This is a genomic window from Arthrobacter sp. CAL618 (assembly GCF_000468215.1).
Classification (GTDB): domain Bacteria; phylum Actinomycetota; class Actinomycetes; order Actinomycetales; family Micrococcaceae; genus Arthrobacter_D.
This window is the reverse complement of the sequence record NZ_ASZW01000091.1, coordinates 12,280-69,950: the sequence shown is the minus strand read 5'-3', so window position 1 is coordinate 69,950 and position 57,671 is coordinate 12,280. Positions and strand designations below refer to the sequence as shown.

The 57,671-nt window shown below is 57.5% G+C and carries 38 protein-coding genes, 5 pseudogenes and 1 other annotated feature (1 of these 44 running past the window's edge); of the genes and pseudogenes, 14 read left to right on the top strand and 29 right to left on the bottom strand.

What is annotated here, in order from left to right; translation table 11 throughout:
* Together K728_RS0105825 and K728_RS0105820 are read left to right on the top strand one after the other, a co-directional pair.
* Positions 1-439, top strand: the 3' portion of a protein-coding gene (locus K728_RS0105825) for a phosphotransferase family protein (RefSeq protein WP_024476159.1). It extends 245 nt beyond the left edge of the window; the window shows 439 of its 684 coding nt (coding positions 246-684); the start codon falls outside the window, past its left edge; the stop codon is at positions 437-439.
* The gene (locus tag K728_RS0105820; RefSeq protein ID WP_156911208.1) at positions 436-1,665 is read left to right on the top strand and encodes a phosphotransferase; all 1,230 of its coding nucleotides are present in this window, start codon (positions 436-438) and stop codon (positions 1,663-1,665) included. Before K728_RS0105825 ends, K728_RS0105820 begins: the two co-directional genes overlap by 4 nt.
* A 107-nt stretch (positions 1,666-1,772) precedes the next feature.
* Here the strand turns inward: K728_RS0105820 and rsmD are convergent, their stop codons facing one another.
* Positions 1,773-2,351: a 16S rRNA (guanine(966)-N(2))-methyltransferase RsmD gene (gene rsmD, locus K728_RS0105815; protein ID WP_024476157.1), complete on the bottom strand. Its 579-nt coding sequence runs from the start codon at positions 2,349-2,351 to the stop codon at positions 1,773-1,775.
* Positions 2,352-2,461: 110 nt separating this feature from the next.
* Here rsmD and K728_RS0105810 point away from each other — a divergent pair, with 110 nt between their 5' ends.
* Positions 2,462-2,668: a hypothetical protein gene (locus K728_RS0105810; protein WP_024476156.1), complete on the top strand. Its 207-nt coding sequence runs from the start codon at positions 2,462-2,464 to the stop codon at positions 2,666-2,668.
* Between the two features lie 42 nt (positions 2,669-2,710).
* On the opposite strand, the gene K728_RS0105805 is transcribed toward K728_RS0105810, so the two are convergent.
* The 12 genes and pseudogenes from K728_RS0105805 to K728_RS18520 all read right to left on the bottom strand — a co-directional run bounded on the left by K728_RS0105805 (position 2,711) and on the right by K728_RS18520 (position 23,475).
* Complete coding sequence (locus tag K728_RS0105805) at positions 2,711-4,276, bottom strand: alpha/beta fold hydrolase (protein WP_051317626.1); 1,566 nt, start codon at positions 4,274-4,276, stop codon at positions 2,711-2,713.
* A 358-nt stretch (positions 4,277-4,634) separates the two neighbouring features.
* Complete coding sequence (locus tag K728_RS0105800; protein WP_024476154.1) at positions 4,635-6,134, bottom strand: HNH endonuclease signature motif containing protein; 1,500 nt, start codon at positions 6,132-6,134, stop codon at positions 4,635-4,637.
* Positions 6,135-6,231: 97 nt separating this feature from the next.
* On the bottom strand, positions 6,232-6,855 hold the full coding sequence (locus K728_RS0105795; protein WP_156911206.1) for a hypothetical protein: 624 nt from the start codon (positions 6,853-6,855) through the stop codon (positions 6,232-6,234).
* 30 nt (positions 6,856-6,885) lie between these two features.
* The gene (locus tag K728_RS0105790; RefSeq protein WP_024476152.1) at positions 6,886-9,108 is read right to left on the bottom strand and encodes an ATP-dependent DNA helicase RecG; all 2,223 of its coding nucleotides are present in this window, start codon (positions 9,106-9,108) and stop codon (positions 6,886-6,888) included.
* A complete protein-coding gene (locus K728_RS0105785; RefSeq protein ID WP_024476151.1) occupies positions 9,101-10,066 on the bottom strand; it encodes a DAK2 domain-containing protein in 966 nt (321 codons plus the stop codon). The genes K728_RS0105790 and K728_RS0105785 overlap by 8 nt, the downstream gene beginning before the upstream one ends.
* Positions 10,067-10,301: 235 nt before the next feature.
* Entirely contained in the window at positions 10,302-11,648 is a 1,347-nt protein-coding gene (locus K728_RS0105780; RefSeq protein WP_051317625.1) for a UDP-glucose dehydrogenase family protein, read from the bottom strand.
* 84 nt (positions 11,649-11,732) lie between these two features.
* Positions 11,733-12,802 (bottom strand): annotated as a pseudogene (locus tag K728_RS18525) (ISL3 family transposase).
* A 525-nt stretch (positions 12,803-13,327) separates the two neighbouring features.
* Positions 13,328-15,499, bottom strand: a complete 2,172-nt coding sequence (locus K728_RS21200) for a hypothetical protein (protein ID WP_162148030.1) — start codon at positions 15,497-15,499, stop codon at positions 13,328-13,330.
* Between the two features lie 666 nt (positions 15,500-16,165).
* Entirely contained in the window at positions 16,166-19,090 is a 2,925-nt protein-coding gene (locus K728_RS0105765; RefSeq protein ID WP_024476148.1) for a glycosyltransferase, read from the bottom strand.
* A gap of 152 nt (positions 19,091-19,242) precedes the next feature.
* The gene (locus tag K728_RS0105760) at positions 19,243-21,270 is read right to left on the bottom strand and encodes a hypothetical protein (RefSeq protein ID WP_193353920.1); all 2,028 of its coding nucleotides are present in this window, start codon (positions 21,268-21,270) and stop codon (positions 19,243-19,245) included.
* A 686-nt stretch (positions 21,271-21,956) separates the two neighbouring features.
* Positions 21,957-22,223, bottom strand: a pseudogene (locus K728_RS20505) (IS3 family transposase); the annotation flags it as partial.
* A gap of 23 nt (positions 22,224-22,246) precedes the next feature.
* Positions 22,247-23,475, bottom strand: a pseudogene (locus K728_RS18520) (IS3 family transposase).
* Positions 23,083-23,197: a sequence feature (AL1L pseudoknot), on the bottom strand. Its footprint overlaps the pseudogene before it by 115 nt.
* Before the next feature lie 51 nt (positions 23,476-23,526).
* On the opposite strand from K728_RS18520, the pseudogene K728_RS0105745 reads away from it, so the two are divergent.
* The 5 genes and pseudogenes from K728_RS0105745 to K728_RS0105725 form a co-directional block, all read left to right on the top strand.
* Positions 23,527-24,705: pseudogene (locus tag K728_RS0105745) on the top strand (IS1380 family transposase); the annotation flags it as partial.
* Positions 24,706-25,094: 389 nt separating this feature from the next.
* Positions 25,095-26,771 (top strand): IS21 family transposase, encoded by a 1,677-nt coding sequence (istA, locus tag K728_RS0105740; protein ID WP_024476144.1) that lies wholly within the window; start codon positions 25,095-25,097, stop codon positions 26,769-26,771.
* Positions 26,768-27,577 (top strand): IS21-like element helper ATPase IstB, encoded by an 810-nt coding sequence (gene istB, locus K728_RS0105735; protein WP_035747301.1) that lies wholly within the window; start codon positions 26,768-26,770, stop codon positions 27,575-27,577. The genes istA and istB overlap by 4 nt, the downstream gene beginning before the upstream one ends.
* Positions 27,578-27,700: 123 nt before the next feature.
* Complete coding sequence (locus tag K728_RS0105730) at positions 27,701-28,165, top strand: fluoride efflux transporter FluC (RefSeq protein ID WP_024476142.1); 465 nt, start codon at positions 27,701-27,703, stop codon at positions 28,163-28,165.
* Entirely contained in the window at positions 28,162-28,539 is a 378-nt protein-coding gene (locus tag K728_RS0105725) for a fluoride efflux transporter FluC (RefSeq protein WP_024476141.1), read from the top strand. The genes K728_RS0105730 and K728_RS0105725 overlap by 4 nt, the downstream gene beginning before the upstream one ends.
* Before the next feature lie 183 nt (positions 28,540-28,722).
* Here the strand turns inward: K728_RS0105725 and wecB are convergent, their stop codons facing one another.
* The 4 genes from wecB to thiL form a co-directional block, all read right to left on the bottom strand.
* Positions 28,723-29,883 (bottom strand): non-hydrolyzing UDP-N-acetylglucosamine 2-epimerase, encoded by a 1,161-nt coding sequence (gene wecB / locus K728_RS0105720; protein WP_024476140.1) that lies wholly within the window; start codon positions 29,881-29,883, stop codon positions 28,723-28,725.
* Positions 29,884-30,014: 131 nt separating this feature from the next.
* Positions 30,015-30,485: a hypothetical protein gene (locus K728_RS0105715; RefSeq protein WP_024476139.1), complete on the bottom strand. Its 471-nt coding sequence runs from the start codon at positions 30,483-30,485 to the stop codon at positions 30,015-30,017.
* A 416-nt stretch (positions 30,486-30,901) separates the two neighbouring features.
* Positions 30,902-33,766, bottom strand: coding sequence for an S-layer homology domain-containing protein (locus K728_RS21195; protein ID WP_024476138.1), 2,865 nt, complete (start codon positions 33,764-33,766; stop codon positions 30,902-30,904).
* 177 nt (positions 33,767-33,943) lie between these two features.
* Positions 33,944-34,939, bottom strand: coding sequence for a thiamine-phosphate kinase (gene thiL, locus K728_RS0105705; RefSeq protein ID WP_024476137.1), 996 nt, complete (start codon positions 34,937-34,939; stop codon positions 33,944-33,946).
* Between the two features lie 539 nt (positions 34,940-35,478).
* Here thiL and K728_RS0105700 point away from each other — a divergent pair.
* The gene (locus K728_RS0105700) at positions 35,479-36,654 is read left to right on the top strand and encodes a DUF6270 domain-containing protein (RefSeq protein ID WP_024476136.1); all 1,176 of its coding nucleotides are present in this window, start codon (positions 35,479-35,481) and stop codon (positions 36,652-36,654) included.
* 198 nt (positions 36,655-36,852) lie between these two features.
* Complete coding sequence (locus K728_RS20880) at positions 36,853-37,770, top strand: hypothetical protein (protein WP_156911200.1); 918 nt, start codon at positions 36,853-36,855, stop codon at positions 37,768-37,770.
* Between the two features lie 130 nt (positions 37,771-37,900).
* On the opposite strand, the gene K728_RS0105690 is transcribed toward K728_RS20880, so the two are convergent.
* From K728_RS0105690 to K728_RS0105650, 8 genes are all read right to left on the bottom strand, one after another.
* The gene (locus tag K728_RS0105690) at positions 37,901-42,340 is read right to left on the bottom strand and encodes a glycosyltransferase (protein ID WP_024476134.1); all 4,440 of its coding nucleotides are present in this window, start codon (positions 42,338-42,340) and stop codon (positions 37,901-37,903) included.
* A gap of 42 nt (positions 42,341-42,382) precedes the next feature.
* On the bottom strand, positions 42,383-43,633 hold the full coding sequence (wecC, locus tag K728_RS0105685) for a UDP-N-acetyl-D-mannosamine dehydrogenase (protein WP_024476133.1): 1,251 nt from the start codon (positions 43,631-43,633) through the stop codon (positions 42,383-42,385).
* A 9-nt stretch (positions 43,634-43,642) separates the two neighbouring features.
* Positions 43,643-45,382 (bottom strand): glycosyltransferase family protein, encoded by a 1,740-nt coding sequence (locus tag K728_RS0105680; protein ID WP_024476132.1) that lies wholly within the window; start codon positions 45,380-45,382, stop codon positions 43,643-43,645.
* Between the two features lie 170 nt (positions 45,383-45,552).
* Entirely contained in the window at positions 45,553-46,275 is a 723-nt protein-coding gene (locus K728_RS0105675; RefSeq protein ID WP_237742095.1) for an ABC transporter ATP-binding protein, read from the bottom strand.
* Between the two features lie 142 nt (positions 46,276-46,417).
* Complete coding sequence (locus K728_RS0105670) at positions 46,418-47,296, bottom strand: ABC transporter permease (protein WP_024476130.1); 879 nt, start codon at positions 47,294-47,296, stop codon at positions 46,418-46,420.
* Positions 47,296-49,044: a glycosyltransferase family 4 protein gene (locus K728_RS0105665; protein WP_024476129.1), complete on the bottom strand. Its 1,749-nt coding sequence runs from the start codon at positions 49,042-49,044 to the stop codon at positions 47,296-47,298. Before K728_RS0105665 ends, K728_RS0105670 begins: the two co-directional genes overlap by 1 nt.
* Positions 49,044-50,246, bottom strand: coding sequence for a glycosyltransferase family 4 protein (locus K728_RS0105660; protein WP_035747297.1), 1,203 nt, complete (start codon positions 50,244-50,246; stop codon positions 49,044-49,046). The genes K728_RS0105665 and K728_RS0105660 overlap by 1 nt, the downstream gene beginning before the upstream one ends.
* 902 nt (positions 50,247-51,148) lie before the next feature.
* Positions 51,149-52,129, bottom strand: coding sequence for an LCP family protein (locus tag K728_RS0105650; protein WP_237742092.1), 981 nt, complete (start codon positions 52,127-52,129; stop codon positions 51,149-51,151).
* A gap of 168 nt (positions 52,130-52,297) precedes the next feature.
* Between K728_RS0105650 and K728_RS0105645 the strand changes: the two genes are divergently transcribed.
* Both K728_RS0105645 and K728_RS0105640 read left to right on the top strand, forming a co-directional pair.
* Entirely contained in the window at positions 52,298-52,777 is a 480-nt protein-coding gene (locus tag K728_RS0105645) for a DUF3515 family protein (protein WP_024476125.1), read from the top strand.
* The gene (locus K728_RS0105640) at positions 52,777-53,706 is read left to right on the top strand and encodes an aldose 1-epimerase family protein (protein ID WP_024476124.1); all 930 of its coding nucleotides are present in this window, start codon (positions 52,777-52,779) and stop codon (positions 53,704-53,706) included. The genes K728_RS0105645 and K728_RS0105640 overlap by 1 nt, the downstream gene beginning before the upstream one ends.
* Positions 53,707-53,709: 3 nt before the next feature.
* Here the strand turns inward: K728_RS0105640 and K728_RS20495 are convergent, their stop codons facing one another.
* From K728_RS20495 to K728_RS0105625, 4 genes and pseudogenes are all read right to left on the bottom strand, one after another.
* Positions 53,710-54,369, bottom strand: a complete 660-nt coding sequence (locus K728_RS20495) for an AfsR/SARP family transcriptional regulator (protein ID WP_237742091.1) — start codon at positions 54,367-54,369, stop codon at positions 53,710-53,712.
* A gap of 15 nt (positions 54,370-54,384) precedes the next feature.
* Positions 54,385-54,720 (bottom strand): annotated as a pseudogene (locus K728_RS23095) (AfsR/SARP family transcriptional regulator); the annotation flags it as partial.
* 173 nt (positions 54,721-54,893) lie between these two features.
* A complete protein-coding gene (locus K728_RS0105630) occupies positions 54,894-55,619 on the bottom strand; it encodes a CDP-alcohol phosphatidyltransferase family protein (protein WP_024476123.1) in 726 nt (241 codons plus the stop codon).
* Positions 55,620-55,636: 17 nt separating this feature from the next.
* A complete protein-coding gene (locus K728_RS0105625) occupies positions 55,637-56,071 on the bottom strand; it encodes an SRPBCC family protein (RefSeq protein ID WP_024476122.1) in 435 nt (144 codons plus the stop codon).
* A gap of 72 nt (positions 56,072-56,143) precedes the next feature.
* On the opposite strand from K728_RS0105625, the gene K728_RS0105620 reads away from it, so the two are divergent.
* Entirely contained in the window at positions 56,144-57,148 is a 1,005-nt protein-coding gene (locus K728_RS0105620) for a zinc-dependent alcohol dehydrogenase (RefSeq protein ID WP_024476121.1), read from the top strand.
* Positions 57,149-57,218: 70 nt separating this feature from the next.
* Positions 57,219-57,617: a 6-pyruvoyl trahydropterin synthase family protein gene (locus tag K728_RS0105615; protein WP_024476120.1), complete on the top strand. Its 399-nt coding sequence runs from the start codon at positions 57,219-57,221 to the stop codon at positions 57,615-57,617.
* The last annotated feature ends 54 nt before the right edge of the window (positions 57,618-57,671 follow it).

The window sequence follows — 57,671 nt, the reverse complement described above, 5'->3', positions numbered from 1 at the left end:
GCTTCCCGGGATTACCGACCGGCTGGAGCGGTTGCGTGCCGGATTGGAACCGCGGTTGCGGCGTCCTGGCCGGGCAGCGCTCATTCACGGTGACTTTTCTGCCGACCAGGTGCTGGTGGATGGTAGCGACATCCGGCTGACGGATCTGGAGCGGTGTACCTATGGTGCAGGTGCCTCCGATCTGGGTAGCTTTGCCGCCGTCGAGATCCTGCACAGTATGCCGCTGGCGGGAGACACCGATGTGTTGGCGCTTCCCCGCACGGCGGCCATGCTGGACGGCTACAGCGCCGGCCCGACGGGCGCCACCGAGACAGAGGTCCTGGGGTGGACAATCTTTCATTTGCTTAACCGCCTGAGTGAGCCTTTTCGATCCTGTTCCCCAACCTGGCGGCAGGACATGGTGAACCAACTAGACCTGATGGAGAACATCCTGTGGTGACGACAATTCCTGCGACACTGACGGATCGTGCTGGCCGGCAGCTGAACGTCCATCGGGCGTGGCCGCGTGACGGTGGTCGACTCACCTTTGAGGCGATGGACACCGATGGTGGCCAGATCAGGGCCGGAACCATCGAGGCTGACGGAGTGGTGCGTTTGGCTCCGTTTGCTGAAGACCCGGTGCTGTCTGGTCTTCCCGGTGCTGCAGCGCTAGGTCAGTTGCTGGTCCACCGGTACAAGCGGCGCGCAGTGGTCCGCGATAATGCTGGATTCACCAAGCTCCTGGCTCCCGGCAAGGCTGAGGGGGTGGCGGTGGCCCATCGATGGATGCGCACGTTGGCGCACCCATCGGGGATTGTGGTGCCCGACGTCGTGGTGCAGCATCCGGGTAGCGTCACGTTGACGGCGGTGCACGGCACCAGTTTGCACGAGCTCGGGCGAGGGTCGACCGCAGGCAGGCATGCGGACGGTGCTAGCTCAGGAGACGGCGACGCGCCTTCAGACGGACCCGGGAACGACGGCGGGATTGACACCTCCGCCGGGATTGGCATCCTGGCCGAAACCAGCATCTGGGACGTTGCTGGCACCTGGGAGATGGCGTGGCAGCAGTGGGCCCAGCTGTGGCCCCGGCTGGCGGTTGCGCAGGACAGGTTTGAACCGGGCAGTGTCGGACAAGAAAGTGTCGGACAGGGCAGTGTTGCTCTACCGGCCCATACGGCGCGCGATGAGTGTCACACCGTGGCCAGGTGGGTCAACCAGGTGCAGGAGTTCGAGGCGTTGCCTGTTGCACCCGCCCGGCTCCAGCGGGCTTCGGCGCAGGTGGCTCGGCTGCTGATTTCAGGTGTGCCGCAGCAGGCAGTGTTGTCGCATCGTGATCTCCACGACAAGCAGTTGCTGTTCAATCCGGATTCGGGCGCCGTCGGGTTGATCGACTGCGACACGGTATCTGTCGCAGAGCCAGCTCTTGATCTCGCGAATCTTCTGGTGCACGTCGATTTTCGCCGAGCACAGGGTGTCTATTCTGCTGCTGCGGCGCAAACGGCGAAACAGGCCGTTCTCACAGCGGCAGACGCTATCGGGGTGTCCGATCAACGGTTGGAAGCCTATGCGGCGGCGACAAGGCTTCGACTGGCGTGCCTGTATGCGTTCAGGCCTCAGTACCGGGCGCTCGCTCACCAGTGGTTTGAAGGCCTCGAGATCAAACTCGCAGAAACGACTGCGGCCTAGTCTTACTCCCCCCGGCTGATCTCGTCTTCCTGGAAGGGCTGGATCAAGCTGATCTGGACGGTCGTCGGGCCAGTCCTTAGCTTCCCTCGCGGAAGCTAGTCCCACAGCTACGATGCAGGCACTGTTGGTTCAGCGAACCACAGTTTGGTTTCGCCGTACTTCTTCTCAGCGAAGCGTTCCAGACCGACAGGCCAGTTTGGCTCCTGCGAGCGCGATGAACGTTCGAGAACGACCACTGCACCCTCGGCAAGATGCGGAATCAGCGTGGCAAGAAGAGTGGTCAGCGATTCGTTTTCCACTGGATAGGGAGGATCCATGAGGACCAGATCCCACTGGTCCTCCGGGGTCACGCGATCAAGATAGGTCTCCACCTTGAGATGGTGGACCCGCACTGTCTGGTGTTTGAGGGTCTTGTTAACCAGATCAGCATTGGATCGGCTGACAGCTGCTGCCTTGTCGGCCGACTCCACTAGGTCAACGACCCTCGCTCCCCGACTGGCGCTTTCCACGCCCAGGGAGCCTGAGCCAGCAAAAAGGTCGAGCACTCTTGCATCAGCGATGACCTCGTTGGCGTCGAGACGCGAGAACAATGCCTCTTTGACTCGGTCAGTAGTGGGCCGTGTTGCTGTACCCGGGACACTGAATAACGGTATGCCTCCAGCGGCTCCGGCGATGATTCGACTCATGTTTCAACTGTATCGACATGAGGTGGCTCGTCTGGCCACAGGTAGGCAAGCAGTGCGGAGAGGACAAAAGCCCCTAGCAATTCGGAAGCTTGCACTCGGACGATAGGCACATGACCACATTGGATGCGTTTCCTGCTACGCCGGACCGTGGGTTCCACGAATATCTTCCCAGTGTGGGTATCAGCATGGGAGCTGGAGCCGGTGTCGTCATCGGCGTAGCGATTGCGGGCGGGCCTGGGATTGCGGTCGGCGCTGGCCTCGGGGCCGCGATCGGGTTGCTGGTGGGTGCTATAGCGAGGCTGGTGTATCGACCATAGACGGTTTCGGCCGTCCGATCGTGGATGACAAACGAGCGCTTCCTATCCGCTCGTGTCCTCCAGCACCTCAACCATCAACTGATGGAACTCGGTTGGCTGCTCCCAGATAGCTCGATGCCCTGAGGTCTCAAACACCCGCAGTTCCTTGGAGGGAGCACTCAGCATTCCGTACCATTCGAGCGCGAGGTCGGCACGACCGGGGGCTTCGTAACGCCCCTGCGCCAGGTACACGGGGATGTCGAGGCTCGTTACCTGTTCGCGAAAATCAATCTCTTGTAGCTGCGGATAGAGCACTGAGAAGACGTCGAGGGTGGCGCCAAGGTTTCGGATCTTTTCGACATTGGAGTACTCCTCGACAAATAGCCCTTCGGAGTTCTGACCTGATCCCTCGGCGTTTGGGGTGTGGTCGTACGGATGAACCAGTTGTTCGGTGCCGATCGCCGGTTCGTAGGCCCTGATGTCGGTGTAGGGCGGCGGACCGTTCTCCTCAAGCGTGGCCTCCAGCCCGACGTCGCCTGTGCTGCGCGCCCATTCCAACGCATCCTCATAGAAAATAATGTCAGTGGCCCGCTGACTCACCATCTGACCAATGCCAACGAAGGCCTGGTAGAGCTGTGGTTCACGATCCGCAAGGAGAACCCCGAGCGTTGATCCCCACGATTGTCCGACCAAGTAGATACGGTCCTGACCGAACCGTTGGCGAAGATACTCTGTGACGGCCAGAGCGTCGCTCATTGCGTTCTCAAGCGTCAGGGTTGAGGCTGGCTCGAACTGATCCATCGACTTGCCGGTACCTCGCTGGTCGAGGGTCGCAACGACAAAATCCTCTTCCAGAGCCGTCCCGTGGTTGCGCATCGCTCCTAACTCGGTTCCCCCGGGACCTCCAGCAAGGAACAGCAGGACCGGGTTCGTATCGCTGCGTCCCCGGATCATGAGGTTCAGCTGATGATCCTCCACATCCACGCTTGCGAACTCGGCGACACTTCCCGGCAGCTGTGTGCCGTCGTCGGCCAGGATGGCGCCCGTGGTACCCGGCAACGCGACAAGGAAGCCAAGGAGAAGAACAAATACACCGGTAAGGGCCGTGAGTCCGCGGAGCAGGACTGTCCGTACCCGCCGAAAAGTTGAAACACTGGGATCTTGGCCTTTCCGCTGATCCCTTCGCCGCTCAAGCGCAGCACCGAGGACGGCGCCAAACATCATGGGGATCAGGACCAGAAGCCCGTGCAACCCGCGGCCCGTGATGAACGCGACGATGCCGTATATCGAGTTGAGCTGAATTCCGTCCACGGTTGGGCCCTCAGCACCTGCACGGACGAGCTCGAACGACACCAGGAAAAGCACGGGAGTAAAAGGAACCGCCCACCGCGAGCGCATGAGGACGCCGCTGGCAGCCCCGACCAGCAGACTTATCGCCACCGTTGCGACGGCTTCGACCTCCGTCAGGGGACCTCGAGGAGTCAGCCAACCGGCCACCACCCCGTACCCGACCGTTACAGCCACCGCGACTGCCAGTCTTATCCAGGGTCTAGTCAGGATGCCATTACGTCGGCTCGGCTCGGCCGGGTCGGACGGGGACAACGAAGTAACAAGCTGCTCTTGTGACATATCCGTGTCTTCCTGGAGGGGAAATCCTCATTTGGAGACCACATCCAGTCAATCCAGAGTCGATGGCCCCCACTGATTCGAACACTTTCCATTCGACAGCCGGCACAGCCCACGGCACAGAGTCGAAGGTCCCGCAGCGCCGGGTAAGAGCCGGGAGGTCTGCGCAGTTCCGAGAGAACCGAACACCGGTCGCAATCACTCGACGAATGGCATGGCATGAGTGAGTTGCCCGGTGAAGGCCCCAAAGTGGAGTCAAGGAGTGTGGAGTCAACAAGCATCGAGTCCACAAGTACGGAGTCCACAGGTACCAATGAAAAAAGCCATTGGTGGGCATGTGCTTGGCAAGTCGGGCAGGGCTTCAACTCGTCAGCAATGGATTGTGACCCGGCGGCGGGTGGTGATGATCCCGGTGATAGTGGTTCTGTCGAGGTCTCTGCGTCGGATCGATATACCGGGGAGGAATGAACCATGGAATCCGGCTCTTCAGCTCGATTCTCCACTCCTCCTGGTGAAGCAAGTGGTGATGCCTGCTGCACAACAAAACTCCGTTATCCACGGTGGTTGGGCCACCTCTACTCCACGGAATGATGTGATGCCCCTCGGTCCAGGGTGACGGCATCATGCAGTCCGGAAACGCGCATCCACCATCCCGCGCTGTCAACGCCTTTCGGAGACTGGGAGGAAACAGCCGACGAGGATTCCCCACATCCAGAATCTGTCCTTCTGTTCCCAGCACCACCGGTAGAACATTCGCATCGCAGGCAATCCGACGAATCGACCGAGCACTGATCAAACCGCCAAATGCTGCATGACCGGCTCGACCAGCATCGGCCACCAAGTCCTTGTAATTGATGGTGACCAGTACCTGCGGCCTCATCCCTCCGGCGTCGGAAAGCTTGTTGCTGGCCAAAGCAATACGACATGCACCCACCAAGCCATCCAGCAGCTGCTGCGCCCATGTCGACCGATCAAGTTCATCCTCTGGAGCGTTCCCTGCCCCTGGCGTCGGTGAATCTTTTTGGACACCACCCAGCTTTTCGGCTTCGGCGGTTGATAGTCCTGCCCTGGCCCGTGGATTGGTGGCTGAATACATCACCGTGATCAGGTCTTCGAACTGATCGTCGGTCGCCGAGATCTCCATGAAGCGCAGACCATGACGCTTGCCTCTTAGGAAGACTCCCTGCCGTGCTCGCAGAACCTCTTCCGTCGGCTCAGAGCCATCAGGATTGAGCAAACTTTCCCACCGCTGGATCAGTACCCTGAGCACGTCCACATCCGACAGGATTGCCTGCCGAGTCAAAGTGGCTTCCATCTCATCCAGGTTTTTGGACGAAGCAAAAGGCCTGACTCTCTCCATCGTCGCACTGATTAGGGTGGCAGCCTGGCTACTGACTTCCGATCGAGCAATCGCAGCTCCCAGGTGTTCCAGCCGCGGAGCAAGCGGCTGACCATTCAACTGAACCGTGGGCAAGACCTGGCTGGATACACGGATCCGTCTCTTCGCGTCGCTCTTACTGATTCGCAAAGTGTTCCGAAGATACTCGGCGTTGTCTCTGCACCCCGTCCGGTTCAGGGCTCCGTTGGAGGAATCGCCGTCAGACGCTCCCAGACTTAGCCGCTGATCGGATTCGCCAACGACTGCCACATTCTGATGTTCCACCGCATGTGCGGCAATCAGCTGAAGCTGCTCCGCAGTTCTGGCAAGTTGTTCGATAGCCACCGCGGTTTCGGCGAGTTTGCGGGTAGGCATCACCATGCTCTCCGAACGAAACGAGTCAGCGATCCCCGCAAGCTCGGTGTTCAACCAAGCCAAGTACCGAGGAGTATCGGTCTGCTGCTCGAACGGGGTGATTGCCATGTCACAATTTTATCGAACGTACGTTCGAATAAGCCAGCGATACGTGCCATTGTGGAGGAGTAGTCAGGCATCATTTCTTCCACCCATCTGAAGTTATCTACAGTCTTCTTGAGGGTGCTTCAATCGTGGTGAATCGGGCGCGCAGCACACTGACGCCGAACATCACCCAGCCGACGCCCGCCGCAAAATGAGCGAAGCCGCCATAGATTCTGTAGCCACTGATGGAGTCTGTGAGTGCAGTCGGTATCAGTGCCCATGCGAAGGCGATCCCGAGGACAAGCCCAACGAACAGCAAGAGGTAACGGCTTGGCTTGCTAATTTGCGGGTCGCTCTGGACTCCCGATCCCAGAACAATCAGTCCAACCGCAGCGACGGGGACGAAGAACGGCGGCCCCAGAGCCTGGATTGCAAGATCAGCCATTGCCGGAACGATTAACCCGATCAACAGCAATACGTATCCGAGCCGTGCCAGCCGACCAGTTGTCAAAGCCAGGCATGATGAACGGAGAATTAAGCCTGTCGCTATGAGCAGATTCGGAATGCTCCCCAACAACATCCCCCAAAACAGCGTCGATAACCCCAAAGCAGAACCGTCCTCGTTGAAGGAGGTTGCTCCATGTAGCGTCGTAAAAATTAGCCACAGGGTCACCATGAGCAAGCCACCCACGACTGTCAATAGGCTTCCCAATTGAATTCGTACGGAGGTATTGGCCGTGCTCATGCCGTCAACAATAGACCTGCCAGCCAAGTGCTAGCCCCGCTCCAGGAACGCTTCCTTCTCGGGATTCAGGTACAGATCCATTGCCTCGGCAAGGTCTGGATGATCCACCAGATCGAGGTCGTCCGCCACGATCTGCTGCGCATCTTCGCGTGCCTTCTCGATGATCTTCACGTCTTTGACGACCCGAAGGAACTTCAACGCCGACCGTCCGCCGGACTGTGAAGCACCAAGAATGTTGCCTTCGCGCCTGAGCTCAAGATCTTTCTGTGACAGTTCGAAGCCGTCGGTAGTCGACGCGACAGCAGCCAGTCTTTCCCTGCTGGGATGCTCGGGGTCGAGCTGTGTCACCAGCAGACAGGTTCCAGGATGCCCACCCCGACCTACTCGGCCCCTCAGCTGATGCAGCTGGGAAATGCCAAATCGGTCCGCGTCCATGATGACCATCAGCGTGGCATTGGGAACGTCCACACCGACCTCGATCACCGTGGTGGATACCAAAAGTTGGATACTGCCGTCATTGAAGCGGGCCATGGTGGCGCTCTTCTCGGCGGGATCCAAACGTCCATGCAGCACCCCCATCGACACGCCCCGCAGCGAGGGCACGTCTCGGAGTGACTCGAACAACTCGTTGACCGACGTCAATTCCTGCTGAGGACCCCGGTTATCGGACAACGCATCCGGCGAGTAGAGCTCCAGCGCCGTGGAGTCTTCTTCCTGGTCGCCAATCTTGGGACACACCACGTACACCTGACGTCCGGCGTCGATCTCCTCCCTGGCCCGCGCCCAGATGCGCTCAATCCAGTCGGGATGTTCCGTGAGACCTACCTGATGGGTAGTGATCGGTGCCCTGCCGGCGGGCAGCTCGGTCAAGGTCGACACGTCCAGGTCGCCGAACACCGTCATCGCGACCGTGCGGGGAATGGGGGTCGCGGTCATCACCAGCACGTGCGGCGAATTGGTGGCCTTGGATCGCAACACGTCGCGTTGCTCGACGCCGAATCGGTGCTGTTCATCCACCACGATGAGCCCGAGGTCGAAGAAGCTCACATTATCGGACAGCAGGGCATGGGTCCCGATCACAATCCCGGCCTCACCCGTCGCTGCGTCCAGCATTGCCTGTTTACGCTGCGCGGTGGACATGGAGCCGGTCAGCAGGACCACCTTGGTCCCATTGGCGGCTCCCCCCAGCATCCCTCCCATGGCCAGCGGCCCCAGCGTCCGGGTGATGGATTGCAGATGCTGTGCAGCCAGAACCTCGGTCGGCGCTAACAGTGCAGCCTGACCACCGGCGTCGATCACCTGCAGCATCGCCCGCAGCGCGACCAACGTCTTACCGGAGCCCACCTCACCCTGCAGGAGCCGGTTCATCGGATGGGAAGAGGACAGGTCCTCGGTCAGGGTCTCCCCGATATCCTTCTGTCCGTCGGTGAGGGTGAAGGACAGCTGGGCGTCGAACTGGTCCAGCAGTCCGCCCGACTGTGGCCGACGCAACGTCGCCTCCTCCTGCGAGGTGAGCGCCCGACGTCGGGCCAGTGCTGTCTGCAGAACGAGCGCCTCCTGGTAGCGGAAGCGGTGCTTGGCCCGGTAGGCGTCTTCAATCGCGTGGGGACGATGGATCAACTCATAAGCCTGGGTGATATTCATCAGCTTGTCCCGGCGCGCAATATCCGACGGCACTGGATCATTGAACTGGGAGTGCACCAGCCTGTCGAGCAGCTTGCCGACAGCCTTCTTGATGGTTTCGCTGGGAACCTTCGCCGACGCCGGGTACACCGGGAGGGGAGCCTCGAGAAGATCCGGGTCGACGGGCCCGTCGTCGTCGAGCAATGAATAGATGGGGTTGGTGAGGGTCAGCCGGCGCTTATACTCAGTGACCTTGCCGGAGAACATGGCGTGGACGCCGGGACGCAAATCCCTTGCGGCCTGGCGACCATTGAAGAAGGAGAGGCTGAGACTGCCGAGCTTTCCTCCGGTGTCGTCGGTGATCACTACCTCGCACAAAGAGCCCTTGCGGCTCCGCATCTGCCTCAGGTTGGCGGACTGCACCCGCGCAATCACTGTCACGTCTTCGCCCAACGGTACTGAGCTCACGGGAGTCAGTTCACCGCGCTCAAAATAGGCACGGGGAAAATGATTGAGCAGATGGCTAAAGGTGTGAATGTTGAGGGTCTCGGCAAAGGCCCTGACCTTGGCCTTGGGACTGACAACCCCGTCGAGGGGCGAGCTAAGTTCCCCGGTATTTGGTTTATCCACTGGCCTCTTGAACTTCGCTGTACAGGGGCGTGTCGCCGATCCGTGGGGAAGCAAGTTGCGTCACCGAGACATTGATGGGATTGCCTGCTTCATGAATGAGTTTCAGTGCGGGCTCAGGGGTGGGCACATGGACGTGTACCCGCCATCGGTAGCCGTCCTCGACTTCGGTGACTGCGCTCATGATGACCGAGTCGCCGAGCTCGTCCAGATGAAGTCGCAGGGTTGCGGCGTCGAGGGGGCTGAGGTTGATGGTGCACATGACCTCCACCCCGTCGGCATCGCCGCCGTTATGGATGTGGGGTGCCTGGATGTCGTAACCGTGAAGTCCGTCGAGGAGCTCGTCTTGCAACTCCTCGCCCAGGGAGGCCGCCCGCAGCGCATCCATGATGAGCAGGAATCCCACTCCCCCGGCGTCCACCACCTTCGCCTGGGTCAGGACACCGAGCTGGCTCTCGGTGTGGACGACTGCCTCGAGGGCCGCCTCGACGGCCGCCTGAAGGGTCAGGGCGAGGGCATGGTTACTGTCGTCGCCGTTCTGGGCACTGTCGACGACGGCGGCTCCGCGGGCTGTTGCTTCGAGGACAGAGAGCATGGTGCCGGGAACCGGGTCGCTGAGCGCGGACCAGCTGCGGATCTGTGCACGCTGGAGCGCCGTGGCGAGCAACGGACCGGAAAGCCGCACGTGGTGGTGCAATGGCTCGGCGATTGCCGAAAGGAACACCGCGAACAGGGTGCCGGAGTTTCCTCTCGCATCCTCCATGGCAGCCTGGCCGGCAATCTTCAACAGTTCACCGAGGTCGGTGGTGTCGGCCGCGTTGGCGGCTTGGGAGGCTGCGCGGACGGTGAGGTAGAGGTTGGTGCCGGTATCGCCGTCGGCCACTGGGAAAATGTTGATGGCGTTCAGCCGGTCGCTGTGGTTGCCCAGGGACTCTTCGGCCTTGCTCAACCATCGCTTCATCGCAATCGCGTTAGCGGTGATCTTCGTCTGCAAAGTGATCCCATCCCACGTAAGCATGTGACCGCGGCGCTGCGGTCACTCCGGGCAATCCGGCACATACCGAGCCTACCGCAGTGAACCCTGCGGGGAAGGTAACGTTTCGGGGAAAGGTGGCGAGCAAGGACCTTGTTGAACACAGGAATTAAGCTCGCCGCCAAACCTCATTGACTAATAAATACCAAGCAACCCGGTCCGACTATACGGGCACCGGGACGCTCACGTGATCCATGCGACGACCTAGAGCACAGAAGGTCCATCCTGACCCGGACCATGCCTCGGGGTCGAGTACGTTGCGACCGTCAATGACTATACGTCCCTCGACAAGGGTGCCAACAGTCTCAGGATCCATTTGAATGAACTCGGGCCACTCGGTAAGTAAAAGAACAATGTCGGCCCCGGTGACGGCGCTAACCAGCGAGTCACAGTAATTCAGACGAGGGAAACGTTTTGCTGCGTTGGCATTGGCTTCCGGATCGTAGACGTTCACATCGGCGCCGCGGTTGAATAACTGGCCGGCGACATCCAGGGCTGGGGAATCTCTGACATCGTCGCTGTTTGGCTTGAATGCCGTTCCCAATATGGCCACAGTCTTCCCCTCAAGACTCCCTAGCAACTGCTCTGCTAAGTAAACGACGCGATCCCGCCGGCGCAGGTTGACTTCATCGACCTCGTTCAGAAACCTCATCGTAGTATCCAGACCTAACTCTGAGACGCGCGCCTGGAGCGCGCGGATATCTTTCGGAAGACATCCACCACCAAAACCAACGCCCGCGTTTAAGAATTTTCTACCTATTCTCGCGTCGTAACCGATTGCATCGGCGAGGGTTCGAATGTCTCCCCCGACAGTCTCTGTAACCTCGGAGAACGCGTTGATGAATGAAATTTTGGTCGCTAGGAACGCGTTTGCGGCTACCTTGACGAGTTCAGCAGTCTCGAAATCAGTGAGGATGTAAGGCGTCTCGCGTTCGAGTGCATCTGCATAAACCGCTCGAAGGATTTCGTTGGCAGAGTCTGAATCGGTTCCGACGACCAGACGATCCGGTCGGAGTGTGTCCTCGACGGCGAATCCTTCCCGAAGGAACTCCGGGTTCCAAGCGAAGTCGATGTTGATCCCGGGAGAACTCTTCGAGAGAACAACGTCCTTCAATCTGCGAGCTGAACCGACCGGCACAGTTGATTTGCCAACAATGAGACAATGCTTAGTTGCCGCCTCGGCTATTCCAGCGACAGCAGCATCAACGTAGGACATGTCTGCCCCGTGCTCACCGGCTCTCTGCGGCGTACCTACTGCCACGAAGTGCACGTCGCCAAATGCGCCGGCTTCGGCCATCGATGTGGTGAAGCGCAGCCGACCGGATGCTGTGTGCTTCCGCAGGAGTTCCGGAAGTGCTGGTTCATGAAATGGTAAATTTCCTAGATTGAGCTGCTCGACCCGATCGGCATCCACATCCACTGCGAGCACTTCGAACCCGAGCTCTGCCATGGCAGCAGCGTGTGTGGTTCCGAGATACCCTGCCCCAATAACAGTTAACCGCAGTGGCATTGTCAATCGATCCGCCCATCGTGAAGAAAAATGCTTACCCTCAAGACGTTACTGCAGACCGCGAACTTTCCACACTTAAGGGGCTCATCGCAATTGAGAGTGTAGGTGGGGTCTGAAGCCGCCTGATTCGAGCAGGCTGCGGGCGATGTAGTTTGTGAGGTTTCGAAATCCTAGTGCTGAGCCGCGGAGGTGTTCGAGGCGTCCGTTGATGGCCTCGGTGGGACCGTTGGACGTGCCGGGGCGGTCGAAGAACGCGAGGACGTCAGCGGCTCGCTGCTTCAGGGTTCGGCCGAGTCGGCGGATCTCGGTCAGTGCAGTCGGAACGCCGCTGGTGACCGAGTCGATCACGGCCTGCATCATCTGCTTCCCTCGTGTCTTGTTTGGTTCCCGGTAGGCGGCAACAACCCACTGATAAATCCCCCAGGTCGCTTCGACCTCGATGTGCTCCTCGACCGCGAACACCGCGTTGAGTCGGGTCTGTTGCTTCTCTGTCAGCAGGTCCGCACCGGTATGCAGGGTCCGCCGGGCTCGGTAGAGAGGGTCACCGGTACGACCCCGATGCCCGAGGGTCGCCTGCTGAATACGCTGCCGGCACCGGTCCAACCCGTCCCCGGCGAGGCGAACAACATGGAACGGATCCATGACCGGCACCGCGTCCGGGAGTTCCTCGCTGGTCGCGGTCTTGAAGCCGGTGAAGCCATCCATCGCGACGACTTCCACCCCGTCCCGCCATGCTTCCGGACGACCTTGAATCCAGATCTTGAAGACCTGCTTGGAGCGGCCCTCGACCATGTCCAGCAACCGCGCCGGGCCTGTCTTTTCGCGGATCGGGGTGAGATCAATAATGACGGTCACGAACTTGTCACCACGCCGGGTATGCCGCCATACATGCTCATCGAACCCGATAGCGGTGACCCCGTCGAACCGGTGCACCGGTAGCGGCGCACCCGTACCAACAGCGTGGTGGGTCGGTGACCGAACGGTTCGTGCGCAAGATGACGGGTTACCGTGTCTCGCGGTACGCCCTGCGCTCCGCACGACTGGCACCAAGTATCCGCTTGAACGACACAACACTGAATCACCGCACAATCAGGGCTCAGATCCTGCCCGACGGCTTCGAGGTCAAGCTCATCAAGACGGCAAAACGTGGTCAAATCAGGCGCAGCGAAGGTAGCGTGGAACGTCGTCGAGGCCTTTCAGATGAGGCGGTGTAGGAACTTCCATCATCGGAAGGTCTCGACCTCTATCCCACCTTCGACACGCCCAACCCGCCCACGCCCGCTACACCCTCAATTGCGATGAGCCGCTTTGGGATCTGCCACGCTTGCGAAATATCCACACGTCTGTTCTTCTGCCGTTCGCCCGGTAGAGGCTGGTGCAGATAAAGACTGGCCTGCCGGCTGCTCATCCTGAAGCATCGCTCAGTAGGGACCGGCTCAGCCATATCTTTGGGCGCCTTGCTAATCGCGCTTCCCGGAAAGGCGATTCCGGATTGTCTCACCGATATCCCTTCAATGCGGAGGGCCATCCCCGGTTATTGATGTTAGCGAGGATGTACATAGCGCGCCCAATTGTTCGCGCGCAAAAAAATAACCTCATCGCACATCATCCAATGCGGCGGGGAATAGTCTATCACCTAGGACGCGGATATATGGTCCTGGAATGCAAAAGCAACCTATTCAGTCGTCAAGGTCTACGCCTAACAGGCAACTAATAAAGCGATTTCCAAGATTTTCAATGTCAAGGGGGCGTACATACTCACTACTGGACCGGGCGAGTTCACCGTATGAGTCGTTACTCACATTAGAGCGATGTATGTAGCTCGCCGCAGCCGCAGAGCTATCGAAGATATTCTCGATCGGAAAAATATCGGCTGCACCCTCCCGAGCCCAAACTACAGGTACGGACCCGGAAGCCATTCCTTCTATCGGGGCCAGATGAAAGGTTTCCCTTGTACTTGGGGATAGAACCCAGCCTACTTTCCTGTACCAGTGCCCCATGTTTGAGCCAAACGAATCGAAGGAAACTTTTCGTCGTAGCGAAGAATTTGAAGCCAACCGTTCATAGAAGGCCTCATATGCGTCGCGCTGATCGCGATCAGTCCAAATCCACCCGCTATCAAAAGGACGACCACTTCGAAAATTCAAGGCATAACGGTCATCCAGCCCCAATAATATCTCCAGCAGGTCTAAAGCTCGATCCGGACGCTTTATAGCCGGAACCATACCAACCAGCCCTAGGTTGTACCTTGCTCCTTCGAACTTCTTCCTAGATAAATCACCGAAATCAATAACATTCGGTATAACCGTCGTCCTACTGTCAGGAATACCCAAAGATAGGACACCTTTGAGTTTAGCGTGTTCAGAGACAAAAACCCACAAATCCACAGCATCCATGTCAAGGCCATCTGTCCAGCCACCGAACAACTCATATCCGTGAACGCGAACAATGAGACGCTGACCCGGAAGTTTATTTTTGGAATACCATACCGAATTACGAGATCCAAACTCACACCATATAACCTCCGCCCAAGAACTTAAATCCTTGCTTTGCGAGATTACTTGTTCGTCCTGTCGAGGCCACACATCAAACCGAGTGTCAAACAAACCGCTCTGCTCAATGGATCGATGGATACTTGAGAAAAACTTGAGGTCATGTCCGGCAACGACTAATCGCCGAGGAGATATTGCTGCGGGAAGCCTACTCGGCAAATAGCGTTCAATAGGATTATTTGCCTCCTCGAAGAAGGTTGCCGGCGACATTTCAGAACTACCCGACTTCCGCAAATCCCATAAAGTGACCCTGCCCAGCATCTCTGGCGATGACAACTCCACTCTCGAACGTAGCGCCTCATTTCCAACCAATACTCGATTCCGCCATGTGAAACTCTTGAACATTTTGGTTGAGGCTTGGTCAAGGAAGAAGTCATCGAAGTTAGAGTCATCGATCCATAGCCAGGTGACGTCTCTCAGTTCCTCATGACTCAAACAGTATTTCGCCAGTGGCAAGGATCTAACAACTAGTAAGTCGGAGATAGTGTCCCCTAAAAGACATTTTAGATCCCATGCGCTCCTGCTCACGCTATGCGAAAGAACGGTAGTGCATAAGGGGATCACATTAACAGAGGAAGCATGTATGCCAGACTCCGGCGTTATACCAACAAGGTAAGGCCTCGGAGGAAGTTCCATCGAAGCCTCGTCCACAGCCTTCGCCCCCGTTTGCTTTGACGAGTCCGAGGCAGATTCCTCAGGTGGGATATCCTCTACCACAAGCTTCGTTCGGGCGGTCGCCATTTGGTAACGTTCATTAAGAGTCAGCTGTCCGCTGAGCCGAGAAGACGCACCGCGTGCGGAATTGAGCGATTCACCATCTTCGTACTCGAAGAATTTCCCCCCTGCTCCAGGGACTATCGTCCGCAACTTCTTCAAACCCCGACCCGATCCGATAACCAGCCCAGCATGCAATATAGACTGAGTCAGAAACGAGCGGGAGAACTCGTCGGAGATTAGTTTGGACGCCTCATGCTCATCTACATAGATCCAGAATTTTCCTTCGAGCCTTCTATTCCCCGCCAAAGCGCGAGCTACATCGAACCCGTCTGCGATCAACAATCGTGCGTTGCCATTAAGGTATACCTGCGCGATCTCCCAAGCGACCGCTCGCCCCGATCTGAGATAAATCTCCGATCCTCCTGACCGTTCCCCGTGTGCGGTGGTACGGCTATCGGAGTCTGCGATCATTTCCGTGCAAGAACGGCTCTTGATGCCGTTCGCCGCAAGATGATCCAGTAATCCTCGAAATCCAGCTTGCTCCCGTGGGTCCTGTTTTAGGGATCCGTAGACAATTGACATGATCAAAATCGCCCTTCAAAGGTGTTCAGACACGACATACCATAATCGTGGATTATGCTGTAAAACTTCGATCGGTTCGCGCCGCTCTCCAAGCGCGTGAAGAAATGTCGGTTCGGAAAAAACTCATGCCCTATACTCTTGAAGAAGTTCGCGCAATGGCTATCAGGATCTGAATCGATCAGAGTAATGAGTAGGGATGATTCCCGCCGACTCCATTCTTGAAGGGATCGAAAGTCTCCAGATAGAGTGCATGGATTCTCTATCGAACCCAACCACGGGCCCCGGCTTACGAAGGATGTTTGGATCACAACAACATCTGGTCTGATCAGACTGAGCGAATCGCCGACACACCCGGCAAGCATATCCGATACCATGTATAACCCTCTAAGCTCGTTCAATAACTTGTCGTCGACAAGTGTTCCTAATCGAACATTTGGAGGCCTCGAATGGTTGCTTTCATAACCTATGCCTACTAGACCAGGTAGACCCGACTTCGGTAGCCCTGCTCGGGTCGGCAAGTTCTCGTTAAGAATTGTCTTCACGCCCTTCACAATCGATCTTCACTCGGTAATTTCTCACGCTGTGCAATAGGTCCATCCGAGAATCCCACACACGCCACGGCTGATTTAAAGCTTATTATTTTGGAAACATCCAAATAGAGGCGGGTTATCGATTGGACTGAACAAGACTGATGAGGCGTTGCGAAAAAGCCGCGTCCGAAAAGTGCAGCTTGACGGATTCAATACCGCGTCGACTTTGTTCGTTATACAAAGCGCTATCCCCCCAATATACTGCTACTGTTTCAGCAACGTCCGAGGCTGAAACATATAATGCTGCGTCGCCGAAAAGCGCTTCCATATAGGGCGGTAGTAGAACAACGGCTCCAGAAGCCATCGCTTCCACAATAGACATACCGAAAGATTCCGTTAAGGCAGTGCTATGGAGATATACCCAGAAATCAATCTTAGATAGGAAATCCGGCGGATCGATAGTACCAAATTCCGAAACAACTACGGACGGCTCTAGACTTAGTGCAAGTCGTCCGCTGACTGAACCGGTTCCTCCTAAGATATGGGTACCGAAATGATCCGGTTGAACATAAGCCGACCTAATTTCTTCAGCCGTATCAGGCCACTTCAGCGAGTGATCGCGCGAATGCCTTCCCACAATAGGTTGGCGAGATTCATCGTGTAGTCGAGATGCCAGGTATGGACTCGGATTAATGAAACCAGTCCAATTCCTGTCGGAGTAATGGGCGTTCGGAAATATGGAATGTACCAAATTCCGCATCTGAGGAGACTCAGGATAAATTTCTGCGGTAGCTCCGAACATTTCCTGGACACTGGACATACAGTCCACCAAGTCGTAACAAAAATTTGCTCCGTTTTGACCCACGGGCGCTGTGTTGACAACGACGATCACCCTATTAGGTGACAAAGCTGGCCTCAGTCGCTCCGCGAATTGAAGAACCGTTGGGTTACGAATAATCAGGAGAGTGGTTGAAACGTCATCCTCGATAGTCAGTATGGGTACACTGAGTCGCTCGATTACTTCTGCAACCCCATTGTTGAACGTGTGGTTGGCACGCAGAACGGGGGAATCCAACTGAGCTACCCCAACCCTTAGCCCCGCTCCAACTGCAGCCTCAATTTCCGCTGCTACCAAGCTAGAATTACCCCCGGGAAATCGAAAGTCCGTCAAAAATACGACATCAAAGTTCCCAAACGCGGATCGCCGCTCCCCCGGAAGCATGTTATTCGGTACAGGAAAGGGGCGACTGAGGTTATAACTGGGCGAGTCAAGATCATCAAGAGAATTCGGAGGAGTAGGTGTAAGCGATTTATGCCAAGTCAGGTACAGCAAACCCAGGGTCTGGCGAGCAAAATCAAGAGCCCCTTTCCTTATCTCATTTGAAGTCAAAGACCCGGTCCGGGCTCGCATGAACGATAGCGGGGCCGTCTCGAGACCGACTATTTGCTTCCCAGTTAGGGTCCGCACTCGGTCATGGAATTCGGCGTCAGCCGCACGATTGATGTCTATCCACCCACCCAGCCTTCTGACAAGGTCTCGTTCTAACATCATTGAGGAATAGTTGCGCTGATTGAAATTCGTATTATCGTTAATACGAACGAATTTGAACTCCTCATCGATTCTGGTCTGGAACGACATGTTTCCGACAACTTCGGGGTGTGCCATCAGGTGTCTCACTTGCGTTTCAACCTTCTGGGGATGGGACCAGTCATCGTCGTCATGGACAGTGACATACACGCCGGTAGCCATCTCAAAGGCGAAATTGCGCGCTCGATAAGCGCCCTGATTCTCGTCAAGCCTAAAAACCCTGATCCGTGAGTCGAGCAGGGAATATCTATTGAGAACGTCCCAATGCCGTTCGTCGCTGTAGTCGTCGACAATCACCAATTCGAGGTTCTTCCAGCTTTGGTTCATCACTGATTGGATAGCCGTCAGTATTCGATCAGTGCCATTGAAGGTAGCCATTAGAACTGACACTAGGGGGCCGTCATACACCGGCTCAGCATCCGCGGAAAGGCAATCCAGCAGGCCAGCTTCTTTTTGGCTATACGTAATCGGCGCCAAATTCGCGTTTGAATATATCGGGGATAGTATATCCAACCACTGATGAACGGCATCGCCCTCAAAGAGACCTGTAGCCGTCAACTCGTTACATCGAAGTAAACTACCCTGAACTGGGTTCGTCGCCATGACGTCGAACGCGACCATTTCGGCAGCCATTTCCTCTGATGAACCCAAAATCTGTAATGTCTCAAGATATATATTTATAGACCGCTGATCAAAACTTTTCCGACCGAAAACAGATATTGCTAACTTATAGAGCGCAACTGCATCCGTTGGATCCGATGGAGATGTGCACTGGTCAGCTATCACTCTGACCAAACTAAAATATGATCGCCTATTCCAGTGCCTCACTGCGCCCTCAAGGTCCAGGTCTATCAAACCCACCGAGTGTGTTCTCGCGATCATGATGAGTTCTTCGTAGGTATTCCGCTGATCTGTAGCACCGAGCGCTATTGCTCGACGGGCTCTATAACTTCCCGTCTTCATCGCTATTCTTTCAAGGATACGAATGTCTTTATGATGCTGACCTCCGTAAAAGGCTTCCGGAGAGAATCCGAAAGACGAACCGACTGTAGAACCGCAATACCCAAACTTGGTAGAAAGTTTGAGGGCGCTTTCCTTGAAAGATCGAGCGCCTTCTAACTTCGCCAGCCTCACCTGTTGATCTACTTCGGCCGCATGGCGCTTAATTAGCTCGGTCGTTTGTCCCTCCGACTCTTCTGAAATACGAGCGACCTTCGAAACCAAATCCTTCTGTTTCAGGCGAAGGACTCGACTTGCGACCTCAAGATCGTTCAAACTTCGTCGCGTGACTGTCAGCTCATTGAGCAGCTCTAAATTGTCACTACGATATTGGCCGTCTACCAAGCAGGAGGACAGAATGGTAGCGCGGCCTGCCTTCTCCCCTGGCTCATCAAGCTCACTCTTGGTAGCCCTTTCTTCCGTTAGGAACGGAAAAAAGCGCGATAAGAATTTGCGATAATACACCTTGTCCATGTTTACCTACGTATCGAATGAGGAGCGAAAATTGGTCATCTAGATTTTATACGCTATCTGCAGATAGCAGAAGTTGGGGTCGTTGCAACAGACTGGAAGTAGCCTGCCATGGGGATATTCACCGTTCTTGGCAGCATTCCGCGTTAGCAACCTCACATGTTAGATTCAAGCGCGCGCCTCAAAAAATGCGTCTTCGACTCTATTGGGCCCACCGGCATCACGCAATACTCGTCCCGCACCTTAAATAAGTCTGAAATTCTCAGGGGGCGTTGTGATTTTATAGACAACCTGATACCTGCTTCGAAGCAATTTTGGTCTATCCACCACTGCGCGCCCCCCTTCTTGCATGTGATGCCAGCCACATAAGCTATCGATGCGGCTAGTTGCTTACCCTCAACAGTCGGATAGAACAAGGCGAAGCCTCCGGTATATATCTCCCAAGGAGCTTTTACCCCTCTGAGAATTCGTGATCCTACGTCCGTCGTATTACGGAAGTCTTCTACAAGTGGTTTCAATGACTGCAAAATCACCGTGTCTAAATCCACTACTAGAACGGGAACCTCGTTTCGGGTCAATAATGCAGCCAGGTTTACGAACCGTACGAGCGAGGAAACAGCGCCAGTATTTTCTCCTGCATCAAGATTAAGGACGGATAGGAATACGTTCGATGCACCCCACTCCGCTAGAAGAGTCTCGAGCTTATGCAGGTCTCCGTCAACGACCGTCAGGTGCAGAGCCGCTTCCCCACTACAAAACTGAGTAAACGACTTGACTAGAAACTCGCCGTATAACTCAAAATACCGTTGATCACAAGATGTACTTATGATGTAATCATAGGTTTCATTTTGAATGCTTGCCACAGGGACATCTATACCCATTAGTTTGGCGGGCTTTCCCGAAAATGATTCGGGTAACCTTACATCCCGCGTGAAGACTGTGGACACCGGTATTGACATGTAGGGATTGAAGTCTTCATCTTTGTTTTCGCGAAAAACGTTTATTAGATCTTCGTATTTGACGAAATTTTTGTCTTCATATGCCAGGACAGCTTTGAAAACATTACCCACATTAGCTATCTGAAGGGAATCGGTTTTGGCCATCAGTTGGTCGATTTTTTCCGCAGCGCTGCCTGGTTCATTTGTATTTATATAGCCTCGACAAGCATATACAAAAGCATCAGATGTTTGAGCCCGTTGGAATGCGCTTAGTGCCGCGCTAAGTACTTCTTCCCCTTGAGTGAGCTCCCACTTGCTGACAATTTCGCAAATTCTCATGTATGGCCACGCGTTGTCGGGGAATTCTCGGGCGATGCTGTATAGAAGATCTTTGGTCTTTGTGTACACCTTTTCGTCGGCTTCAGTCCGGATGAACGTTATTTGTTTTCGGAGGGCTATAGCAGCCTCTACCAATTGGTTGTAGTTCCTAGTGCTGGAATTTTCGGCCTCGTACGCCCATCCATTTTCAATCGAGTATAAAGCATGTGTGATGAGACCACCCAACGATGCCTTCTCCTGCTCAGAGGGTGCGGTAGACATCACACTGAAGTTTACATCACCGCATTTCGCCATCAGGTGAATGTCACCATAAAGGTCCTTAATAAATTCGCTTTGACTGGCTAGGCGAATACTTGATCGGTGTGAAACGATGTGGAGGGAGGGGACTAGTTTATTTATGATTAGCCTATTGATTACTCTGACGCGATGGGGGTATTCCTCAGAATAAGCAGATAAACCCTTGGCCAAAACGTTCTGATCCTTCGCGGTATCTTCCACAAGATTGATCGCCGGGTCCTGCACCAGTGCTAATGCGCCATCCAGTGCGGTGGCTACCATAATCGCTGCGAATCCATCGGCCCCACTACCGCAAATAATAATATTGCGCTCCTGAACGGCACTATCTCGCGCACACTCTCGTATGCTTTCAATTACATCAACTATATGGTTTTTGGTTTCATCGATGAAACCTCCCATAGGGTTTTCGCTACTGCCTAACGCGGTGATCTTCAATATATTTATATTTGGAAGTTTTGATCCCCATAAATCCAGATTGACTGGATCTCCAGGTTTGCCATCCTCGTGGAAGCTTTGAGTAAGGAGGCAAACAAGGTACGCCGAACCGAAGCGCGATAATTCCGTTAGTTCCAATTTCTTGCTGAGAGCGGTGTCGGTGTCTGTGTTCATATTTATGCGCTGGTCCATCTGAAGACTGTCAAACTGGGAGCGAGGGTCAGTACTTTTCATTATTCTCCGATTTGTGACGTTCAAAACCTTCGATGTGTTCCATCTGATCCCCTGGGGTGGGCCAGACTGAACTAGTACTGCGTCGGCCCTCGCCACCGAAGTTCGCTGGAGCGGGACAGGGGACGAGGACCTTTCTTATGAATGAGGGTTCTGAGTTTGGGGCAGTAGCTATATAGATTGTTTCACATTTCCGTTCGGTAGCCTTCGCGCTCCGGCCGGTTGCCGAGTAACGATGTCCCCATGCTTCTAGTAAAGCAGCTTCCGGCGCTCTGGTCTCGTAGAGTGTTTTGGTTCTAAGCACGGCAAAGATAACGTCGCAGCGGCGGCGGGCGAGGCCAACCTGGTTTTTGGCTGCGATCTGTCTTGTAGAAGGCCTTTGAAAGAGGGGCGTGGCAGCTGACGCTCCGGGCGATTCTGAAGAGCACGTTATTGAGTTGTTTATTCCCGGACCGCGTGAGGAATTCCCGCGGAATGAGGTCTAGAATCGGCGGGCGCCGGGTACGATACCGGAGTAGGTTGCTAGGTTTACTAAGCCAGTAAGTGGGTTGAACGGCTAATGGGCGGTTTGCTTCCGGGGGCTGCCGTGGGACCGGTGGGACTGCGCCGGATTCTTTTACCTCGTAGTATCAGCCGGTTGTGAGCGCAGTGTAGTTGACTGTTTCGTATTCGATTGACTTGAGCTTTCCCGGCCAGCTTTGCCGCCAGCGCCGGTGATAGGTCCGCTCGATCAACCTCGTAATCGCTAGCCGAAGTTCTTGGCGGGCGCGCCGCCGCTCGCGGGTTAAAACCGTTCTTTTGCAGCAGGGAAAAGGATGATTCCATCGCGGCATTGCCAGCGCAGGCACCGCCTCTTCCATTGACGCGGTGAGCCCGTGGCATCGCAGCGAGTCAAGCACCGGGTTTGGTGGAGGGTTTGTTAGACCCGTTTCATTATTTTGATGCTCGGGGGTTTTGAGTAGTGGATGGTTTCGGCTTCCNCCGCCGGTGGTCGGTAGCCGATCTCGCTGTGCAGGCGTCTGTGATTGCACCAATCGATGTATTCCGCGACGGCGATTTCCAGGTCATTGATACTTCTCCAGGGCCCTTAGTTCCGAATCAATTCGGCTTTGAACAGCGAGTTCAGTGCCTCGTCCATCGCGTTATCGTAACTATCGCCCTTGGCGCCGACGGAGGCGACTGCTTCGGACTCAGCGAGTCTTTCGGTGTAGCGGATCGCGCGATATTGGGCCAGTTCAATCGGTCGCTGTGATGGATGAGCTGGGATACATCTTTCCCGGCGTGCCGGCGGGTGCATAACCGCATCTCCAACGCATCCAACGCCAAGGTTGTATGCAGCGTTGTGGACAGCTGCCAGCCGACGATCCGGCGGGAGAACCTATCCAGGACAAACGCCGCGTAAACCCATCCGGAAAACGTGCGGATATAAGTGATGTCCGCGACCCATAAACAATTCGGTGCCGGCGCCGTGAAGTGCCGACGGACCGGATCCGCTGGCCGGTCCGTGCAGGGCCCCGGCGCGGTCGTCCGCGGGGCCTTGCCCCGGTGCACCCCGTGTAAACCAGCGTGGCGCATGAGGCGTTCCACCGTGCACCTGGCCACCCGGTGTCCTTCACGGTTCAGGGCAGCATACACTTTCCTCGCCCCGTAAACACCGTAGTTCTCTGGGTGCACCCGGATGATCTGCTCCGTTGTCACAGCGTCCGTGATGGAGCGTTTGGACTCCGGACGGGCTTTGGCTGCGTAGTACGTTGATGGGGCGATCGGGCAGCTGTTTGCAGATCGGTTCGACCCCGTATTCGTTCTTATGCTGATCGATGTAGGCGATCAGCGTCGCGAGGGGCGGTCGAGCTCCGCCGCGAAGAAAGCCGACGCCGATTTCAGGATCCCGTTGGCCCGGCGCAACTCAGCGACTTCACGCTCGAGCTCCGCCAGCCGGGCAGCGTCATCAGTCGTCGTCCCAGGCCGCACACCTTGGTCGATCTCGACGGTACGCAACCAGCCACGGATCGTGTCCGCCGGGATACCTAGTTGAGCGCCAATACGACTACACGCACCCCGCCGGGCACTAGGGTCCTTCTGCGCGTCCATCACCAACCGGACCGCGCGCTCACGAAGCTCATCCGGATACTTCCTCGGTGCTGCCATAAAGGGTCATCCTTTCAAGGAATCAACACCCTCCATTAAACCCGGGGCGGTTCACCCGGGGTCTTCGGCCAGCTGCCCTCGAACGCGACCGTCTCCCGGTTTTTCGTACGCACCGTGGTGAACCCGGAGCTGTTCAGTTATGGGTTTGAAACCCTGACCAGGGAACTGCGCACCCGGGCCTGGGACGCCGCCGGGAACCGGAACCCGGCACTGACCGCGACGGCCGCAGATCCGCTGATCATCGACCTCGACGCGACCCTGGTGACCGCGCACTCCGATAAGGAAAACGTCGCCGGGACCTACAAGGGCGGCTACGGATTCGCCCCGTTCATCGCCAGCGTCGATTACGGGACCCGTAAGGGATCCGGGGAAATCCTCGCCGCGGTGCTGCGGCCAGGGAGCGCCGGAGCGAACAGCGCCGCGGACCATATCCGTGTCTTCCACACCGCCGCAGCCCAACTCCCCGAAGAGTTCTACGACGGAACAGGGGCACTGGCTGGGGGAAAAGTCCTGGTCCGCACCGACAGTGCCGGGGCGTCACGGAAGTTCCTGTGGCACCTGCACAGCCTCGGCGTGCAGTTCACCACCAGTTACACCCTGCCGTTCGGCAAGACCCACATGATCGACTGGATCAGCGACAAGGAGTACTGGCAGCCGGCCCTGGACCAGTCCGGAAACGACCGAACCGACGCGTGGGTCATCAACGCCACCGACGTCATCCCCCTCACCGATTACCCGCCAGACACGAAACTGTTCCTGCGCACCGAGCCGCTCCACCCCGGGGCCCAGCCCTCCCTGCTCGACACCGACGGGCACCGGATCACCGCGTTCCTGACCAACTCACCCCGCTGGCACGGACCGTTCCTGGACGCCAGACACCGCGCCCGCGGCCGCTGCGAGAACCGGATCAAAACCCTGAAAAACACTGGCCTGGGCAAACTGCCGTTCTTCGACTTCACCGCGAACCAGGCCTGGGCCAACATCGCAGCGCTGACCTTCAATCTCGTCTCCTGGCTCCAGCTCGCCGCCCTCCCGGACGGCCACCGCGCCAAGGGCTGGGACATCAAACGCTGGCGCTACCGGCTCTTCGCCACTGCAGGGAAAATCATCACCCGCGCCCGCCGCAATCAACTCCTGCTCCCCGAATCAGCCCCGGAAAAAGACCTCCTGAAACTCCTCCTGGACAACACCGCCCGCCTCGCCAAAGGCCTCGTCCCTTCCACCGGCTGAGCAACGCCACTCATCCCATCCCAACCAACAGCACGATCACCGGAAGTGGAACCGGCGCCAACCCAGGCGAACCAACGGGCCCCATCAACTTGCCCGGAAACAGAAAACAACCGCGAAGCGACCGCGGCCACAAATCCGCGCAAGTCACCGGGCATCATGAAAAATCGAGCTAGCCGGGATTTCATCCGTAAGTCCATCGGATAGCCCACAATCCGCCCGGAATGAACTTGGCGGTTCGAGGAGTGACTATGGCAGCTTTGTTCGTACCCACCTGGGCAATCTAAGCGGGACCCACTTCGGCCATTTCGGGGTGTCACGGGCAATCTAAACGGGACCCACCCTCACCGTTGTAACAAACGCTTCTTTGGTTGCTCAAGGTGGAGGTTCGAATGGAGTCTCGGGTGGAAGTTTTTGCGCGGATCCGGCGTGATGCGCGCGTGGAGGGTCTCTCGATCAGAGAGCTTGCCAAGCGTCATGGTGTCGGCCGGCCAACTGTCCGGCTGGCACTGAGGCAAGCGGAACCACCAGAACGGAAACTTCGGGTGCGGACTGCGCCCCGGTTGGATGCGTTCAAGCCCGCGATTGACGTCATGCTTCGACAGGACCTCCAGGGTCCTCGTAAGCAGCGTCATACCGCGCGACGTGTCTTCGCTCGGCTCATCGATGAGCACGGGGCAAGGGAGCTGTCCTATTCGACGGTTCGTGACTATGTCCGTAAACGTCGTCCGGAGATTGATGTGGAGGCCGGTCGGCTGCCGGAGGTGTTCGTTCCTCAGGAACACGCACCGGGAGCGGAGGCGGAAGTCGACTTCGGGGAAGTTTGGGTGGTGCTGGCCGGGGTGAAGACCAAGTGCCATATGTTCACCTTCCGCCTGTCCCATTCCGGCAAAGCGATCCACCGGGTCTATTCGACCCAGGCGCAGGAAGCGTTCCTTGAAGGCCACATCGATGCTTTCGGGGACATTGGTGGCGTCCCGACCCGACACATCAGATACGACAACCTCACCGACGCGGTCGTGAAAGTCATTTACGGCACCGGCAGGCAACGCACGGAAAACCAGCGGTGGCTGTTGTTCCGATCCCACTACGGGTTCGACGCCTTCTACTGCCAGCCAGGGATCAAAGGCGCACATGAGAAAGGAGGCGTCGAGGGCGACGTCGGCCGATTCCGCCGGACTCATCTGTCCCCGATGCCCGTCGTCGATTCCCTCGCCGAGCTCAATCAGCAGATCAAGCGGTGGGACATCGAGGATGAGAACCGCCGGATCGGTGACCGTCTTCATACCGTGGCCCAGGACTTCGCCCTCGAACGATCCTTGCTCGCCCCGATCACGACAGAGCGCTTCGAACCAGGTCTGACACTGACACCGAGGGTGAACCGATCGAGCTTGATCCGGGTACGGATGGCGTCCTACTCGGTTCTGGCCAGGGTCATTGGGCGCCCGGTGCGGGTTTTCCTTCGCGCATCCGAAGTCGTCGTCTTCGAAGGACGCACCGAGATTGCCAGGCATCCGCGGGTAGTGACGCAGCACGGGCAGAGCGTGAACCTAGACCATTACCTCGAGGTCCTGCACCACAAACCCGGCGCCCTGCCAGGGTCGACCGCTCTGGCCCACGCACGAGCATCCGGGGCCTTCACTTCCGCCCATGAAGCGTTCTGGGCCGCGGCCCGCAAGACCGACGGGGATGCCGGCGGCACCCGCGCCCTGATCGATGTTCTTCTCCTGCATCGGTCGATGGCAGCCGAAGACGTCATCGCTGGTATCACCGCGGCACTGACAGTTGGGGCGGTCACCGCCGATGTCGTCGCGGTCGAGGCCCGCCGACATGAAGCCCTGGGTGGGGCCCGCTTGGACCGTCATCGTGGTGAACAAGCTCGTACTCCCGAGCGACGGGTTGTCAGTCTTACTCAACGCCGTCTCGCGAATCCCGCGGCGGTCATCGCCGGTCTTCCAGCCGACACAAGGCCATTACCGTCAGTCGCCGCGAACGACCAGCTGCTGCGCCTACCCGAACGAACAAAACCCGCAACCAATGACGCAACCCAGAAGGGAACAGCATCATGACCACCACGACCAGCATCACCACGACCCTCCGACGAAGGCGGGGCCTCACCGAAGAAGCCGCTAACGCAGCGATCGACCAAGCCTGCCGCAGGCTCCGCCTTCCCACCATCCGCGCCGTCGTCGATGAAGCCACGACCACAGCACAAAAGGAACAGCTGTCCTATCAAGGATTCCTCGCGGAACTACTCCTGGCCGAGTGTGACGACCGCGATCGGCGCTCCTCGGTCCGACGTGTCAAAGCCGCAGGATTTCCCAGAGACAAATGGCTCGGAGATTTCGACTTCGACGCCAGCTCAAACATCAATCCGGCCACCACCAACACGCTGTCCACCGGGGACTGGGTCCGCCGCGGGCAACCGCTCTGCCTCATCGGTGACTCCGGCACCGGCAAAAGCCACCTCCTCATCGGCCTCGGCACCGCCGCTGCGGAGAAAGGCTTCAGGGTCAAATACACGCTCGCCACGCGCCTGGTGAACGAACTCGTCGAAGCCGCCGACGAGAAAAACCTCGCCCGCACCATCGCCCGCTACGGCCGGGTGGACCTGCTCATGATCGATGAACTCGGCTACATGGAACTCGACCGGCGCGGCGCTGAACTGCTCTTCCAAGTCCTCACCGAGCGAGAAGAGAACAACTCGATCGCGATCGCGTCCAACGAGTCCTTCTCCGGCTGGACGAAAACGTTCACTGACCCCAGGCTTTGCGCCGCAATCGTGGACCGGCTGACCTTCAACGGCACCATCATCGAAACCGGCACCGACTCTTACCGGCTCGCCCACACCCAGAGGCAGCACGCGTCGACCTAATCTGACAGAATAGTCAATGCGCGAAAGCGTCCGGTGGTGGGGCTCGCCGGACCCAACCTCGACTCGTTTCGTCGACAGCAGTCCCTATCTCTTGCGATACCTCACGCCTCGAGATAGGAACCCATGACCGACAACTATGCCGGAACGCCCCCGGACTCAAACAGCTTCCCCGGGAAGCAATCTCTACCCCGAGATGTCCTCCTCGTTTTTCTAGGGGGAACAGTCGGCGCGGCCCTACGCCTGCTCGCTAGCGTGACCATCCCTAACGTCGACGGTATCCCTCTTCAAATACTCGGCATCAACATAATCGGCGCGTTCGCCCTCGGAACGCTCCTTGAGACGCTTGCCCGTCAGGGCCCCGATGTCGGCTACCGCCGCACGACACGGTTACTCCTGGGAACAGGCCTCATCGGTGGCTTCACCACTTTCAGCACTCTCGCCGTCGGATCGGTTGAACTACTGCAAGAGGGCCGTTTAGCCACGGGCGTCCTTTACGCCCTCGGCACCATCATCGTTGGCGCTGGTTCCTCTGCCGGCGGCATTCTGCTCGCCGCAGGTATCCACACCCGCAAGAGGAGGAACAGATGAACACGACAGTCCTTGTCATCGCCGCACTGTCGGGCGGAATGGGTGCCGCGCTCCGATTCGTGGTCGACGCTTCAATCAGTCAACGATTCGGAAAAAACTACCCCTGGGCCACGAACGTCATCAATGCCAGTGGCTCTCTTGTCCTCGGACTACTCACAGGCCTTGCCTCCAATGGTGCTCACTACACGCCACTGCTGAGCATTCTGGGTGTCGGACTCATAGGCGGCTACACCACCTTCAGCACCGCCAGCGTCGAGACAGTCCGTCTCCTCATGGCCCACAGGATCGCGGCTGCAGGAGCAAACGCATTCGGCTCGACCGGCCTCTGCATCCTCCTCGCCTTAACCGGCTTATGGCTCGGGGCTCTCGCATAGCGGACCCACCAACCAGTGAGCACGAGAGCGCAAAGGCAGGGTAGCGGGTTCGGCTTAGGCTGCCCAGGTGGGTCCCACTTACGTTGACATAGCCAGGGGTGATTCATCACCACCCGTTGGCCAAGAAGAGAGCCGACCGAGGGGCACCAGCCACGCCAACTCCGTTCGGGCCCGCAGCGGAAGTTATGACCGAGTGGTCGGACTAAGTCCAAAGTCGGTCATTCGTTCACCCAAACCGAACATCTTTTCGATTGCCGCTACCGATCGGGGGGCTGCTTGGCCGTCCCCGTATGGATTTATCGCGCTGGCCATCGAATTGAAGCTGGCCTTATCGTTGAGCAAATTATCGACTTCAGAGACGATTCTGTCCTCATCAGTACCAATCAGCGAGACGGTTCCAGCATCGACTGCTTCAGGCCGTTCAGTGTTTTCCCGCATCACAAGAACTGGCTTGCCAAGGCTAGGCGCTTCTTCTTGAACTCCGCCCGAGTCTGTAAGAATGATGTGCGAGATGGAAAGAAGTCTGGTGAACTCACCGTATGCGAGGGGCTCCGTCACAATCACGTTTTGCAGCCCCTCGATGGCGGGAAGCACGGCTTCTCTTACAGCCGGATTTTTGTGAACGGGCAATACTATCGTGAGTTGCGGTTCAGCTTTTGCGATCCGCGCTATAGCTCGCCCAACGCCTCGCATGGCTTCCCCCTGATTTTCCCTGCGATGGGTGGTTACTAGAAGAATCTTTCTGCCGGAAACCGCTAACTCCTCTAGTTGTGGATCAGCGAACGTGACATTTTGCTCGACAGTATTCAGTAGGGCGTCAATGACGGTGTTTCCCGTCACCACGATGTTCTCGCCCGGTACGTTTTCCGCTAGTAGGTTCGCGCGGCTACTAGACGTAGGCGCCAGGTGAAGACTTGCTATTTGCGAAGTGATCTTCCGGTTTGCCTCCTCCGGGAACGGTGAGAAAAGGTTCCCCGACCGCAAACCGGCCTCCACATGGATGACAGGGATACCGTGGTAGAAGGCAGCAATGGCCGCGGCGGTAGAAGTTGTGGTATCTCCCTGGACGATGACTGCATCAGGTGTTGATTGCTCGAACAGCCGGTCAAGACCCGCAATGGTCTTGGTCATGATTGAAGTCAAAGTTTGCCGCTGCTGAATTATGTCTAGATCATAGTCCGGGACTATGCCAAAGAGCTCATTGACCTGATCCAACATAGCTCGGTGCTGGCCAGTAACAGTGACTACGCAGCTAAGCTGCGATGATGCCTTCAACGCGGCAACGATGGGTGCCAACTTTATGGCCTCTGGGCGGGTTCCGTAGATCGGCATAATGACAGGCACGGGTGTCCTCTGAGTTGTCGTTGCGGTCAATCCCCCAGCGTATCTTAGGAGCACAAGCGCAGTGATAGGCGCCGTAACGTGCAGGGCCATAGGGCTAGATCAAAGGCGTCATGGGGTTGGTGACACTCGGGTTACGGGCGTGGTTTCGATGCCAGCGTAGATCCGTTCAGTTTTGTAGTGCTTGAGGACTTGCTAGCGGTAGGTGCTGCTGAAGATCTGGCGTTAGGCCCATTCGGTTTGCCGGGTGCGGTTGGAGCGTTCGGCTTTGCCATTGGTCCAGAAATAGTGAGGTTTGATGAAGCGCTGGGTGCGCGGAGATCGGCGACGGCTTGCTTGAAGGCTATCGAATTGCGGTAGGCGAACGCGTTGTCGGTGATGACGCGTTCGATGCCGTGAGCCGTGAAGTACGCGGCGGCGTAGGCGAGGAACCCAACTGCGGTGGTGCCCTTCCCGTCGCGCAGGACCTCAGGTGCACCAGTTCTCCGGACAAGTCGCGTTTCGTACCCGGTCATTGTGGCGCCGGAGGCGCGGACCAGGGTCCCGGTCAGCGGGTCACAGTCGGCCAGCCGCGACATCTGGTGGCGGTGTAGGATCCGGGCCACGGGTCGTCCCGGGATCCACGTCCTACTTCAACCGAGAACGGTCCGGAAAGCGCCAAAGCTAGGCCCTCAACGCTCTCATCCGATGCCGCCGCCGCTGCGACACCCGTTACGCCATATTCGGAGCCAGAACCTTTCACAAACCACGACCGGCCATATTCGCTTTACAAAACCTGAGAGGCACGGCACCCAGCTGACCTAATACGCCTAACGGCCTGTTCAACTCAAGGGGTAACTATCTCTAGCCAGGTTGCTCATGATGAATGGACGTTGTCTGGGGATTCGAATAGTTTCGGGTCTCTGTCCCGAAACCCTCCCCGTTCGTAGAATCGGTTACTGCCCCAGAGACTTACCTTCAAGAAGCTGCATAATCCAAAGGCCCCAAAATTTGAGTTGTCCGTCAAACGACTTCATCTACGCTACTTTATGGTTGCGTTCAGGTTCAGGACGGTCACCTTCGACATCTCGAGCCTAATAACGGTCAGGGCAGCACCAGTACTTGATTTCTCCGGCGCCGGTGCTGCAGTGAGCCTAGCCCCGCTGGGGACTCCCCCAAACTGAATCGTCGTCTGCTGACCATTCAGTTTCATCGTTACGAGATTTCTGCTGGCATCCACCGTGACCGAAGCGTCGGTCACCCATTGCCATGTAAGCGGAATACCGGCGGTTGCCCTGACTACGTCCGAGATAACCATGCTGCCATTGTTGTTCGTGACTGTCCGAGTGGCAGAAGAACTTCCTGGCAGCGCTTGCCGCATATCGACGGATGCGGATGAGCTCGAGATCAACTTCGTTGCCCCTTTCGCACCCGTCGGTTGGTTGGACTGCCCAACTAGCAGGGTCGAATGTGCTGCGGTGCCCGGTTTCCAGAAGGACCACCGACTCGTTTCACCAAAGTATCCAGCCGGGTAGACAAGCTCTGTTCCGGGGTCGACAGACCATTCAACGCCCTTCTTGAAATACGTAGCCGTTCCAATGTCCAGGTGTGCGTGGTTTGCTGCATTGTCACCGCCTTTCAGAGTGACCGTCGAAGGGGGATTGCCTGCCGGAAGGTGCAGCACAGCCAAGCCAGTTTGGGGGAAAATCGCAGACTTCTGTGCGGGTAATGCGCCAGGCTTGGTCCACCACCACATCAGGTGAGCATCGGGCTTCGCTTGGAACTCTTTCCATGCCCAGGCAGCCGCCCCTGGATCCTTACTCACGAAGGCGGCCCATGCGGGCATCAGTGGACTAAGTGTGGCAGGTCGGGCATCGGCGAACGGAGATGGAATCCCCAGCGGGTTGACGCTGTTAACTGCGTAGTTTGGTGTCTTGGCAAGCGACGGCATTGCAATGGGAATAGTTGTGTACACGTTCGGAAGCGTCGAGTACAGCGTCGAGAGTGCCCGGCTTTGATACGTCCAGTATCCTGGGCCCTCCGGAGTGCCTCCGTCTGTAGTGATCGCCTTCAAAGCGGGTTGAATGGAGAGGAGCGACTCCTTGGCCAGTGCGGACGCTTGTAGCGGTGATTTCTCGAGATAAACAGCCGAAGCCACGAAGGTGGCAGCGTTGTGAATTGCAGCAATGTTTGTTGGCGCGTCGACGAAGTTGTCCCGGTCAGCGTGAAGGCACGTCTGAGGGCCGAGCCATCGGACCAGAACGGTTTCTTCCAGTCCCGACGTCGAAGCCCAATCACTCGCAGTAGCCGAGGCTAAAAGGAGATTCGACGCGGTCAGCGAATTTATCGATTCAGGGCCGCTTTCCAGCACCCTTTTGGCATCTGACCGCAACACGTCCCGGGATTTGGTATCTCCGGCTTGTAGCCATCCGTATCCGATCCGCGGAACCCGGGAGCCCACTTCAGCACGAAGCTGATCAATGCTCAGAGTTCTGGCCGCTTGACTGGAAGCACCTCGAATCATCAGGTCGTGGGTGGCCCCAAGCGCAGGATCAGCCGCTGCACGCGAATTCGCGTCGGCCACCATTTTGTTGGTTGTGATGATCCCTGGCCCATTGGCAGGGAGTCTAGGTAAAAACTTGGTTTCCGCCTGAGGGAGAGCACACCCACCAAAAAATCCGACCCAGCCAGACGCTGTGGGGATAGTCCCAGTGTGTCCCGTCAGCTCGTCGCGATACCCCGGTGCCAGAACCTTCGCTGAAGGAACCGCCTTTCCTATCACGTTGCGTTGGGCAGCTCGGTCCGAAGCAAGCAACGTGGTGAAAGCCTCTCCACGAGCTTTAGTAGCCTGATACGCGGATCCGGACACCCGCTTAGCGTTCAAATCGGACAAAGCGGTCTTTGCAACGGTTTGCTGAATTGGTCTCAGGTCTTTCAGGGCCTTCAGCTGAGTGGCACTGGTTTTCACCGTCCCGGCACGAAGACTTTCAGTATCGAGAGCTTGGGAGGCCGCCGTCATTAGAGGCTGCGTATTCGCCGCTGTGACCAGTGCTTCAGCCTTCCCTAATTCCTTGATCCCAACCTCTATTGAACCCTTTACGATCAATCCATCCGCTCTGGCCAATGAGGAAACGAATGGCCTTGAATCCACGTACAGCTTTTTCGCTGCAGCTACTCGCTCTCTTAGTGCTATCCGCTGTTCGCTGAGGTTCGGACCGGATGGAGGGTTTGGAATAGAAGATGGGCTGCCAGCATATCGGTACATAAAAGCAGACATAGCATCACGATTTACGGGTTGTATTGGTCTGTAGGTTTTGTCGGGCCATCCTTCCGATATTTTCTTTGAGGCTAACCAGCTAATTTCTTTGTAGAACTGGTCGGTCTTGCCGACGTCGGAGAATCGGGCCGTGGCCGGAGCAGCATAGGACGGACTTCCCGCGAGACGGTACATGAAGGCAGCCATAGCATCTCGGTTCACGGGCTGAACTGGCCGGAAGGTCCTGTCTGTGTAGCCCGTCGAGATCTTCTTGGATGCTAACCAACTAATCTCCTTATAAAACTGGGTTCGAGTGGTGACGTCGCGGAAGGGCGAACTTGCAGGCGGCACATAGTGAGGTTCGCCCGCCAGACGGTACATAAAGGCCGCCATCGCGTCCCGGTTCACTGGTTGAAGAGGACGAAAGGTCCCGTCGGCGTAGCCGGTGGAAATTCCCTCGATCGCCAGCCAACTGATCTCCTTGTAGAACAGGTTGTCGTTCCGCACGTCGGTGAATGATCCCTCGGCGGCGAGTACCGGGCCCTCTGAAGGCCCGACGGCGTTGGCCGGACCGAACGACAAGAGAGGTATGGTCATTAGGAAAATGGCGGCCGAAGCAACACCGCGACGCGCATGGATAGAGAAAGGCATAAGGGCTGACCTCCAGATGAGCCAGCCCCAACGACCGACATCTACGATAAATTCTTTGGTTAAAGGATTTTACCTTGACGTAATAGCCCCTAGCCGAAAATTCAGTAAAAATGATCCAAAGCATGGCGAAAACTGCGCATACGGGACAATAAGGTTGCATAGCTTCCGAAACCATGATTATCCGTTGGCAAAGTGATCCCATCCCCCGCCTACGACGTCCTGCCCCCTAAAGGTCACTCTTGAGCCGCCTTCGCTGACCGTGCCGATCTTTCGGAACCCCTTTGGCAGCTCATTACCAAGGGGGAAGGTAGCAAGGAGTCCGTAATCTTCGCCGCCGGAGATGACCCATTCAAGAGGATCTGCCTGCAGTAGGTCTGCGGCCTCCTGCAGGGGAACTGCGAAGCTACGCACAACCTCGCCATCTACATCGATTGTGGCCGAACTAGCTATAGCGATCCGTCCGGCGTCTCGGAAAAGTCCGTCGGAAACATCTAGCATCGCGCTGGCTCCGGCTCGTGCGGCTGCCGGCCCGGCCGCTAGGGGAGGTTGCGGCCGACGTTGCGCATTTACAAGGCTAGTTAGCCCGGGAGTCAAGCCAGTTGAAAGGTGGTGCGATTCCATCAAGGACAATCCTGCGGCGGCACGCCCCAACGTCCCGGAAATAGCAACTGTGTCACCAGGGTTCGCACCAGATCGAAGGATCGCCCTTCTTCCGTCGAGGGTCCCAGTCGCCGCTATCGTCACCGCTAAATCCCGTCCTTTACCCAGATCTCCACCGATCACACCGCATCCCACTGCACCGAGCTGCGTTATCGCGGCGACCACTCCATCGGCGAGGTCCTCGACCCACTGGACGAGAGTATTGGCAGGCAAAGTTAGACTGACCACCAGCGACGTCGCCCTAGCCCCCATCGAATTTATGTCGCTAAGATTCTGCGCAGCTGCCTTCCAACCGACATCAAAACCGCTGGTTACATGGCCGTTCGGCCGGGTCAACCTGAAATCCTGATTCTCGACGAGGCTGTCGATGGTGAGCACAACCTGCCCTCCAGGCGCCGCCAGAACAGCAGCGTCGTCACCTGGCCCGACAATAGTCCCCTCAGGCAAAGCGAGCCGTGGAAAGATTCGCTTGAGTAGTCCCGATTCACCGAGATCGCCAACTGAATGTCTCATATGTCCTTAGCTCGCCCATTCGACGTGTCTGATCCGGGTCATCCAAGTGAACAACGGCGAGCTGCCGAACACCAATCCCCTACTTTGAAGGGACTATAGTAGAACCGAAATTCGTGACGATGGGGAGGCGACAGGAGCCCATGCATTGAGTTATCTGACCGATCCCTCCCTTCCAGCGGCTCGACATTGGGCAACCCCAAGTAGCAGCAGCCAACCCCTGGCTCAGCGGGCTCTACGCCACCCGGCGTCATCGAGCGCTCCAAGGAGCCAAGCGGCCCAACCTAGCCATCGCACCGCAACCTACAGGCGTAAGCGCCTACTGGCTCTTATGCTTTCAGTCGGTGTCCTAGTGAGTACTTCTGCTCTCATCGTCGCCCTGCTATTCCTACGATAACCTTGAACCAACAAGTTATCGGCCACGTAATATGTGCAATGGGTAGGTCTGGTCCGTTTCAGAGACCAAACTTCGCAACACGCTACGAGTCCGCTAATTTGCTATTCGAGCGACTGGACTGATGACCGCGCAGCAAGGAGGACCGATGACTAATATCTTCATTTACGGCAGCTGCGTGGCACGCGATACCTACGAATATTTCGATCAAAAGAAACATCCTTTGATGGATTATGTTGCAAGACAGTCTCTTATAAGCGCCTTCTCGGAACCAGTTGATCTTTCTGCGCGAGATAGCGATCTTGCTAGTGCGTTTCAAGTAAAAAATCTCCAGGGTGATCTCGACGGAGATCTAACCCGAAGGATACAAGCTCAGTCGGCTGCCTGCGGCATCTTGATATGGGACCTCGCCGACGAACGTTTGGGCGTCATCGATTGTGGCCAGGGGCAATACATAACGCGATCCGTCGAACTAGTCCGGAGCGGGCTGCTCGAGCGACTCCCAGAATCGAGGTGGATCAGGTTCGGCACTCCGGAACACTTTGATCTATGGAAACTCTCGGTTCACAGATTCGCAGTGTTACTCGAGAATCAAAAACTTATCGACCGCATCCTTTTGCTTGATATCCCATGGTCTATGTATAACCAGTTTGGTAAGCAAACCAAAGGAATCGTTCAAATATCCCCCGACGAAGCCAATAATCTGTACGCCGAATATATCCAAGTCGTACTGGCAGAAATGAATCTAAGAAAAATAGGGATCAGCTGGAACCAATCCATTTCTAATACTGATCACAAGTGGACTGAGTCGCCTTACCATTATCACGAAACCGTTTACCAAGCAATGGTGGAAAAAATTAATAATCTGACCGAAGAGAGACTGCGGGGGAATATATTTGCTGAAGACACTCCTCCGGTGCACAACGGTACCATAAATATTTTCACGCGGGCCTCGTCTAAGAATTTTGGAGAATACGTCGAAGTTAGTTTCAATAAACCGCTTTCTGAATTTTGTGTAGAGATTGAGGGAGTTAACAAATCGAGAACTGCGTCTGAAATGGTAGTTTCTCTAGATATAGATCCTCCAGACGACTTTACCCCGAAGAAGTTTGGTCTTGCTTTGTCCAGGAATCCTCAAATAGGGTACTTCCGTTACTTGAAGACAACTCCGGGGCTGCGTCGATATTTCATCCATTTTAGTTTGCCAGAAGCGACGCCTTGCTCATCCCTGAAAATCAGAGCATGGAAAGGTCCCGGCGTGCTAGAAGTGCAAACCATATCGCTTTTCGGACCTGAAGATATCCAGGGACGACAGTTGGTATGAAAGCGGCGAGGCAGGACCGAGTTCTCGGCTAAGACTGGGTGATGGGTTCAGATGGGGAAGGCGGAATCGCGTCAGTTTCACTTACGTCCGCAGCCCAATTTTATAGCAAATAATATCCAGACTTGGTGCTCATGCTCAGCCGGCTACACCGACATACAGTCCTCGCGATCAACCAGGGACAGGTGCTAGAATCCTATTGTGACCAATAGAGACATCGAACGTTATGAGGGGAGCGTCTTCAGCTTTGAGACAATTAATGATTTTATTGCTGCTCCGATCGGTGCCGGTCTATATTCTATCAACTATAATGGAAAACCCCTTGAGTTTCTGATTGACCCGGTAAAAAACGCTCAGTCTATACTGATGTCTTTCCATCCTGCAGCGACAGATCCAGATACTACGAGGCCATATTTTCTTGGTAGGAATCTTTTTGGCTCGCTACCCGCACATCGAGTATATTTTTCGGATCCGTCCCTCGAAGTTGACGATAACCTTACTCTGGCGTGGTTCGCCGGAAACCGTCATCAGCGAGATATGCAGCAGATCATTACTGCTCTCATTGGACATATAGTACAAAAGCTGGAGGCAAAACATACGATTATGTTTGGGGCCTCCGGCGGCGGATTTGCAGCGCTCTACTATTCAGCACGGACCCCCAAGAGTCTGGCTTTGGTGGTCAATCCCCAAACGGACATCATGCGCTATTGGGAGCACCACGTACTCAAGTACGCGCACCTTGCCTGGGGAATAGACACCGTGCAAGAGATGACCAGGACTTTACCCTCAAAGATATCAACAAGCGTCCTGCATTTGTACAGTTTAGAACTCGACAACGCAGTCATATACTTGCAGAATACGAGCGATAGTCATCACGTTGGGGAACATTTCGCTCCTCTGCTCGAAGTATTAAACCCAGCCAATAAGGTCAGGTTTCTTTTTGGGGTGGATTGGGGACAAGGCCATAAGCCTGCCCCGAGAATCCTCCAAGTAGGAATTCTTGAGAAGGCAGTGGCGTGCAATGGCGATTGGTCCCAGTTACTTGAGATTCCAGATTTGCTCAGTTTATCCGCCTATCCACTCGTTGAAACAGGCAGTCCGGCGAATCACGATAGCTAGACCAGATGTTCGCTTATCGCGCGAGTTTGGCGAGTAGTACCAACGAGAGTCCACCATTCTTAGTGGGTTTTCCTGACGTTGATGGCGATGAAAAAACAGTCTGGTCCGCCGGAGTGCACAGGCGGAACGGCTACTGACCGAGCACCACTTCCTGCAAGGCGTTTAGCACCAATTTCTCATCAAAATTGTTCCTTACATATTCGGCAGCGCTTTCAATGTTCTCTTTACGCATGGTCGCATCCGAAGTCGCCGAAGCAACGAAATTGGCGAGAGCTTTCACCGTGGGGAAGATCCAGGATGCCGGGTAGATCTGGTCTGCACCCGCCCAGCCCAGTGTCACAGGCAGCGCTCTAGAAGCCGCACCATCTGCCAATGTAAGATGGAATGATTCAAAGTCGCTCACGGATAGAACTGTTCCGATCTTCTGATACCACCGCGACATATCATCACCGTGAGGATCAAAAGTAACGGCGCCCACTAGCATCGGGTCCGATTCAATGCGCGCATACTGCTCTTGATAGTAGGAAAGTTCCTCGGGTCGTTCGGCCATCCAGGGGAAATCTTCAGGTCGTTTCCCTTTAATGAAAAGGTGGTAACGTTTGTCCCCCATTCGGAGCTCTCGAAAGACGTCCAACGCTAGGTCGATTCGCTTTCGCTGCGGAACAATACCAACCAGACCCAGGTTCCATTGAGCTCCCGGTGTCTTGTTTCGGGATAGGTCTTTTATAGCAACATAGTTGGGTATAATGACGGCTTTCTTCGCCGGAACGCCAAAGTCACGCTGCGCCAGTTTAGCTGTGTGTCGCCCCACAAAAATGAAACTGTCGACATTTTCCATATTTAGCTTATGCAAATAGGACGTACTCAGTTCCTGAAGGTGTAGCCGGCATACCAAGCGCTGGTCTGGCCGCTTGTTGTTGGCGAACCAGACCGCGTTGCCTAAAGTCCATTCGCAGAAGATGACGTCCACGTTTTCCAGCTTCGCTCGGCTAGACTCCTCATCATGTTGCGCATGTCCCAGCCATTGATCTAGTTCGACTGTGTGCCCGGCGGCTTCTAAATGAGCAATGAGTCCCCGAGCAAACTTGAGGTCGTGCCCGGCAATGAGTATTCGTTTCGGGGCGCTGGCAGCCCTCGGGGAGTTCGATCTCCGGTCTCCGACTACCCTTCTGCTGAGGAGCAGGGATCGCTGGCCGCCGGTAGGGCGCAAGGACATAAGATCGTACATCCCACTCCCATCGTTAATCTCGACTCGGGCCAGACCTCGACCGGACTCTTCAAGCGTCTTTTGGCTGATACGCGCCGAATCCCAAGCAGAGTATTTCCGTGAGGTAAGGAGGTCCTCGTAGTAGGTTCGATCAACATGTCTGGTCGGGAAATCTCCGATGAGTGTGATTCCGGATGACAAGAGAGAATGCGAGTCGTCTGGGCTCATCCTCCGAACTTCAATTCCGTCGACCGCTAAAGCATCTCCGCTGTCGGAATGGTCCAATAGAAGAGTAGGTCGGACACTCTGTGCAGCGAGAGCCATCCGGATCTCTGGAGTGATCTCCTGTATGCGAAGGGCATACTTCTCCAGCGTTGGCGCCTTAACCCTGAGGCCGGCCGTCCTGAGCACATACGTGAGACGATGCGCGGCTGTATGGCTTCGGAATACCGATCGCATGGCAAGCCAGGCATCCTCATTCCTGGCTTCCTCGTTTTCCATCCAGTACTTGATGAGGTTCTGAGCGCTCGGCTGATCTGAGACGAGCGGGATGATGCTTCCGAAGACTTGATCTATTCCCTGTCCCGGTCCGCTGACAATCGCTCCACCGCAGGCGGCGACTTCAAACACTCTACGAGAAAACATAGTTCCCGACTGCTCAACCGAGTTCACGTTTATGTGCACGGGGTGGGCTTTATAAGCCTGCACCATGTCGGTGTAGGTCAGGCCACCGGAAACGTAGGGCGCAAGATCCGGTGGAAACTTATAGGGGCTCTGAGGGTTCAGGTGCTGACGGTCATAGATGGTCAGGCCGGCTGGAATTGCGGCAGCGAGCAGGCTGTGGAGCTGATCGGATCTCTTCTCATATCTCGCTCCGTAATATGAGCCAGCATACGAGACAGTGTGCGAATAGGCTCTCGCGCTAGGAAGGGGATTATGCAATGCGGGCTGGGCGTAGAACGGGAGCGAAGCAACTGACTCGAGGAACTCTCCCGCCGACTCTAAATAACGCCTGATCGATCGGTCATCGCTGGTGAAAACATGCTGAAAGTAACTGGCGGTCTTTTGGAACCGGTTAAAATGAACGGGATCTTCTTTATTCCAGAAAATGGTTGGTATAGAGTTCGCACGACAATGACTGAGCAGGTCCCGGAGATTCGCGAAAGAATCATCGTCATAATAACCCACCTTTCCCCGCCAGGCCCCTCCGTTTCCGTCCCATGCCGACTCGACAAATAGGGCACTGATCTTTGATTCGGCTAACTGATGTCCCCAGGTGTCAGGAAGTAGCTCGATCAGTGAAATATCGGGGCGCATGCCAGCGGTAGTGAATTCATCGGCGATGATACCGATCGTTACATCGGACAGGTTTGTGCTGCATATGGATGACGCGGGTTGTTCCGATCTCGACAGAGCGACACCTGCTTCTTCACCGACACGCCGCCAGTTCCTCTCGCTGATAGCCCAGAGGCGGGCCCGGCGGCCCATTGCCCGACGCAGATCCTCGTTCTTCACTAGCTCAGTTAGGACTGAAGCAAGTTGAACTGCATCGCCTGCGGGGAACAGGTTTGCCCGTTCGCCGTCCGCGCCCGCGAGGTCCCTCAGCGGAGGTAGGTCGGAAAGAACCACAGCTTTGGCTGCAGCCATCGCCTCCAGGGGCTTGATTGGGGAAACCATCTCCGTGACGGGAAGTGGCAGACGGGGGCATGGCGTGATATCAAAAACACTGAGGTAGTTGGGGATTTCACTGGCTTTGACGCGCCCCGTAAATGTCGTGACGTCGGACAGACCAAGCGATGCTGCTTGTGCCTTCAACGCTGGTAATGCCGCGCCATCTCCAACGATCACAAGACGGAACTCTGTCTCCTCTGCAACCATCCGGTGGCACGCCTCGAGCAATGTGGTCAGGCCCTCGTATTCCACTATGCTACCTGCATACCCAATCACCGGAATATTGTGGTCTATGCCAAGATGCCGCTTCGTTAACCCGTGTGGTGGCATGTCACTGAACTCGTCTGTATCAACGGCGTTCGGAAGAATGACAATCTTTCCGGCCGGAACCCCACGATGGACGAGCTCATCCCTAACCTGTCCTGTTATCGCAAAGACCAGATCGGACTCAGCGGCAACGAGCGTTTCCATCTCCTTTGAAAATCTGAAACGGTCTGACTGGTCCCACCCCTCCTTTGTCGACGCCTCAGTGATTTCCCACAGCCCGCGAACTTCATAGCTGAATGGAAGCCCGAGTCTGCGCGCCGCGATCAACGCGGGGAGGGCAGTCACATGGTTCGACGCCGCGTGAATCCGCTCGACGCGGTTGCGCATTGCCGCCTGAACATAACTGTCTGCGGCCTCTTGGACGTAATAGTCCAGTGGGCCTTGGGTCCACGTTGGGCCCTGACTGAACCAGTGGTTGATTCCATCAATTGTTTCGCTGTAGCTCGAGGTGGACCTTGGTGCAACGTCGGTCTTGATGTCCCAGGGATATCCCGGGCGCGCGGCAATGATCACGTCGGCCCCGGCTTGAGTCAGACCCTGCACCAGGCCAGCCGTACGGGTTGAGTAGCCGTTTGAGTTGTATGGGGAGACGCTGTGCGCACAGTAGAGGATCCGGCCACGCTCAGCCTGGTAGCCGGGAGAGTCCTGCTTGGGTGGCAGTTTCGGCGGGCGCTCGCTTAGCCGCTCCAGTCCCATCACAGCATCGATCAGCTGCTTCTGTTTTGCTGAGAGTTCCGTCAAGACTTCTGTATAGGCCGAAATCACCCTTGCGGGTTCCCTAACGCTGCCGAGCACGAAAAAGAGATGCGCGATTAGGTTGTATACGTTCGCTTTGGAAGGATCCCGGGATACAGTCTTTCGGAGCTCTTCCGCGCGCTCCGCTGCACTCGGCGATAATGATGAATTGGGCCTTGACGGATCAAATGCCGCCGGAGTACTGGGCGGGGTAATCGTGGCCGCCCGGTTGCCGACGGATGGAGGCGCTTTTGCTGCAACCCTCGTCAGCCCGTCTAGCCCCATTGGAAGACGACTATCTTTTCGTAACCAGAGCCGTGCAAGGGCCTGGGCAGGGGCGACGACGGCCGAGCCAATTCTCATTCGTTTCGATCGACGGAGAGCCGAGAGTGTGGCCTTGAGCGTCGTGATCTCCTTACGTAAGGACTTGGTCTCGGCCCTCAATTTGATGGTCTCGCGCTGTGAGGAGGCCAGTTCCGTTTCCAGGGATCTAATGGCGCTGGCGTCGCGACGTCGACGCGTGATCAGGTTTTCGTGCTCGACGATGAACTGGTCAATGTCGGCTAGATAACCAGCACGTTTAGCCAAGGAACCTGCCGGCCGTGACCGGATCTCATCCTCAAACGGCACTGAGTTCCTCCATCAATATCCTGAATCTCACCATTGGAGGCGTCACCGCCAGATTCCGCGTGTGTCGACTATTGCCTTGCCTTTAAGGAGGGCACGGTCCATCTCTTTGAACTCATCGTGATCGACAAGCAGCAGCACAACGTCAGCATCCCTGACAGCCTTCTCAGCCTCGACGAATTCGACGTTGGCAAGAGATGTCAGTGACTTAGGAAGGGTTGAAACGTGCGGTTCGGCGACGAGAACCGTGCACCCCGACAGGTCACTGCTGAGCTGCCTGACAATTTCGACGGCCGGAGACTCACGTAGGTCGTCTATGTTCGCCTTGAATGCGAGGCCAAGGGCGGCGACCTTCAAATTGCTGCCCGCGTCCTTGAGCGCCGCCTTGACCTGGTCAATAACCCAGGCTGGTTTGGCATCGTTCGTCTCCCGAGCCTGACGAATCAGCTTTGACTCGTTAGGCGCAGCCGAAACGATGAACCATGGGTCGACCGCGATGCAGTGGCCGCCAACTCCGGGGCCGGGCTGCAGGATGTTCACTCGGGGATGGTGATTCGCCAGTTCGATCAGCTCCCAGACGTCGATGCCGACCTTTTCGCTAATGACCGACAATTCGTTCGCAAAGGCGATATTGACGTCCCGGTAGGCGTTCTCGACGAGCTTCGCCATTTCTGCGGTCGCGGCGTCGGTAAGGTGGATGTCTCCTTGGCAGAAGACGTGGTAAAGCTGGCGGGCGAGCTCAGTCGCCGCGTCAGTGATCCCTCCGACAATACGGTCATTGGTGACCAGCTCGATCATCACCCGACCGGGCAGCACGCGTTCCGGGCAGTGTGCTACGTGGAGGATTGGTTTTCCGTTGGCACCGTCGAGGCTGAGGTCCGGCCGAAGCCCTATCAGGTAATCAGCGAGATGCTGGGTCGTTCCTGGAGGTGAGGTTGATTCCAGGATGATCAACTCACCGCCCTTGAGCTGTGATGCAAGTCCGCGAGCCGCCGCCTCGATGTAGCTGAGGTCCGCCGTCTTGTCTGCGTTAAAAGGAGTTGGCACAGCAAGGATGTAAGCGTCGGCAGACGGAGTAATGGTCGTCGCCGTCAGGCTACCAACGCTGACTGCGCCCGCAACATGGATGTTCAGATCGGGCTCGACGAATGGCACTTCCCCGCGGTTGATTGCATCCACGTTGTCTTGCTTGATATCCACGCCAACCACCTGAAGCCCGTTTGTCGCCAGGATGGCCGCAGTTGGAAGCCCTATGTATCCGAGACCGATGACCGCGACTTTTTGAATGGTGCTCATATGCTCCCCTTAAATTGAAACATGATGATCAGGCGTCCCATAGAACGCGATGTCCGAAGTTGCCAAGATCTCGTAGTCGGATACCTGCCAAGTGTGGCCAGACCCATTACGTTGTTGGTAATAGTTATATCGATCGGATGAATAGACAGCCCCTGAAGCCGCGGTCACAGCTCGAAGAAACGCGGTGTCCTCCCCCGTGCTACGCCGTTCGAACGGAAACTCCTGAAACACGCTACGAGGCGCAAGAATCGTTGGTCCCATGACCATCCTGGTAAATCTGTGCTCTTTATGCGCAAAACGCAGGACCGTTGCATCATGAGACTGCACATACATGTAGTGCGCTTGCTTCCCAACGACCTGAGCCCCAGAGTAGTTCAACGCCTCAAGCTGGTCCAAGAGGTAGTGCTGCCCGTAAAAATCGTCGTCGTCCATTTTAGTAAGCACCGCACCTGATGCCGCAGCGGCACAGTCGTTCAGGCACTCTCCCAAACTGCGGCTTGACGGCGCAGTAAGGACAACCAAGGATTCAATGCCGTAGCGCTCTCGCAGGTTCTCAAGTGTCGAAGCCACCGCTGTAAACCCGTGTGTAAGTAATACAAGCTCTGGGTTTACCCCCGTCTGAGCTCCAACGGAACGAAACACGTGCTCTAATTGATGCGGCCGAATCGTCGAAACCAGGACGCTGACACTCGGCAAAGCAACCGGTCGGGCAAGCGTTGGCACAGCTGATCGAAGAACCTGTTCTGCCCTGTGCGCGTAGGTATGTTCGCGCCAGATCGCACGCTGGGCCAGGTGCACCTGCCGCTCCCCCAGCGAGGGTTGCTGAACAAGGGCGGAGAGTAGGCTTGCCGCGCCGTCCGAAGTCTCGACAACTGGGACTTCATAAGGAGCGAAGTAGCGTTCAATAGCGGCGCTTCGCGTCGAGACTACTGGAGTACCAGAAGCTACAATCTCAAAAACTCGCCGAGCACACATGCTCGGGGATTCCGTCACGGAATTGACGTTGAGGAACACCTTGTACGCCTTGTATGCGGTCAACATCTGCGGATAAGACAGCGACCCTACAACATAGGGCGCAAGGCGCGAAGGGAACTGATAGTCCTCGCGATCACCCAACTTACGCGAGAATATCTCTAACCCCGTCTTCATTGACGCGGACGCATCCGCCGCCGCTCCGAGCAAAAGGTCCATCTGAGCGCGACGGCCAGGAAACTTGTGCCGGAAATACATTCCAGCAAAGGCAATGTCCCTTTGGTGCCATCCATGCCTTGGTCTTACCGGATTATGAATGGCTGGCTGTGCCGCGAAAGATAACGACTCAATCCTGTCATGCCCAAGGTCAACCCTGTACCGGTCCACCATGTTCGAATCACTCGTGAACACACGATCAAACAACTTCGCAGCGGGTAGGAAGTCCTCATAATGGGGGGGATCCTCTTTGTTCCAGAAAACGGTGGGAATTCCCCTGTCACCGCACGCCCTAAGCAGTTCCCGGAACGCCTCTGACGGCCCCGACGGGCCGGTCAGCTTGAATTGCCAGGCGCCCCCGTTCCCGTTCCAGGCAGACTCCACGAACAGCAAGTCAATATCCACTTCGTCAAGGTTGTCGCACCAATTGTCGGGAGTCAGCCGGATTGTTTCCCATTCATAGCTGAAAGCCTCTGCAGAAAACTCGTCGAGAATGATCGCTGCCCTGACCGACCGCCTCGGCACCTTACGGCGAGTGGGCCCCGCTTCGGCAAAGACCAAGCGTCTCGACTTACGGTGCCCAACCCAAGCAGCTTCTGCCCCCCGGGCGTTGTCCAGGGTGAAGATCCCTTGCTCAGCTCTATTCCGCCGATGCCACGTAAGGACGGCTGAAAATCCCCCGCGGCGGAAATGCCAAAATATCGTTCTTGCTCTGCGAACTCCCGAGAGAATCATTCAGAGCTCCTTCGGCCAGTTTCTCGAACAACCACTTCAGGGACTACCAAACTGTTCAATACCCTTCGCTTGGTCTTCATTGCCGAAAAACGGTCGCGGGCAGCAAGATGCTTAGCGAAAATCCGATACCACTTGATCACTTCGCTCGGCTGGCCGTCCATGACTAGCTCCCCTTCATCGAGCCAAATAACCCTGCTACACATTTCGCTTATCGTTTCCAGGCTATGACTCACCAAAAAAACGCACCCAGCATTTCCTAGAAGTTCGTCCATCCTTTGCTTAGTTCGGCCCCTGAACTGATCATCGCCCGTATTTAAGGCCTCATCGATCAGCAATATTTCTGGGTTGATAGCCGTCGCGATAGCAAACTGGAGCCTCGACGCCATACCCGAAGAATATGTTCGTAGCGGCAAGTGAATTGAGCCCTCAAGACCCGAGAGGTCGACTATGCTCTGATATTTGTCGGCTATGTCCCGCTTCGACATACCCATCGCTAGGCACCCCAGCATGATGTTCTGTTCACCAGAGATATCAGGAACAAGTGCTGCGCTCACCCCGAGCAAAGTCGGGCGAGACGATGCGTAAATAGCACCAGAAGATGGTGGAACTCTCCCATTGATGAGCTTCATCAACGTACTCTTTCCGGACCCGTTACGGCCGATTATCCCGACCGCCTCACCGCGGCCTACGACAAGCGAGACATTCTTAAGCGCGTGCACGTCAACAGTTGGGCGGTTCCCCCCTAGCCGACGGATAGTTGGCAACAAGCCTGCGCTGGCCGCGGAGTCGGTAGTCGGTACTCGGTAAGCCATGCTGACATTGTCAACGACGACCGCAGGGGGTTCAGAGACGAACTCAATTTCACTCGTCACGGCCGTAAGTCTCCTCCGCGAACCAGAAATAGATCATTCCAATGGCCAAGACTCCGAGCGACCACGTCGCAAGGACTGCCCAAGATTCCCACGGCGGCACTTCACCATATAGAACCGACTGCCGAACGATTGTCAGAACTTGGTAGAGGGGGTTGAGTTCAATTGCTGCTTGAATTGTTGGATATGGATCAAACAGGGTGATCGGGAACATGACACACGACGCGTACATCCAGATCCGCATAGCGAAGCTGATGACGTTGGCGACATCATTCACCTTCGAAACTACGCGGGCGAGAATCAAACCGACTCCTAGGTTGAAGATCGTCTGGAGCAGAATTGCTGGCACGACGAAGAACCATAGCCAGGTAATTTCCTCAGCTGGCTCGAATAACAAAATCAGGACCAACATCGTGATGATCACTGGGACGCTTGCCAGCAGCTCACGAATATTGACTGAGAGCAATAGAGCTGCCCGCGGGAAGTTGAAGGCTTGAACTACCTTTAAATTGGACTGAATTGCTCGCGCGCCGTTCGAAATAGATCGACTGCTCATTTGGAAAAGAAAGACCCCGATAATCAAATATCCGATGAAGTTTTCGGCGCCGCGGCTGGCTTGAAGTAAGACACCAAAGATAAGGTAAAAGGTCAATCCATTTAGCACTGGATTCAAAATAAGCCAGATGCTACCCAGGCGGTCACGACTATTTCCTGATTGAACACTCGCTTTGGCGTCAAAGAAGACAAAGTGACGATAGTCCCATAGTGCAACAAGATAATCGAGGAATGGCGGCCTGACCCCTACTTTGATTAGTGTGCGCAAGTCCACCGAGGTCGGCACGGCGCCCACGTTCTCGTTAGGGACGGTCATTATGAAGCACGCTCCAGCCTTATGTAAGACTGAAGCAAAGTGAATGAATTTTGGGTCCAGGTCCGGTGTGCCAGAACCTGGCGGCGACCCGCAGCGCCCATTGCCAAAACGCGAGGCGCGAGTCGAGCGCCTCCGTCCACTATGAGCCCTCGAATACCGGATGCCAAGGACTCGACATCGCCAGCGGACACCAGTACCCCTGTATCAGCCGAGAGAATCTCACGGAGAGCGGGCAGATCACTGGCGATGACAGGCCGGGCGCAGGCCATCGCCTCTACTGGCTTCAACGGTGTTACCGCTCGGGTCACTTCCAGGTCCTTCCGCGGCACAACGAATATGTCAATGGTTTGGTGGTGCAGCCGAGCTTCCTTGCGGGGCACCCGGCCGGTGAACGTCACCAGGCCGGCAACGCCAAGCTGGCGGGCCAACGTCTTCAGCGACGGCAGAGCTACCCCATCCCCCACGATCAGGCATCGCAAACCAGGATTGTCCCCCACCAATGCTGCGAACGCCCGCAACAGGTCATCAAGGCCCTCATAGTCAACGATGCTGCTGACAGTGCCGATATAAACGCCGTTGCTAGGCAGTCCGAGCAGCTGGCGCGCGCTCCGTGAGTCCATCGGCTCGTCGAGGTATTCGTCCCCAACCGCGTTGGGGCACAGCAGAACCTTTTGCGGGCCTACTCCCTTACCCACGATGTCCTGCTTCATAGCCTCACCCAACGTCACCACCAGGTTGGCACTTTGCATAACCTGAGCTTCACTTTCAGTGAAGAGCCTATAGCGTTCGCTCTTCTTTGCCGCATCACTACGACTCGACGCCCACGTGTCAGCCAATTGCCCGCGAACCTCATACACCCAGGGAATACCCAAGGCCCGCGCAACAGCACGCACCACCAGGCCGTTCACAAAATGGGTGGTGGTGTGCAAAACAGTCGGCCGGATTTGCAGCGCGAGTGCCAGGAGTTCCTCAGATTGCTGCTGCAGCCTGCCATCAAATCCTTCGGCCAGCGTCGGAGGAAGCAGCCGATGGTAGGACACCCCATCCAGCACATCAAGGTCAGCAGCGAAAAGTTTGCCCACCTGCACTGGATAGCCCACCCGGGTTGCCGCATGCACGTTCCACCCCGCGTCCTGCTGGGCTTTCAGGATGGAATGGGACCGCTGGGCATAGCCGCTTCCAGTGTGGGGCAGCGAATTGGTCAGGACGTGCAGCACGGTACGCTGCTGGGGCACATACCCCTTCACGGGCGGCACAGTAGGTGTCCAGCCAGCAAAGACCCGACGTTCCGACTCAAGCCTCTCCGCCGTGCGGTTCCGACCCGCTGCCCTGAGCACCTCCACGGCGCCGCTCATGTCGCCGTCGTACCAGCGCCGTCTCGCGATAGTCCGACTGGCATCCGGCGCTCCGGGAGTCTTGCCGCAGACGATGAACTCATCCGCCATCGTTAGATACCCTGCGGCCAAAGCCACCTCTGCCAATCGGATGGCCGTCGAGGCCCGTCCGCCGGCGTCCAATGCCGACCGCAGTACTTCCTGGGTCCGGCTACTGTCCCCGCGGAGGTACGCCGCGACCGCCTGGGTCACCGGAGTCCTGCGGAGGAAGGACGCTGCTCCGGCCGCCCGGTATACCGCACCACCAGGCAACCTTCGGGATACCTGCAGCAACAGCAGAAACGGGTCATCGCTCAGATGGCGTAAGGCGGTGGTGCCCAACAACCGCGCGTTGCGCAGCACTGCCCCAACCATCACCGGTGCGGACCTCCAGCTACTTCCGCCAGTAGGTTGATGTAGCTTTGGGCCAACGCCTCGACATCTGCGTTGTTCTTCACCCAGATGCGTCCCGCGCCGTTGACCTGCAGGAGTGACCGATCGGCGGCCAGCTTCCGCCAAAGCTCCGCAACCTCTTCCGGCGAAGAGGCGACAATGTGCCCAGACTCGGCATCCTGAAGAATTTTCTGCGCCTCCCCCATCACAATGCCGGTTACGTGCCGTCCCAGCGACAGCACTTCGTAGGTCTTGGAGGGAATGGTGGTTTCAAAGGATTTCCAGTCATCGCGAAGTGAGACGATGCAGCTATCGGAGCGGTCATAGAACCCTCTGACGGCTGGGCCGTAGACGGAGTGGTGGAATTCGACAGGCGCCTGGAGCTCGTGGGCCAACCGGACCAGTTCGGGCCGTTGAACTCCATTACCAACCATGGTGAGGCGCATCTGGCTTCCCACCAGCGCCGCCGCCCTGATTGTCACATCCAGTCTTTGGCTTTCTCCGTGGTTGCCGAGATAGAGCACCTCCAGCCGATCCGCTTCGAGCGGAGGCGGGGCCAACTTGTCCAGCCCGCGAAGGTCCACGCCGTTGGTGACCGTTGCGACATTTTTCAAGCCACGTTGGCGCAACGTCCGGGCGAAACCATGAGTAACCGTCACCACCAGTTCGGCTCGGTCCTGGATAGCCATAATGATTCGCTCGACGACGCCCTTGGCGCTACTTCGTACCAGTTTGGCGTCGCGGGCGATGTCCGGCCAGGCGTCCCGCATGTCAACGACAAGGGGCCGACGCATCAGACGCGAGACCACAAACCCGGCGCCGAGGATAGGAAGACTCGGCACAGTAACGATGACGACGTCGGGCCGCTTCGATAGGAAGGCAGCAGGGATACTGCAGGCAGCCGAGAAGAGGTGATTGCTGAGCCGACCTAGCCGGGTGTTCCTGTGCCAGAGGAAGGGGACCCGCCAAATCTGTTCGCCGTACTCCCCAGTCGAGCACATGAACGGCCGACCGGCTTGCCTCCGCGGCAGGGTCCGCTTACCAAAGGGGGCATGGGCGATTGGTGCGACAACGTCGACATCCCAACCGGCAGCGCGAAAGGATCGAATGAATTGAGTCCAACGTCGCTGCGGCGGGCTATGCTCCGGGGCATATGAATGCGTCAAGAGTAAAATTCGCAACATACACCCCCAAAGTGTCTAGGTTGCTTCGTGTCGAGCAGGATCAGGTTCAAGTGTAGACCGAAGGTCACTTAACGGTCGTTTTGGCGACCGTAAGACCATCAGCACATGCCCGTACAACAGTTCTCCCGCTGTCTCCCGGGCTATTTCTCTGGCTTTGGCCGCGGCGTAGTGCCGCCCCGGAGTTTCGCATAATAGAGCACTCCCAGACCAACCAAACCCAGGATGACCAATACCCTTGTCAGTGGGCTTGAGCCCGCCGAGGCCTCCTCGGTTGAGCTTGCCTCGCTGACATCTGTGGCGGTTTGGGTGGGTTCCGGCGTGGCCGAAGGGGTAAGGGTAGCCGTGCGGGTTTCGGTAGCGGTGGGTTCGGGAGTTTCAGTCTCCTCAGGCTCCGCGGACTCGGTCGCTTCCGGCTCGGGGGTCTGCGTTTCTTCCGGCTCCGGCGTTTCCTCGGCCTCGAAGGTGTCTGTCAGGTCGACTACTCCACCCGTGACGGCGATCCACCGGAAGTCGGTGTAGAAAAAGGTCGCCCGGTCAATCAGGTTGCCGGTGCCGGGTTCGATCAGGAATCCCGTAGGCGGGNCCTCGAATCCGGTCGCCGGGTCAACGGCTGGCCCCTGCTGGGCCGGTGCAGGTTCCGGTTCAGGCGCCGGGGCTGGTGCGGGGGCTGGAGCGGGCGCAGGGGCCAGCTGCGGGGCCGGAACCGGATCCGGTTGGGGCTCCGGCGTAGGAGACGGCGCCGGACTCGTCGATGGGCCAGGCGTTGGGGTTTCGGTGGCCGAGGCCACGCCCGCACCGAGGCCAACGCAAAGTGCAGCGACGGTCAGGCCGGCGAGAGAGCGGCGCATCAATAATTCCATGGGTCCTAATTCTACGGGGCGGACTCCGAAGAGCTGGCAATCCTACTGGGAGGCGGTTTCGACGTAATCGCCGAGGGTGTCGGTGTCGAGTGCCGCGGCGATCTCGGTGATGGCGGCGTCGTCCTTCACAATGATGGATTGTCCATCCGCTGACGTCCCGATACCGAGGTTTGGCAGGGTGAAGAACTCCACATCATTGCTGCGGACATTCCGTAGTGACAGCGCCAGGCTGCCCGCAGCCGAGGCGTCGAGACCTTCGTCGACGCTGAGGTAGGGAGACACCTGACCGACGATCTCGTTGATCTTCAACGGATTAGACAGGGTGTCAGCGGTGAGAAACTTGCCCATGACCGCCTGGATGAAGAGCTGCTGGTTTTTTACCCGCTGGTAATCGCCGTCGGTGAAGGCATACCGTTCACGGACAAACTTCAACGCGGATTCCCCTTGCAGGGTGATGGGTCCCTCGGCGAAGAACTCGCCGTCGGCTCCGCGGGACTGGAACGCGATCTCGTTATTCACTTCCACTCCCCCCAACGCGTCCGTGAGACCGGTGAAGCCCTCGAAGTCGATGATGGCGACGTGGTCGATCGGCGCATCAAACAACCCTTCGACCGTCTCCACTAGAAGGGGCACCCCGCCGAACGCGGTGGCGGCATTGATCTTGTGCTCGCCGTATCCGGGAATGTCGGTCCAGGTGTCCCGCATGATCGACATGACGTACACGCCCTCCCGGTCAGCGGGAATGTGCATCAGCATCATGGTGTCGGAGCGTCCCTCGTTGGGTACCCCCGGCAGGTTCTCGGTCTCGCCGCTGCCGCCGTTCTCGTCGCTACCCAGCAGGAGGATATTCAGTGCCCCCTCGGCCTCAGCAGCCCGGGTGGGACGGTCGGTGCCTTCGGGAAACACCTCTTCGATGGTCTGCGTCTGCGAGTTGTAGGTGCTGGCCAGATTGAACAGGTAGCCACCAGCAACGAGGCAGGCGACCAGCACCAACGCGAGTGCTGAGAAGAGGACAATGCGCACCGGGCGCTTCCTTCGGGCCCTCGGCTGGACGGGCTCTTCGAGATAATTTGACACGACGGATTCTCCCTGACATAAGACAGCTCCCCATACTAACCTTCAACTGTGGGAGGAAGCTGGGAACCGGTGCCAGTCGCGCCTCTCCCCGTCCTCGGCTACTAAGCTGGCACCATGCGTGCCTCCCGACTCCTCCCCCCGCTTGCCGTCGTCGTTCTGGGCCTGACCGCCTGCTCGCCGATCGTTGGGGTGGAGGCTGCCCCGGATGCCGCGAACCCCGAATGCGCCTCGGTGATGGTGTCCCTACCCGACGTCGTCGCCGAGAACAAGCTGCGGGAAACCGATAGCCAGGCGACCGCCGCGTGGGGCGACCCGTCACAGGTGGTGCTGCGCTGCGGCGTCGCCGTCCCTGGCCCCACCACCGACGCCTGCGCCTCCGTGAACGGGATCGACTGGATCATCCAGGAAGAGGCAGAGGTGTGGCGCGCCACCACCTACGGCCGCGACCCGGCGGTGGAAATTCTGTTTGACCCGAACGAGGTGGCATCAAGCACCATCCTGGTGGACCTGGGCACCGCGGTGTCGGTGGTTGCTCAGGACTCCGAATGCCTGAGCCTCAACGACGAACTCGAACTCCCCACCGAAGGGTCATGATGGACCACACCATTCCCCTGTCCGGACGCCAGCACCTCCTGCGGCACGGCGACTACACCGCCGTCGTCGCCAGCGTGGGCGCCTCGCTGCGTGAACTCCGCTACGCCGGACGCCACCTCACCCGGCACTACGACGCCGACGAAATCCGCCCCCAGTACCGGGGCGCGCTCCTGGTGCCGTGGCCCAACCGGGTAGTGGACGGCACCTACGACTTCAATGGGACCACCCATCAGCTCAGCCTGACCGAACCCGAGCGAGGCCACGCCCTGCACGGGCTCCTCGCCTGGGACGAGTGGGAAACGGTGGAGCACAGCGAGGCTTGGGTCCGGCTCCGGGCAACCGTTGTGCCGCAGAAGGGCTACCCGTTCCGGCTCGCGGTCGAGGTGCAGTACTCGCTCGACGACGACGGCCTGACCACCACCGTGACCAGCGTCAACACCGGACCAGACGCCGCCCCCTACGGCGTGGGACCCCACCCCTACCTGGTGGCCGGGGACGGCCCCGTGGATGAGTGGACCCTCACCCTGCCCGCCGACACCGTGCTGGAGGTAACCGAGGACCGGCTGATTCCCACCACGCTGGCCGCCGTTACCGGGGACTTTGACTTCCGCTCGCCCACCCGGATCGGCACGGCATTCCTCGACCACGCGTTCACCGACGTCGGGTACGCCGACGACCTCGCAACGGTCAGCGTCATCGGCCCCGACGGAAACGGCGCGGCCGTCTCGTTCGGCCGTGACCTTCCGTGGGTCCAAGTCCACACCAGCGACTTGCCGGGGAATCCGCAGGAAAGCCGCGGAAGCCTCGCCGTCGAGCCGATGACCTGCCCACCGGACGCGTTCAACTCCGGAACCAACCTCCTGGTCCTGGTGCCCGGCGACAGCCACTCCACACGGTGGATAGTTCATGCGATTCATCAGGCATCATGAACCTTATGGCGCTGGGACCACTCGGATCAAGAATGAGTGGATAATCTCAGTTGCTTCTAGCACGTCCGCAGTGTGAAGCGCGTTCTGGCCCGAGAATGCGGTATGCGACATTCCGGCATCCTCTGGATTGGACATTTGAGAGAATTGCCGATGAAGGATAAGAAGTGCTGAAAGAAGAGGTCCCAGCTCGTTCTCTTGCGCTGACGTCGCGCGCAGAAGGCGTGCGTGGGCATCCAAAAGGATCGAACCCGGATTACAGCCGAGTTCCCGGGCGAAGGTCTGGCGGCACTGTTCATAGCAAAGCAGTCCTTCGGCAAACTGAGCGTCGTGTTCCAACGCAAGTATTAGTGCTGTCCAGGCACGTTCATTGAGCTGATCAGAATCTAAGGCTTTCTTTGCCCAGCCTACAGATTCGGTAGTCTTACCCAGAAACGTTGCGGTTTCAGCAGCCAACACGCAAGCCTCGGTTGTTCGCGCCTGATGGAGCGCACGTTCCTCCTCTGCCCATGAAGGTCGAAGCTCGTCGCCAAGGAGCGGCGAATGGTTAAGACTTAGCGCACTGCACAGCAATTCGTAAGCCTCCGCTGGCTGTGTGGACCGATGTGCTGCACTCATCAGGGAAGCGAAATGGTCAATATCCAGGTCAACAAACTCCCGGTTCATGACGTATCCGCCAGTAACGGTTTGCAACGGTCCGGCTTTTCCTGCGCCCGGTTGAATGTGACGGCGAAGAACGCTGACGTAACTTTCTAGGGTGGATACCGCGTCGGGAGGGTGTTTCCCTGCCCATAGGCGTTCGATAAGACAATCTTTTGAGACGGGCCGTCCAAGGTGCAGAAGGAGTAGCTCCAGAATCTGTCGAGGTTTAGGGCCCCCAAGCTGTTGCGAGCCCAGAACTACATCCCCGCGCCGCACTTCTAGATTTCCGATGAGCCTAATTTCGAGGCGAGTTGGATGGCCGGGTGGAACTTTCGTAGGTGGTCGAATCGCGGCGAAAGATACAGGCTGAACCATAACTGAGACCCTTTGCGAGGTATGGATACTGATAGATCCAACCTAGGAATTTCTTGGGGTCTGTACACGAGTGGTGTATACCCGTTTTTTTGGCCTTCCACTTACAGGCCACCTGATTTCTACTTATATTGCTTATTTCTCGTCACCTGAGTAATCCTCGGCAGATAGCAGGATCAGAGCGAGCCGAAGGAAGCGCTGGCCGAGCGCTCCAGCGCCACCACATCCCGGCCAAACGACGCTGCCAGCAACAGCAGGGCAGCAGCCGCCACGGGGACCGCGAGCGCTGCCGGTGTCAGCGGGACCAGGATCACCACCAGCACCACCCCCTGGGTGGCGGCGACCACCCGCCGGAACTGGCTGAATTTCAGGTCGCCTCGCAGCACCGGGCGGAACCAGGATGCCGCCACGTAGAGGTAGCGCATCAGGCCGATCAGCAGCGCCCACCAGCCGACCGTCAGTGCCACCGGTATTGAGAGCACCAGCAGCAGGATGGCATCGGTTTCCATGTCGAGCCGGGCACCCGCGGTGGACGCGGTGCCCGTCCGCCGGGCCACCGCGCCGTCGACCGCGTCGAGCAGCACCGCCGGTGCAGCCAGCAGGACCAGCCACCAGGACCGGGTGGGCACATCCCCCCAGAGGGACAGGACCACGATCGTGGCGCAGCCTCCCGCGAGCACCGCCCGCAGCAGGGTGACCCGATCGGCAGGTCCCGAGTACGACGGTCGACGACGCACCACGCTCAACGCTGCGACGGTCACCAGTGTCAGCCCGGCAACGACAGCGGCCAGGTTGGTGACGTTGTGGGAATCGTTCAACGCCAGCAGGGTGATGCCAATTCCTGCAGACCCCAGCACTGCGCTCGACGCATCGAACATTGCCCGTTTACTGACCCGCGCCACCGGCTTCTCTTTTCGGTCTAGACGAGTGAGTTGAGCTTGTCCCGCAGGCCGTTCAGCGCGGGGTCACGCAGCGAGTTGAACACTGGTTTCAGGAATGGCTGGGCAATCCGCCGGAACCCGTTCAGCGAGAACTCGGCCGTGTAGGTGACGTCGCTTCCCGTCGCCGAGGGGACGACGTCAATAGAGTCGAACGATACGAGGGTCTTGTTGGCCCCCCGCAACTTGATGTGGCCCTCGCGCAGCTCGGTCACTTCGTACTCGATCGGCTGACGCTTCCCGCGGAATTCCGCCTCCGCGTGGTACTTGTGACCCACGGCAACGGGGCCGATGGAACGCTTCTCGACCACCGGTGTGCCTGGATCCCATTCGCTGGTGTTCTCGAACTCCTTCAGGAAAGCGAAAGCCTGCGCGGGAGAAAGGGGTGTGCTGATGGTTCCCTTGACTGTAATCATCTACCGAGTCTACTGATCACATCTGCCAAAAGGCTGCGGGCCCCACCTGAGCGTGCAGGGCATAATCGAGTTATGTCTCGCACTTCCCCACATCACAGCCAGTCGTACTGGACCACCAGCCCCGGCCACGGCGAACTCCGCACCGCTCCCCTGCCTCCGCTGGAGCCCGGCCACGCACTGGTCCGCACCCTGTATTCGGGGATCAGCAGGGGAACCGAGACGCTCGTCCACGATGGGCGCATTCCCCCCGAGATCGCCACCCTGATGGAAGCACCCTTCCAGGAGGGCTCCTTTGATGGTCCGGTGAAGTACGGCTACCTCTCCGTGGGGCTGGTCGAGGACGGCCCCGCCTCCCTGGTGGGCCGGCGGGTTTTCTGCCTTTACCCCCACCAGGACCGCTACGTGGTTCCAGTGGAAGCGCTGACCCTGATTCCCGACGACGTCCCCAGCGAGCGTGCCGTGCTGGCCGGCGCCGTCGAAACGGCAGTGAACGCCCTGTGGGATTCCCGGCCGTGCATCGGCGACCGGATAGCCGTCGTCGGCGGTGGCATGATCGGAGCCTCCATCGCGACACTGCTCCGCCGCTTCCCCCTGGCGCGCCTCCAGCTGGTGGATCCGGACCCGACCCGCGCTGCGCTCGCCAAGCAACTGGGCATGGACTGGGCGCACCCTGACGACGCGGCAGGCGACTGCGACCTGGTCTTCCACTGCTCCTCCACAGCCGCCGGCCTGTCCCTGGGCCTGGGCCTGCTCGGAGATGAGGGCGAGGTGATCGAGCTGTCCTGGTACGGCACCCACTCGCCCGAGGTGCCGCTGGGGGCAGACTTCCATGCCCGCCGGCTCAGCATCCGGGCAAGCCAGGTGGGCACCATTGCCGCCCCGCGCCGGGCCCGCCGCACCCATCAGGACCGCCTCACCACCGCCCTCGACGCGTTGAAGGATCCTGCGTTCGATGCGCTGCTCAGCGGATCCTCGCCCTTCGAGGACCTACCGAACGTGATGCGCGATCTGTCCAGCGGCACCCTCTCCGCCCTCTGCCACGTCATCGCCTACCCGGGCGCCGACCCCACCGCGTAATTCCGGTGCCGAGCCCGCGATAGTCTCGGAGTCCCCGTCACCCGCTGTATCCACCGACCACAGGAGATCCATGTACCGCCTGACCGTCCGCGACCACGTGATGATCGCCCACAGCCTTCCTGACCCGTTCTTCGGCCCGGCTCAGGGCCTGCATGGCGCAACGCTGGTGGTGGAGGTGACCTGGCGGCGTCGTGAGCTGACCGAACACGCGGTGGTGATCGACATTGGCGAAGCCACGGCCATGCTCGGCGAGGTACTGGACGGGCTCCGGTACCGGAACCTTGACGAGCATCCTGACTTTGCGGGGGTCCTCTCCACCACCGAGGCGGTGGCCCGGTACATTGCCGACCGCCTGCAGGACCGGTTCGACACCTCACCCTTCGCCGGACTCGACGTGGTGCTCCGCGAACACCCGGACGCCTGGGCAGGCTATTCGGTGGAGTTCGACGCGGCAGACGTGCCGGGCTAGCTCCCCATGGACCTGACGCTGGTGGATCCCGGCGCACCCGGACCCAGCGGCGGG

Excerpts from the sequence above, each read along its gene's own strand:
- K728_RS0105765 (WP_024476148.1), bottom strand. The coding sequence starts at position 19,090 with ATGGACAAGGTGTATTATCGCAAATTCTTATCGCGCTTTTTTCCGTTC.
- K728_RS0105645 (WP_024476125.1), top strand. The coding sequence starts at position 52,298 with ATGCGTGCCTCCCGACTCCTCCCCCCGCTTGCCGTCGTCGTTCTGGGC.
- K728_RS0105620 (WP_024476121.1), top strand. The coding sequence starts at position 56,144 with ATGTCTCGCACTTCCCCACATCACAGCCAGTCGTACTGGACCACCAGC.
- rsmD (WP_024476157.1), bottom strand. The coding sequence starts at position 2,351 with ATGAGTCGAATCATCGCCGGAGCCGCTGGAGGCATACCGTTATTCAGT.
- K728_RS0105805 (WP_051317626.1), bottom strand. The coding sequence starts at position 4,276 with ATGTCACAAGAGCAGCTTGTTACTTCGTTGTCCCCGTCCGACCCGGCC.
- K728_RS0105660 (WP_035747297.1), bottom strand. The coding sequence starts at position 50,246 with ATGTTGCGAATTTTACTCTTGACGCATTCATATGCCCCGGAGCATAGC.
- thiL (WP_024476137.1), bottom strand. The coding sequence starts at position 34,939 with ATGAGACATTCAGTTGGCGATCTCGGTGAATCGGGACTACTCAAGCGA.
- K728_RS21195 (WP_024476138.1), bottom strand. The coding sequence starts at position 33,766 with ATGCCTTTCTCTATCCATGCGCGTCGCGGTGTTGCTTCGGCCGCCATT.
- K728_RS0105780 (WP_051317625.1), bottom strand. The coding sequence starts at position 11,648 with ATGCCACTGCGGTTAACTGTTATTGGGGCAGGGTATCTCGGAACCACA.
- K728_RS0105700 (WP_024476136.1), top strand. The coding sequence starts at position 35,479 with ATGACTAATATCTTCATTTACGGCAGCTGCGTGGCACGCGATACCTAC.
- K728_RS0105810 (WP_024476156.1), top strand. The coding sequence starts at position 2,462 with ATGACCACATTGGATGCGTTTCCTGCTACGCCGGACCGTGGGTTCCAC.
- istA (WP_024476144.1), top strand. The coding sequence starts at position 25,095 with ATGGAGTCTCGGGTGGAAGTTTTTGCGCGGATCCGGCGTGATGCGCGC.
- K728_RS0105625 (WP_024476122.1), bottom strand. The coding sequence starts at position 56,071 with ATGATTACAGTCAAGGGAACCATCAGCACACCCCTTTCTCCCGCGCAG.
- K728_RS20495 (WP_237742091.1), bottom strand. The coding sequence starts at position 54,369 with ATGAACCGGGAGTTTGTTGACCTGGATATTGACCATTTCGCTTCCCTG.
- K728_RS0105615 (WP_024476120.1), top strand. The coding sequence starts at position 57,219 with ATGTACCGCCTGACCGTCCGCGACCACGTGATGATCGCCCACAGCCTT.
- K728_RS0105730 (WP_024476142.1), top strand. The coding sequence starts at position 27,701 with ATGACCGACAACTATGCCGGAACGCCCCCGGACTCAAACAGCTTCCCC.
- K728_RS0105670 (WP_024476130.1), bottom strand. The coding sequence starts at position 47,296 with ATGACCGTCCCTAACGAGAACGTGGGCGCCGTGCCGACCTCGGTGGAC.
- K728_RS21200 (WP_162148030.1), bottom strand. The coding sequence starts at position 15,499 with ATGTCAATTGTCTACGGATCCCTAAAACAGGACCCACGGGAGCAAGCT.
- K728_RS0105800 (WP_024476154.1), bottom strand. The coding sequence starts at position 6,134 with ATGGCAATCACCCCGTTCGAGCAGCAGACCGATACTCCTCGGTACTTG.
- K728_RS0105795 (WP_156911206.1), bottom strand. The coding sequence starts at position 6,855 with ATGAGCACGGCCAATACCTCCGTACGAATTCAATTGGGAAGCCTATTG.
- K728_RS0105760 (WP_193353920.1), bottom strand. The coding sequence starts at position 21,270 with ATGAACACAGACACCGACACCGCTCTCAGCAAGAAATTGGAACTAACG.
- K728_RS0105665 (WP_024476129.1), bottom strand. The coding sequence starts at position 49,044 with ATGGTTGGGGCAGTGCTGCGCAACGCGCGGTTGTTGGGCACCACCGCC.
- istB (WP_035747301.1), top strand. The coding sequence starts at position 26,768 with ATGACCACCACGACCAGCATCACCACGACCCTCCGACGAAGGCGGGGC.
- K728_RS0105725 (WP_024476141.1), top strand. The coding sequence starts at position 28,162 with ATGAACACGACAGTCCTTGTCATCGCCGCACTGTCGGGCGGAATGGGT.
- K728_RS0105640 (WP_024476124.1), top strand. The coding sequence starts at position 52,777 with ATGGACCACACCATTCCCCTGTCCGGACGCCAGCACCTCCTGCGGCAC.
- K728_RS0105785 (WP_024476151.1), bottom strand. The coding sequence starts at position 10,066 with ATGAAGCGATGGTTGAGCAAGGCCGAAGAGTCCCTGGGCAACCACAGC.
- wecC (WP_024476133.1), bottom strand. The coding sequence starts at position 43,633 with ATGAGCACCATTCAAAAAGTCGCGGTCATCGGTCTCGGATACATAGGG.